Genomic DNA, 57,671 nt, shown 5'->3' on the forward strand with positions numbered 1-57,671 from the left:
ACGCATCGACACGCTGCACTTCGCCGCCGGGACACCGTACGAAACCCAGGTGGTCAACGACCCGGCGCCCGGCAGGCAGGTGATCCCGGTGGAAGTGGCCAGGGCGTTGCGCGGCGCCTTGTCCCAGGTGGTGGACGCCGGCACCGCCAAGCGTGTCGCCGGCAGTTTCAAGCTGGCCGACGGCACGCCGCTGGCCATGGGCGGCAAGACCGGCACCGGCGACAACCGTATCGAGGCGATTGGTGCCGGTGGGCGCATCCTCAGTTCCAAATCCATCAACCGCACCGCGACCTTTGTGTTCTACCTGGGCGAGCACCACTTCGGCACGCTGACCGCGTTTGTGCCCGGCCAGTCCGCCGAGCACTTCACCTTCACGTCGGCGTTGCCGGTGCAGGTACTCAAGGGCATGGCGCCGATCCTGTTGCCGTATCTGCAACCTGACGGCCATACCCAGTGCGTGCCCTCAGTCGACGCTGAAAAACAACTGGCGAGCCAAGGCTAGCCCGATCTGCGCACGCCGGATCTCGAGGGTTTGCTGCACTCGCCCGGTCTGCCCGGTGCGCATGCGCGCGAAGGCCTCGGCTTCGACTGCGGCCTGTGCCTGGCGGCCCAGGCGTTCCTGTTCCGGACTCTTGAGGTGAGCAGCGGTGAAGTGATCATCCGGGCCTTCACTGCGCCCGTAGTGAAAGTGCGCGAAGCACAACGGCTTGCCGGTGTGGACATCATTCACGGCATACACCTGCAAAAAATCATCGCCCTTGAGCTTTACCCGGGCGCCTTGGCGATGAACGCGCACTTCGTTGTGGCTATGCAAAAAAGCCACGTCGGTTTGGGTCAGCGTTTTATTGCGCGTGGCGCGCAAGCGTGCGCTCAGCCCTGCCGCTTCGAGCTTTGCCACCGCGGCCCGCAAGCTCGCCTCGGCCGTCCGCGCATTGGCCTGCTGCACCGCCGCCAGCCGCGCGTTGTCCAGGCCGCGCAGTTTTCGGCCAATGGCCTCGGCCGCCCATGAACGGCTGCGGGCCTGAGCGTCCAGTAGTTCTTGCAGGGATGCCGCGTCATTGGCCTTGTCGACCATCGCTTCAACATGGGCGATGGCTTTATCGGTTTCTCCCAGCAACAGGTTGGCCTTTTTCAACAGGCTATTGAGTTCGGGATCGGGCCGCGCGGGTGGTGTGACGTTTTCCAGGTCCCAGACGCCGTCCTCGGCCTCGGTGAATGAACCGATGACACTGCCGGCCGCATCCAGCATCTGAGCGGTATCTACGCCTGTGGGTTCTGGGCTCATACGCGCTACATACAGGTCGTGATTGCGGGTGCGGATGATCTTGTTGCGCCGTTTGCCCGCGGTTTCAAGTGGGGCTTTGAACACCTCTTGCGCCTGCGGCTGCAGCAACCCCGCCAGTTGTTGTTCCACGTTACGGTGCAGGGTGGCCAACAACTCTTGAAGCTGCTGCAGGTACGCGAGGTTGAACCTGTCCGGCTCCATGGCACGCCAGAATTCAATGCGATCATCGGTCTGCGCAAACACATGGTCGATGCTGTCGAGCAATTCAACGCGTTCAGCCTCGCTGCTGTGCACCTGCGACAACTCGGCCAGGGAGCGGCTGGCCCAGCGGGCACGGTCGACTGTGGTGCTCATGTTCTCGAAAAGATCATCTTCGAAGGGCAGGCCCGGCACGTCGATGGCCAGGCCCCATAACGTGGTGAGCTGCAAGGACTGCAGGTCGAGGACCGACGGGCGCACCGGCATCAATGCTGCCAGCGCCCGGGCCTTGTCGCGGCCGAGTCGGGGCACTTGGCGAAGCTCGTCGAGGTAGCGCTGTTCCAGGATGCGCCAACGAATCACCTTGTCGTGGATGACTGCCAGCTCACGCAGGCCCTGGTTCAGTTCGGCATGGGTCTGTTCGTCGCCGGCCTCCAGCAATGGTCGCAATTGCAGGTTGCGCAGATGCATGCGTGTGCGGCTGTCGGCATCCAACAACTGTATCGTCAGAATGATCGACTCCAGTATCTGGCTCAGTTCCTCTTCGTAGCGCGGCCGCGGCCCGTGGTCGCGCAGGCGCCTGAGCAGTTGCAACTCGTCCTGGCAAAGCTCCAGTTTTTCTTCCAAGGCCTTGAAGTAGCGGGCCTGGGCCTGAGTGCGCTGTTGCTCGGTGACTTCATCGGCGGGCTTGTTGGCCAACGTGCGGGCGAGTTCCATGGCGCTCTGGGCGCGAGCGCGTTTCTGTGTGGCCTGACGGTATTGGTTTTCAAGAACCTGGCGGTTGTCGACAGGCTCGATAGCGCCATCTCCCGCGCCACCGAGCAGGCGCAATTGCAGGTCGACCTCCCAGCGCCCTTGCCCCACGGCTTTGAGCCACGGCCCCCGGTGCATGCCATCCGCACTAATCACCCGCACGCGTCCATGTTCCATGCGCACGCGGAATTTATGCCCTTGCACCAATGCATGCCAACGCGGTGGGGTGCGGTGTGTGTCGCGCACCAGTCCTTGCCAGGGCCCGCTGGTTTCAGCGCCTTCCAAGGCCACGGGCCAGGGCGCTGGAAAGCTGTGCAGGCTGAACCGTTGCAGGCGTGCCCACATCTCTGGCGTGAGGGTGTCGCGGGCATTGGCCCAGCCCGACGGCGTGAGGAACTGCGCAGGGGGCGCGATCCGTACAGGCGGCAGGGGCGTCGGTTCCGCAAGGGCCAACGGCGCAAATACCGGGTGCTCTACCTCCAGGTGGCGCCGCGCGTCATGGGGTGTGGCCTGGTGCGCCACGACCACCATCAGGTTGGCCAGCAGATCGATCAGTGCGGCATTTTTGGCCTGCTCGTCGGTGCCCTGCAAGGCGACGATGTCCTGCCGGGCGCTGTCGACCAACTGCACCAGCCACCCCACCAGCATCAGCGGCCCGGTGAGCAGGGGTTGCAGGGTGCCGAACAACAACCAGCCGACCTGCTTGAGGCTGGCCCAGCGCTGTCCGGCGTTCGACACCGTCTGACGCTCAGCCAGGCTTGCCAAGGCTTGAGCCATGGCCGTGAACAGGTGATCAGTGGGGTCGCCGACAAGCACTGACTTGCTCAGCTGTGCCGGTGCCGGTTGTTCATAACGCGTGAACTCATCGCCCTGCAGAAAATGCTGAGTGCGCGGCTCGTCAAACCCACCATTGGCGTAGACCGCCTGACGCTGGGGCGCCAGCCAGGTCAGCACGCTGTCTTGCAGCGCACCGGGTTGCCGGATCGCCTCGAACAAGGCATTCAGCGATGGGAACTCCTGTAGCGGCGGCTCGAACAAAGGCCGATAGAGCAAGTGGGGGCCGGCCTCGCCTTGCCGAGGGCCAATGATGAACATATTGGCCACTTCATCCGCCGTCGCCCCAGCGACGGCCTTGAACGCCAAGGGCCAGAATGCGTCGGACGTCGCACTGGGTTGCAGCGCAGCCCGCAAGCGGCGAAAACCTGCCTGGGTCAGCCCATGCTCACCCTTGATTTGCCATTCCAGGGCCTGCATCGGCAGCTGCACGCGCAATTGCACGCTGAACAATTGACGTCGATTGGGGTTACCAATCAATTGCTGTTTGAGCAATGCCGGATACCGCTGTCCGATGTCGGCCTCGGTCACGCAACGCTGGAGCAGCTCATAGCTCAACCAGGCGGGCGCAGGCTCGCCCTTGAGGCGAATCGCTTTGACGGTGTGGGCAAAGCCCACCAGGTTCTCGAGGGCCCACTCCGTCAGGCTGACGTGGAAGCGCTCCACCTGCCCGGCGATAAAACCTCCCGGCACCGGCACTGCGGCGGCAATCACCCGCTCAAAGGTCAAGCGAATATCGGCGGGGCTCAGCGCCGTGGCGCGTGCGTCCTTTCGCAAACAGGCTTGCAAGCGCTCGTTGGCATAGCCCTGCAACGAGGGGATACCGTCGAGAAAATGCCGCGCACCGCTGTGCTGGCGGGCGAGCACCAATGCTTGCAGCAATTGCGCGTAGGCGATGCACTGATCGGGCGTGGCATGGACCAGCCATAACGGCAGTTGCTCGCGCAACGTCTGCTGACGCGGACTGAGGGCCGCTACAAACCAGCGGCGGCTGTCGGTGATCATGCCCAGTAGCGCCTGATAATCCTCGACGGAGCGCGGCACCCGCGGGTCAAGCAACGCAATCTCTTGCAACTGCAACGCCAGGTAACTGGCCGCCAGCGCGTCGAAGGGATCGCCCTGCACCTCGACGGCGAACCATTGCCCGCCCGCGCCTGCAAGCAACGGGCTGGCGTAGGCCGGCAACAGCGCTGGCAGGCTGTCCGGAGTGTCCAGGCGCTGCACACCGCAGGCCGGGCTGAACAAGAACGTCTGCGTGGCAGTTTGCAGCAGGAGCAGCGCCAGCATCTGCACCGACGCCCCGCGGCGCAGGTGCAGCGTTTGTACCCTCAGTGCCGGGCCATGGGCCGACCACTCCCGATTGGGACGGCGGCCATGCAACGCCGACCTGGGAAAGACCCGGGCGAAGCACTCCGCGCTCATGCCCGGCGGCGGGGGCGAGTCGTAGAGCAACGCCAGCAACTCATCGGCCAGGTGGCCCCAACGCGTCATGTGCAACGGCAGCGGCTCGTTCCACCACGCTTGCAGACGCCGTGAAAAAAACCCCAGCAGGCGCGCCCCGCAGCGGTTGATCAGGCCTTCCAGCTCCGCCAGGCTTGGGCCGCCCGGCGCATAGGTTTCCCGGACTCGCTGCACCACATGCTGGTAGCCCTCGGCCAACAACGTGGGCCGCGCGGCTGCCAGACGCGCCATCACCAAGTCGGGCAAGGAACGATACGGGCCGTCGGGTGTGGCCAGGTAAATCAAACGCGCAGAATAATTGCGTCCCGCACAGTACTGGTCCAGGTAGGCCTGGGCACAGTCTGCGGCGACGGTTGTCAACGAGGGAGGGTCGTCGAACAGGTTCAGCACCTGTTCGATATGCACCTGGCGCATGGCCGCCGGGGGTGTCGAAGTGAGAGTCATCGGGGTTTCTCTATCGAGGGTGAACGCCAGACCCTACTCGCGCGCGCACTGCGACTCGCACTACACAAATACCGCCCCGTCGCCTGTCGCTCAAGCCGTTAATACCCAAACAACGACTTGCTCTCCAGGTATTCTTCAAACCCCCACTCACCCCATTCCCGGCCATTACCCGACTGCTTGTAGCCGCCAAACGGCGCGGCCTGGTCGGCCCGGGCGCCATTGAGATGGACCATGCCGGTGCGCAGTTGCCGCGCAACCCTGCGGCTGCGTTCGAGGCTGGTCGAAGTGACGTAACCTGACAAGCCATAAGGGCTGTCGTTCGCGATGGCTATCGCCTCGGCTTCGCTGTCGTACGGCATGATCGCCAGGACCGGGCCGAAGATTTCTTCACGAGCCACGAGCATGTCCGGGGTGACGTCGGCAAATACCGTAGGTTGCACGTAGTACCCGCGCTCAATCCCCCGTGGTCGTCCCAGCCCTCCGGCGATCAATCGCGAACCCTCGGCGATGGCCTGAACGATCATGGCCTGAACCCGCTCAAATTGCAGGGCGTTCGCCACAGGGCCGATGGCGCAGGTCGGCTGGCTGTCGTCGAAACACACCTGCGCCAGCACTTCCTGGACGATATCAATCACGGCCTGTTGCTGCGCGCGCGGTACTAGCAGGCGCGTCGGCGCATTGCACGACTGGCCACTGTTACGGATGCACGCCTGTAACCCGTGACGCACCGCGCTAGGCAGATAGGCGTCGTCGAGCAGAATATTCGCGGATTTGCCGCCCAGCTCCTGGGACACACGCTTGACTGTATCGGCCGCCGCCTTGGCCACTGCGATGCCGGCGCGGGTCGAGCCGGTAAACGACACCATATCCACCTCGGCATGGCTGGCCAGCGCAGCGCCAACCACCGGCCCATTACCGTTGACCAGGTTGAACACCCCCTTCGGCACCCCGGCCTCATGCAGGATTTGCGCGACGATATGGGCCGACAACGGCGCACACTCACTTGGCTTGAGTACGACGGTGCAGCCCACCGCCAGGGCGGGTGCGAGCTTGCAGGTGAGTTGATTGAGTGGCCAGTTCCAGGGGGTGATCAGGGCGCACACGCCGATAGGCTCACGCACCACTAGCGTCTGGCCCACGCGGCGTTCGAAGCGATAATCGCGTAGCACTTCCAGCGCCTGCACCAGATGGCCCAGGCCTGCCGGCACATGCGCACTGCGGGCCAGGGACAGCGGCGCGCCCATTTCCAGGTGAACCGCTTCGACCAGCGCTTCGCTGTGGAGTTTGTAGGCCTGGATAATGCGTTGCAGCAGGTCGACACGCGCCTCAAGCGAACTTGCTGCGAACCCGGCAAACGCTTGCCTGGCCGCGCCGACTGCGCGGTCCACATCGCGGCTGTCGCCAAGGCTGATGCGCGCAACCACCTGCTCGGTGGACGGATTTACCACGGGCTCAATGGCCGTGCCGTGAGGCTTGACCCAGGCACCATCAATGTAGAACTCAAACAGATCCGACATACCTTGGACTCCCTTCAGGCGACGTGTTTCAGGGCACTGGCCAGGGTGTCGAACACCTGGGCGATCTCCTGCGGGCTGATCACCAGCGGCGGCGAAATCACAATGGTGTCGCCCGAGCCGCGTACCAGCACGCCGTTGTCGAAGCACCACTGCGCAACCTCGCTGCCACGCGCACCGGGGAAACCAGGGCGCGGCTCGAGTTCGACCGCGCAGAGCAAACCGATCGCGCGTACGTCCAGCACCGGGCCGATGCCCTGCAGCGCGAGTGCGGTCGACTGCCACAGCCCACTCACCGCGCTGACGTGCTGGTTGATGCCCAGTTCACGATGCACCTCGAGGGTGGCCAACCCGGCCGCACACGCCAGTGGATGGGCTGAATAGGTGTAGCCGTGCATCAGTTCGATGACATTCTGCGGCCCGGCCATGAACGCTTCATACACCGCTCCACTGACCAGCACGCCGCCCATGGGCACGGCGCCGTTGGTCAGGCCCTTGGCGGTGGTGATCAGGTCCGGCAGTACGCCGAAGGCTTGCGCGGCAAAGGGAGCGCCGACGCGGCCAAAGCCCGTGATGACCTCGTCGAAAATCAACAGCACGCCGTGCCGTGTGCAAATCTCGCGCAAGCGTTGCAGGTAGCCTTGGGGCGGCGGATAAACCCCACCGGAGCCGGTCACCGGCTCGACAATCACCGCGGCCACGGTGCTCGGGTCCTGGATGTCCAGCAGTTGTGTCAGCGCATCAGCGTAACTGGCGCCCTGCTGCGGCTGCCCGACGCTGAAACGCATGCCCGCGTCATACGGCAATGGCAGGTGCGAGACCTCCCCCAGCAGTGGGCCAAAGTCACGTTTCTGGCGGCCGATACCGGATACCGACAGCCCACCGAAACCCATGCCATGGTAGCCCTTGGCACGCCCGATAAACTTGGTACGGCGGCAATCACCACGCGCTTGGTGATACGCCCGCGCGATCTTCAGCGCGGTATCCACCGCTTCAGAGCCGGAGTTGGTGAAGAACACCTGCTCCATACCAGCGGGGCTGACGTCGATCAAGCGCTCGGCCATTTCCAGGGCCTGGGGGTGGCTCATCTTGAACGACGAGACAAAGTCCAGGCGCCCCGCCGCTTCGCGAATGGCTTCGACGATTTTCGGCTGGCCATGCCCGGCATTCACGCACCATAGCCCCGCCATTGCGTCGAGTACGCGGCGCCCATCGGTGGTGGTGTAGTGCATACCCTCGGCGCTGGCGAACATCATCGGTTGTTGCTGGAACTGGCGCATCGGCGTAAATGGCGCCCAGAACGCGCCCCGCGCGGAAACTGAAGGGTTGGAAAGATCGGTCATGGCGACTCCTGCAAAGCGATGGTTGGATGGCCGGTCAGCGTCGGGCGCTGCAATGGGCCTGCGTTTACGTTGACGCTGCGGTCCACGTACAAGGTGCCGTGTTCGAGACGGCAGGTGACCCGATCACAAAACGCCGTCTCGACAAACTGCCAGGTCATGCTCAACACCCCGTCTTCGGTCCAGCGCGCCTGCGCCACCACCGGGGTGAGTTGCGGCTGGTATTGGTGATGCAGATAGTGGCCGGTCATGCTGGTCTGGGTTTCGATGCCGGCGCTCAGCCCGGCACGGATGCAATGGGTGCCACGGGGGTCGGTGAGGTAAAAGTCACAATGCTCGGGCCCGAACGCCAGGCGCACTTGGCTGACCTGGTCTTCGTTGGCCTGCATGACAAACGTACCGCTGAATTGAGCCTGGCGCGGCGAGCTCGCGGCGCCAGACATGACCGGCCGCTGTTGACGCGCCAGCAGCGCCGCCAGCCCGGCATCCAACGAGCCTTCGCTGGGTACGTCCAGCGCGGGCAAAAGATGCTCCCAGAGCAAGCTGTGCAAGCGCCGCTCGCCCAGGGCAAGCCCCGCGGTAAACGCAATCACCGTGTTATGGCGAGGTAACACAATGCACTGCTGGCCAAACACGCCGGAGGCGTAATACCCACCGTGCAGGGTCATCCACCACTGGAAGCCGTAGCCTTCGCGGCGCGTGACAGAGGCGTCGCTGGACTCGTCGCGGCTCAGGTAGCGCTTGCCATCGAAGGCGCCCATCCATACATCATCGACGTGCCCACGGGTCGCTTGGGCCACCCATTCCCGGGACAACAATTGCTGCCCCTGCCAATGGCCGTGTTGCAAGTGCAATACGCCGAACTTGAGCAAGTCTTCGGTGCGGCAACTGAGGCCATTGCCACCGGTGTTGAAACCGTCAGGTGCCAGGTCCCACTCGATGGGGCCCATGCCCATGGGTTGGAAAATACGTGCGTTGCACAGCTCGAACGCCGTCTGGCCACTGACCACGCTGACAATCGCCGAGAGCATGAAGCTCGACGCACTGCTATAGATAAACCGGTGCCCTGGCGGGTCTTCGACCGGCTCGTTGAGGAACAACCGCACCCAACTGTCACTGCGCCCACGCCAGGCGCCACCCGAGATGCCCTGGCGATGGCCGGTGCGCATTGTCAGCAAATCCCGCACGGTCATGGCCGCCAGGTTGGCGCTGATGGATGCCGGGCAATCGGCGGCAAAAAAATCCACCACCTTGGCATCCAACGACAGCGCGCCGTCATCCACCAGCAGCCCGACGGCCATGGACACCCAGCTTTTGGTCGCCGAATGCTGGACGTGCAGGCGTGCGGCGCAATAAGGCGCCCAAAACGCTTCAGCTACCACCGCGCCATCGCGGTACAGCATGAAGCTGTGCAACTCCAGGTCCGCAGCGTTCACCGCTTCGATGAAATCACTTACGCCACGCGCCGATACGCGTTGTTGACTGGGCGATGCCCGCCGCAACGGCAAACTCGTCATCTGATCTATCCCCTCATTTCCACTGCTTGTGCGTGCAACAGGCTGTGCCTGTTGCACGCCATTCCCGCTACCAGAGCGCCACGGTGTAGCCCAGGATCACTCTGTTTTCGTTGGTGTCACGGGCGAAGTTGCTCGTGGCGCTGGCGTTCTGCCAACGCAGCGAGACATCCTTGAACGTGCCGCTCTGCACCACATAGCCGAGGCTCACGTCCCTCTCCCATTCGCGTCCTTCGCCGTTAAAGCCAATGACCTTGGCGTTGTCGCCCTTGGCATACCGCGTCGAGAACAGCAGGCCCGGAATGCCCAGCGAGGCGAAGTCATAGTCATAGCGGGCATGCCACACGCGCTCGCCGGTCTGGGAGAAGTTGGCCAGTTGATACTCGGTGAACAGGTAGGTGTTGGTGCCGTCCACATAGGTGAACGGCGTCGAACCGTACTGTTCCTGGTAACCGCCGCTGAGGTTGTGGCCGTAGAGGCCATAGCCGATGCGCGTGCTCAACGCCCGGTTGTCCACCTTGCCGGCCAGGGCCGCAGCGTCTTCACTGGCGCTGAAGTAGCGGACATCGGTCTTGAACGTGCCCGGGCCCCACTTGAAGCTGTTTTTCAAGCCCAGGTAATGCTGTTGGTACAGGCTTTCCAGTTGCGCGAACTGGTAGGTCACGACGGTCGTTGGCGTGAGTGCGTACTCGCCACCGGCGTAGCGAAATTCATCGCTTTTCGCGCTGCTTTTGTAAGCGCCGTACTGGCTGGTAAGCCCCATATCTTCGTAATGGGTTGAGTCGCGCTGCTTGACCTGGTCCAGTTGGCCGGCGGTCAGTGTCAGCTTGTCGATGTCCTTGGAGGTCAGTGCAGTACCGCTGAAGCTCTGCGGGAACAGGCGGCTCAGGTTCGGCTGCAGCGTCGGCAGGTCAGGCACCATGTAACCCACGCGCAACTCGCTTTTGCCCAGGCGCGCCTTGCCGGTGAGGCCCAGTTTTGAGTAGTTGTCATGGGCTCGGCGGGCGTAGCTGGGGGAGCCTGGCTCGGCCGTGCTGGAGCGTGCCAGCAGCCCGGTACCGGAGTTGTCAGGGCTGGAATCGAGCTTGATACCCAACATACCCACAGCGTCCAGGCCAAAGCCCACGGTACCGTCGGTAAAGCCCGACTCGAGCTTGAGGATAAAACCCTGCGCCCACTCGGCACGCTTGTTCTGCCCGCTGGACTCGCGGTAGTCGCGGTTGAAGTAGTAGTTCTTCAACTCCAGCGCCGCTTTGCTGTCGGCGACGAAGTCGGCCTGGGCAAACAAGGGCATGAAACCGGCGCCCATGACGCTGGCACTGGCGACAACTTTGTTGATGCGGTTATTCATGTGTAGGTTCCTGGCAGACAGGTTGAATGGGGTTGTTTTTGTTTTCTTCAGCCATGGCTTCGCCCGCTTCGCAAATCGTCGATTTGCGAAGGGTTGGGTTTCAATGCCGTGGCCTGGTGTGCAGCAGTACCTAAATCACACTGGCACGGAGGCGGTAACTGCCGTCCGCACGTTTCTCCAAGGGGCTGGCCGCGGCGAGTAGCCGACGGGTGTAAGGGTGTTGTGGGGCGTCGAAAATCGTGTCACGCGGGCCCATTTCGACCACTTCGCCCTGGTTCATCACCGCGACACGGTGGGCGATGCGTTCCACCGCCGAGAGATCGTGGGAAATGAACAGGCAGGCAAAGCCGTATTGGCGCTGCAAGCGCTCGAACAGTTCGAGGATCTGCTTCTGGATGGTCATGTCCAGTGCCGAGATCGGCTCGTCGGCAATCACCAGTTTGGGCCGGCGCACCAACGCCCGGCCAATCGCCACGCGCTGGCGCTGGCCACCGGAGAGCTGATGGGCAAAGCGCTCGCGAAACTGTTCGGGCAAGCCCACATCAACCAGCGTGTCGGTGACCCGCTGACGCTTTTGCGCGGCCGTCAGGACTGGTTCATGGCGCAGCGGCTCGGCGAGGATCTGCCCGACGGTCATGCGCGGGTCGAGGGACGAATACGGATCCTGGAAGATCATCTGGCATTGCAGGCGATGTGCCCGGTTGGCGGCTTTGAGGATGTCCACTCCCTGGAACAGGATCGCCCCGGCACACGGGTTGACCAACCCGACGACCGCGCGCCCGAGGGTGGTCTTGCCCGAACCGCTGCCACCAACCAGGGCCAGGGTCTCGCCCGGCGCGATACTCAGGTTCACCGAGTGCACCACGCGCTTGGGCACGCTGCGGCCCCAGAAACTGCGCGGCCCCGGGTGTTCGATACACACATCCCGGACCTGCAACAACGCGTTGTCGGCCGCCGGCACTGGCACCAGTTCCCCGCGCCGTGGCAGCGCTTCAAGCAGTTGCCGGGTGTATTCGGCCTTGGGGGCAAAGAGGATGTCTTCGATACGACCCTGCTCTACTGCCTTGCCCGAGCGCATCACCACGACTTTGTGGGCGTAACGCGCCACCAGGGACAGGTCGTGACTGATAAACAGAATCGCGGTGCCCTGCTCGCGGGTCAGTTCCAGCATCAACTCGATCACGTCCAGTTGCGCCAGGCAATCCAGGGCCGTGGTGGGTTCGTCGGCAATCAGCAGTGCCGGGCGCAGCAGCATCACCGAGGCCAGCATGATCCGTTGGCGCATGCCACCGGAGAACTGGTGCGGATAGGATGCCAGGCACTTTTCGGCGTCCTTGATGCCGATGCGTTGCAGCATGGCGATGCAGCGCTCATGGATCGTCGCCGCATCCAGCGTGGTATGCAGTTTGAGTGCCTCGCTCATCTGCCGGCCGATGGTCAGCGCGGGGTTGAGCGAGACCATCGGTTCCTGGAACACCATGCCGATGCGTGCACCCCGCACTTCACGCATGGCCTTGGCATTGCTGCTGTCCAGCGCCTGCCCCTGGAAGATGATGCGCCCACCGCACACCTGCATCGGTGCTGGCAGCAAGCCAATGGCAGCTCGCGCGGCCATGGTCTTGCCGCTGCCCGACTCGCCCACCAGTGCAACGATTTCGCCGGGGGCCATGGTGAAGCTGAAGTCATCAACGGCCAGCGGACCGTCCACGCCGACGCGAATCTGTAGATTTTCAACGGCCAGTAAAGGCACTGGAACGCTCATGCTCATTTCCTCATGCGCGGGTCGAGACGATCACGCAAGGCATCGCCGAACAGATTGATAGCCAGCAGCGTCAGGCTGATAAAGATGCCCGGGAAGATCCCCAGCCAAGGCGCCGTCGAGATATAAGTGCGGCTTGCCGAGAGCATGCTGCCCCAGGTCGCGGCCGGCGGTGGAACCCCAAGGCCGAGGAAACTCAGCGCACTCTCCGAGAGCAACGCCCAGCCAAACATGCTGGTGGCCAACACACACAGCGGCGCCAGACAGTTGGGGGTGATGTGACGGAACATGGTGTACAGCTCGGAGTTGCCGATCACCCGCGAAGCCTCGATGAACTCCAACTCACGCAGCGACAGCACGCTGCCACGTACCACCCGCACCACCGAAGGGGTGTAGGCGATACCCAGGGCGAGCACGATGCCGTACTGGCTGGCGCCGACAATGGCCATGATGCCCAGGGCCATAAGGATGCCGGGGAATGCCAGCAACGCATCGTTGAGCATCATCAGCAGCCGGTCGGTCCAGCCGCGCAGGTAACCGGCGAGCATGCCGATCAGCGTGCCGCAGATCACCGCCACGCTGACCGAGAGCAGGCTGATCCACAGGCTGGTGCGCGCACCGATGATCAGCCGGCTGAACACATCGCGGCCAAATTCGTCGGTGCCCAGCCAATGCAAGGCGCTCGGTGCGTGCAGGCGTGAGAGCAGGTCCAATTTGAGCGGGTCGTAAGGTGTCCACACCACGCCGAGCAATGCCAGCAACACCAGTGCCGCGAGCAGGCTGCCGCCGATCAGGGCGTTCAGCGGCGGGTAACGCCGGCGCCGCCGAGGCGTGATCGCCGCCACGGGGGGCAAGGCAGGAGTCTTGAGGTTCATAGCTTCACCCTTGGATCGAACAGCGGATACAGCAGATCCACCAGCAGGTTGACCAACACGTAGATACAGGTGACCAGCAGCAGGCAACCCTGCAACACCGGGTAGTCGCGGGAGAAAATCGCATCGACCATCAACCGGCCGATACCTGGCAGGGTGAACACCGTTTCCAGCACCGCAATGCCGCCGAGCAAGTTGCCAAGGATCAGGCCAATCAGGGTCCAGGTCGGCGCAAACGCGTTGCGCAAGGCGTGCCTGCACAGCACCGCACCTTCCGACAACCCCTTGGCCCTGGCATGGGCGATGTACTCCAGGCGCAGCACCTCAATGGTGCTGGCCCGTGCCATCCGGGCAATGGCCCCGAATTCCACCAGCGTCAGGGTGACGATCGGCAGCACCACATAGGTCAGCGCTTTCATCGGGTCAGTGGCAAAGCCGACGTACCCGATCACCGGCAACCAGCCCAATTGAATGCCGAAGACATACAGCAGCAACAACCCCAACCAGAAGCTGGGTACCGACAGCAACAACGTTGCCGTGGCCACCAGGCCCAGGTCCATCGCACTGTTTTGCTTCCAGGCGGCGAGCAAGCCCACCGGGACTGCGAGCACAGTCGCCAGCAATACCGCCACCAGCACCACGGTCGCACTCACGCTGAAGCGTTCGAGCAGCAACTCCAGCACCGGCTGGCGGCTGCTGATGGATACACCGAGGTCACCACTGAGTACCGATTTAATCCAGATCAGGTACTGGGTCACCACCGAGTGATCAAGCCCCAGGCTGCTGCGCATATCGGCAAGACTTTGCGGGTCGGCCATGTCGCCCAGCATCAGTAGCGCCGGGTCGCCGGGGATCAGACGGATCAAGGCAAACACAATCACCGAGATCAGCAACAGGGTCGGCACCGCCATGCCGAGCCTATGCAATATGAATCGAAACATAGCGCTACGCCTTACTTGGAAGTGTCGAGCAGCGTCACGCCCCACAGGCGCGGCTTAGCAACAGGCCAGGAACGATACCCTTCGACGCGCTTGCCCATGGCGCCGATGGCAGTGCCGTTGTAGATAACCACCATGGGTACATCCTTGAGCATCAGCGTGTGCAGCCTGTCGAACAATGACCGGCGTTTGGCTGGGTCAACTTCACGCTGGGCCTCGCGCAATATGGCCAGGGCTTCGGGGTTGTCCCAGACCTTGCGCGGCTCCTTGTCCTTGTCGCCGATCACCGATTCGTAGCTTTGCGCCGCATCGAAACGTCCCGAGTAGGAGAACGACATCATCTGGTAGCTACCCGTCTGGTAACGCTCCAACTGGGTGCCCCACTCCAGGGTTTCCATCTCGATGTTCAACCCTGCCGCTTGGGTCATGGCCTGGCTGAGCAAACCCATGTCAAACATCTGCGGATAGCGCTTGTTGACCAGCATTCGGATCTTTTCACCGCCGTAGCCGGCTTCCTTCAACAGGCGCCGGGCCTCGTCGAGGTTATAGGTATAACCCTTGTGTGCGGTGGCGTCGTAGTACGGGCTCGCCGTGGGAATGATTGAATTGTTGACCACCGACAAACCATCGGACAACGCCGCAACCATCTGCGCGTAATCCAGCGACAATGCCACTGCACGACGGATGCGCACGTCCTTGAGCAACGGGTCGCGAGTCTGGAACAACAGCCCGCTGATGGTCATGATCGGGCTGACCTGGATCTGCAGGTTCTTGACCTGCTTGAGTTGCGCGGCATCCATCGCGGTCACGTCGGGCAGCAGGTCCACGCCACCCGACAGCAGCGCCGCCTTGGCCGAGGCCGAATCGGGGATGACCTCGAACCGCACCGTGTCGACAAACGCCTGCTTGTTGCCGGTGTAACCGTCCGCCTTGTCTTCGGCACGCGGGGTGTATTGCTTGAAGCGATCCAGTTCGACGTATTGGCCCTTCTGCCATCTGCCCAGCGTGAACGGCCCTGTGCCAATCGGTGCGCGCCAACTGCCATCCGCGGCCAGGGAGTCTGGATGCAGGATGCCGCTGCCCGCACAATCCGGGCGCGCCATGGCAGCCAGGAACAAGCCATTGGCCTGATCCAGGGTGAATACCACGGTCTTGGGGTCGGGGCTGGCGATATCAACGATCTTGGCCGCACCGCGCCCATCGAACTCTGCCAGGCAACGCCACTGAGTCTTGGGGGCCAGGTAGCGCTGCCAAGTCCATTGCACATCCTTGGCCGTCAATAGCTGGCCGTTGTGGAAGTGCACGCCGTCACGCAGGGTAAAGGTGTAGCGCAGGCCATCCGCCGAAACGTCAACCGCGCTCGCCAGCATCGGGGCGATGCTGGTGTCTTCACGGTACGCCACCAACCCTTCGACGATATGCATCATCACCGCGTCGGTGTTGTCATCGCGGTTGACGCCTGGGTCGGTGCTACGGATATCACCGTTGAGCCCAACGCTGATGACCTTGTCCTGTGCAACGGCTATGGAAAAGGTGCACGCCGACATTACGACAGCCAATGCCGTCTTTACGTAACTATTCACGGGAGAAAGACTCCTTGAAGGAATGTTCCGGTCAGTGGCGGGAGCCAAGGCAGGACCGGCATCAGAATGAGTGAATCCTTGGTTATTTTTATACGGTCTGTTCTGAGTGCATCACCTGCGGTGTATCAGCCCAGGCTGCGCTTGTGGCGCAACACCTTGGCGAAAAAATCCTGGGCAGCCGGCATCGCCTTGACGCCCTGGTGCGCGACGTTGGGCAGCAGGTCAAAGTGCACCTGCACACCGGCGGCCTCGAAGCTGGCCTTCAAGGTAGCCAGACGTTCCGGTCGCGTACGCCCGGCAGCGTTGGCACCGGCCATGAAGTGTTTGCCGCCTTCACGGTGGGTGATTTCCCAGGTTTCGAGGTCTGAATCCCCCACCACCATATGCACGGGCAATCGCTGCAAGGCTGGCAGATTCAACGGTTTGCCAAAGCGCGTGGCAAAGTCCCGCACACCGACCCACCAGTCCTGATCGGCATCGAGCAGGGTCACCGAACCGGGCGCGCCGATGGACGCCGCCCAGAGTTTTTCGGGGTGCAGATAGCAGAAGCGATGGGTGAATTGCCCACCACCGGAATAGCCGAACAGTGCAAAGGTATCGAAGCTGCGACCGTAGCGTTTGCCAACACTGGCGATCATGTCGAGTAGTACTTGGTCGTAACGGATATCGCCCTCGACCATCTGCTTGTAGCCATCACCATTGCCGTCGCCCAGCACACCGACCGGGAACAGCGGCGACAGGATCACACAATCGTTCCAGCGGCCAAACTCCGCGAAGCCATTGCGGTAAACCTCCATCGCACGGGTGGAGCCGTGCAGCGAGACCACCAGATCTACCGGCCGGGTGGTGTCCTCGATGGCTTCAGGCACGTAGAGGGTGTAGGCAAACCGGCTGTCTTCATGGTGGGAGTACACCGTGGTTGTGCCGAGGTGATACACGTTTTTTGCCGCACGCAATGCTGCGTATTCAGGGCTGATATCTGGATTGCTCATTTGTAAAGTTCGCCGAGTCAGTTCGGACTTGAGTATTGGCAGAGCGCAATAAAAAGAAAAACTAATTTAACTTTATGCAGGGTAAACAAAACCTTTACGATGCAATCGCACCCATGAGCACGGGCCTCTCCATGAGCAACATTCGTTTCTTCAAGACGTTTATCGCCGTCGCCGAATACGGCAGTTTTGCCGCCGCCGCCGACCGTGTGGCCCTCACCAACGCCGCTGTCGGCCAGCAAATGCGAGCCCTCGAAGAAGAGATGCGCCGACCGCTGTTCGACCGTAGCCAGCGGCAGATCAAGCTGAGCCGCGATGGCGTGTTGTTGCTGCCCAAGGCCAAGCGCCTGTTGGCGGACTACGAGCAAATGATTGCCGAGGCCCCCGATGGCATGGCCATGGAGGGTGAAGTGTCCATCGGCGGCATTACCTCCGGCATGGGCCTGCTCGCCAATTGCCTGGTGCAACTGAAAAAGCTGCACCCTCGCATATCGGTCAACCTGATGACCGCCCGCTCCGACGAAGTGGTCAATCTGGTACACGCCGCCAAGCTTGACGCGGCCTTACTGATCGAGACGACACGGCAGAACTTCGATGGATTGAGCTGGACCCTGCTCTACAACGAGCCCATCGTCATGCTCGCCAATGCTGCGCAAACCGCCGGCATCAACGACGCTGTGGAATTGCTCAGGACCCAGCCGTTCATTCGCTATGACCGTTCCACTGCCGTAGGCCGCAAGGTGCAGTCGATCATCAAGAGTGAATCGGTCGAACCGTTGGAAATCCTCGAACTGAACTCAATCATCGGCATCGCCGACCTGGTACGCCAGCAAGTCGGAGTGGCCATCGTGCCGCTGCTGAAAAATTTCGACTGGCACAAAGACCCAAGCCTGCGGGTACTGCCATTGCCGGGAGACTTGGCGGTGCGCCGAGTGGGGATCTTGGAGCAAGGCACCAAAAGTGCAATTACCGGGGAAATTCGCAAGTTGCTGATGTCGGCCGTGGCAAAGTAATCCTGCCCTTGGCGCAGTTCATCAGTGCCGACCATTGGAAAAGTCCGTGATAACCTGATTCGCCAGATCGACGGCGCCTACACCCCCGGCATGATCGACCCGACGCTGACGTTCCTGGAAAAAAACGCTACACAATCACCGACGCCGGTCGTCTCTTCTCTAGCGAGCCTGCAGTGGCGCTGGAGCCCGCAAAAAATCGTTCGTGTCGCAGCGCTGCTCAATCGCACCGCTCAAACCATTGCCGACGGGAAAGACCCATGAAGACTCAAGTAATCCACCGCGTTAGCCACGAAATCAAACGCCGTCGCCTGCAGGTGCTGCGGGTGGTCGACATCACCCCGCGCATGCGCCGCATCACCCTGGGCGGGCCTGAGCTGGCAGGGTTTGTCAGCCTGGGCAGCGACGACCATATCAAGCTGCTGTTCCCGCAGAACGCCGCCGAACAGGCCGCGCTGGAGAGCCCGAGTTTCAACATCAAGGGCGACGGCCCGCAACCGGCCATGCGCGACTACACGCCGCGCCGTTTCGACCTGAGCATGGGCGAGTTGGACATCGACTTCGTGCTGCACGGCGACGGCCCCGCGTCGACCTGGGCCGATCAGGCGCAAGTCGGCCAATACCTGTACATCGGCGGGCCACGGGGCTCGATGATCGTGCCGGACATCTTCGACAGCTATCTGCTGATCGGCGACGAAACCGCCCTGCCCGCGATTGCGCGACGCCTGGACGAATTGCCGGCCGGGCGCACGGTGCTGGCGGTGATTGAGATTGCCGATGCGGCGGAAAAGCAGACGCTGAACAGCGCGGCCGATGTAGAGGTGATCTGGGTGATTCGTGGCCAGGATGACCTGGTGGAAACCGTGCGCAAGCTGACACTGCCGAGTGGTTCGCTGTACAGCTTCGTGGCGACGGAAACCAAACTGTCGCGCCAGGTGCGGCGCGTGTTGTTGGATACGCACAAGGTCAACGAGGAATTCCTCAAGGCCGTCGGCTACTGGCGTGCCGAAGGCAGCGAAGAAGACTAAGACCGGACTCGGGCAAAGCTCCCACAGTTGGAGCTTTGCCCGCTTCAGGCGCGGGGGGATTTCAGCAGCTTGTCCAGCCCCACCACCGCCAACGCAACCGCAACAAACCCCGCCAGAATCCCTCCGGCATTCACAAATACTTGTGGATAACCGAGCGTGTCCACATCGATGAACGGGTACTGATACTGCCCAAGCAAATGCCCACGCAGCAGCACATAACCAAAGTAGATCAAGGGGTAGATCACCCACGCGCCGATGTGCTTGAGCCGCAACGTGCCCTTGGGCACACAGCGCCACCAATAGATGCAAAACAGCACCGGCATCACATCGTGCAGCAACTCGTCGGCAACCCATTGAAAGCCTTCCGGCTGCCACAGGTGCCGCAGCAGAAGGCTGTACGCCAGGCCCACCACGACGATGCTCACGGCGACGCCACTGCTGATCCTCGGCGCGAGGAAAAACCGCTTCGCCGCCGAATCGCGCCTGACCAGCGCATAGCTCAACACCACCACCGCCAAGGTGTTGGTCAGTACCGTGAAGAAACTGAAGAAGTTGATCAACCCACCCAACAGGCTGGCGCCGCTGGACCAGCGCGAATAGAAGATCAGGTATTGCTGGATTGCCAGCCCCGCCCAGCCGGCCAGCGCCGCTGCGGCCACAAAGCGCTTCACCGGCTCAATCCAACGGGCGTTTGGTGCGCATCAGCTTGACGTACAACCCTTCGACTTTTTCCCGCGCCCATGGGGTCTTGCGCAGGAAGGTCAGGCTCGACTTGATGCTCGGATCACTCTTGAAGCAGCGAATATCAATGCGTTCGGCCAGGCCGGACCATTCGTAGTGTTCCACCAGGGTGGTGAGGACGTGTTGCAGGGTCACACCGTGGAGGGGGTCGTTGCTTGTCGCGGTCATGCCAGGCCTATGAAAAAAGTGCTCACGAAGATGCACACCTTAGCACTGCACCTGCCAGTTATAAAAAGTTCCCGTTCCCAGCGAAAAAGAGATGTTATATTGTAACTATAGTTATCAAATCTTTTCGCCGTTTTGCCAAGGAATGTCCGATGTCCCTCTCTTCTCTGTGGCGCTTGACCCCGCTTGCCGCCGCCCTGTTGATCTGCTCCCAAGCCCAGGCCCTTGAGCTGCAACCCCAAGTCATCACCGGCAACCCGCTGGGCAGCGAGCAACTCGCTTCGCCGACCACCGTGCTGGAAGGCGATGACCTGACCCTGCAACAAAAAGGCAGCCTCGGCGAAACCCTCACCAAGCAGCCAGGCGTGTCGTCCTCATACTTCGGCCCAGGTGCCAGCCGGCCGATCATCCGTGGCCAGGACGGCGACCGTATCCGCATCCTGCGCAACGGCGTCGGCGCACTGGATGCGTCGTCGTTGTCCTACGACCACGCGGTGCCGCTGGACCCGATCAATGTCGACCGCATTGAAATCGTGCGCGGCCCGGCGGCCTTGCTGTACGGCGGCAGCGCCATCGGCGGCGTGGTGAATACCTTCGACAACCGCATTCCCACCGAAGCCATCGAAGGCATCCACGGTGCCGGTGAATTGCGCTACGGCGGCGCCGACACCACCCGCAGCAGCGCGGGCAAGCTGGAAGCCGGCAACGGCACGTTCGCCTTGCACCTGGATGCCAACGCACGGGAATTCAACGACCTCAAGATCCCGGGCCAGGCCCGCAGCCGCCATGCACCCGAGACCGACGATGGCCCCGGCAAAAACGGGCGCCTGGGCAACAGCGACGGGCGCCAGGACGGCGGCGCCGTAGGCGGTTCCTACACCTGGGACGACGGTTACGCCGGGCTGTCCTACAGCAATTACGACGCTAACTACGGCTCCCCCGCCGAGCAGGACGTGCGTATCCGCATGAAGCAGGATCACTACGCCTTCGCCTCCGAAATCCGTAACCTGCAAGGGCCGTTTACCTCGGTCAAAGTCGACGCGGGCTACACCGATTACGAACACCGCGAGATCGAAGGCGGCGAAACCGGCACGATCTTCAAGAACAAGGGTTATGAAGCCCGCGTCGAAGCACGTCACCAACCGATCGGCCCGTTCAACGGCGTGGTCGGCGCCCAAGTGACGCGCAACGAATTTTCGGCCCTGGGTGAAGAAGCCTTCGTACCGCAGACCGATACCAATGCCGGCGCGCTGTTTATCCTCGAAGAGATGCAGGCCACCGAACGCCTCAAGCTCAGCCTCGGCGGGCGCCTGGAACACACCAGTGTCGACCCGGACGCCAAGGGCAACGCCCGCTTTGCTGGCGCCGACAAATCCAATGATTTCACCGCCGGCAGCCTGTCCTCGGGCGCGGTCTATACCCTCACGCCGATCTGGTCGCTGGCCGCGACCCTGGGCTACACCGAGCGCGCCCCGACCTTCTACGAGCTGTACGCCAACGGCGCCCACGTCGCCACCGGCACCTACGAGTTGGGCGACGCCAACCTGAAGAAAGAGAAAGCCGTGTCCAGCGACCTGGCCCTGCGCTTTGACAATGGTACCCACAAGGGCAGCTTCGGCGTGTTCTACAGCCACTTCTCCAATTACATCGGCTTGTTGGGCAGTGGTCGTACGCTGAACGATGAAGGCGAAGAAGACGCAGATGGCATCCCCGAGTACAAATACTCCGGCGTACGCGCCCGTTTCGCAGGCTTTGAGGCCCAGGATCACTGGAAACTCGGCGAAGGCGCCTACGGCAAGTTCGCACTGGAGCTGTCGGGCGACTACACCCGCGCCACCAACCTCGACACCGGCGAAGCCTTGCCACGCATCGCCCCGCTGCGCTTGAACAGCGGCTTGCTGTGGGAACTGGAGCGTTGGCAAGCGCGCATCGACGTGGAACACGCCGCCGGCCAGGGCCGTGTGCCGGACAACGAAAGCGGCACTGATGGCTACACCACCCTGGGCGCGAGCGCGGGTTACCGCTTCAACGTCGGTGGCAGCGAGTGGCTGGCGTTTGTGAACGGTGAAAACCTCACCAACCAGACCGTGCGCTATGCCAGCTCGATCCTGCGGGACATCGCGCCGGCGCCGGGGCGTAGTGTGCAGTTCGGCGTTCGTACGACGTTCTAAGCGACACCGTAGATCCCCTGTGGGAGCGGGCTTGCTCGCGAATGCGGTGGATCAGTCACAGCTGCATTGACTGACACACCGCCCCCCCCCCCCCCCCCCCCCCCCCCCCCCCCCCCCCCCCCCCCCCCCGCTCCCACATTGGTTTTGCAGCGACGATTCGTCACTGTTACCAATTCAGAAATGATGCATATCGCGATTCGCCCTTTCTCTCCAAGACAACTCCCTTTATCCTTCCCGGCAACAACCTGAAACGTTTCATTTCCCCGGTCGACCCCATCTTGCCGAAGCCTCCTGCTCGTAAAGACAGCGCTGTCTTACACCCCCCTGCGCCTGGGAATAAATCGCCCGCCTGTGGATAACCCTGCTTATCCACAGAAAAACCGACTATCGCTGAACCAAGCCCGCGCTGAATCGTCATCTACAGTGAAGCACGGGGTTACATAATTCCAACGTAACGGAGAAACACACTATGAGCACTGATGGTGCTTCAAGTCCGAGCCGCTTGCTGCCCAAGCTGCTAGGCGTCTTGCTGCTGATCATGGGCCTGGCCTTGCTGGCCGGCGGCGTCAAGCTGAGTATGCTCGGCGGGTCGCTGTACTACTTGCTGGCCGGTATCGGCGTCGGCCTGACCGGCATCCTGCTGCTGGCCAACCGCCGCGCCGCGCTGGGCCTGTACGCACTGGTGCTGTTCGCCAGCACCGTATGGGCCCTGTGGGAAGTCGGCCTGGACTGGTGGCAATTGGTGCCGCGCCTGGCACTGCTGTTTGCCTTGGGCATCGTCATGCTGCTGCCGTGGGTCCGTCGCCCGCTGCTGAACGGCCAACCGGCGCCACTGGGCACCGGCGCGCTGAGCGTGGCCGTGGTGCTGGCGGGTGCTACTGCCCTGGCCAGCCAATTCACCAACCCGGGTGAACTGGTCAAAGGCCAGCTGGACCGCGACGCCGTGCCTGGCATGACCAACACCGCACCGCCCCAGCCCGATGGCGACTGGAATTCCTACGGCCGCTCGGCCTTTGGTGACCGTTACTCGCCGCTGGCGCAGATCACCCCGCAGAACGTCAGCAAGCTGGTTCCGGCGTGGACCTACCGCACCGGCGACCTGCCTGGCCCGAACGATCCAGGCGAGACCACCGCGGAAAACACCCCGCTGAAAGTCAACGGCATGCTCTACGTGTGCACCCCACACAGCCAAGTAATTGCCCTGGACCCGGACACCGGCAAGGAAATCTGGCGCTTCGATCCGAAGATCAGCAGCATGGGCGCCGAGAACTTCAAAGGCTGGGCCCACATGACCTGCCGTGGCGTGTCGTATCACGATGACGCCGTCTACGCCTCCGAACAGAGCCCGACCGGCAGCGCCAGCCCGGCCGCCGCGCCGAATGCCTGCCCGAAACGCATTTTCGTGCCGACTGCCGACACCCGTCTGATCGCTCTGAACGCCGACACCGGCAAGATGTGCGAAGACTTCGGTGACAAAGGCCAGGTCGACCTGCGCGCCAACATCGGTGGCTTCGCCCCCGGCGGTTACTACTCCACTTCGCCACCGGCCGTGACCAAAAACCTGGTGGTGATCGGCGGTCACGTCACCGACAACGTCTCCACCGACGAACCCAGCGGCGTGATCCGTGCGTTCGACGTGCACACCGGCAAGCTGGTGTGGAACTGGGACAGCGGCAACCCGGACGACACCACCCCGTTGGCCGAAGGCAAGACCTACACTCGTAACTCGCCGAACATGTGGTCCATGTTCTCGGTGGATGAAAAACTCGGCCTGCTCTACCTGCCGATGGGCAACCAGATGCCCGACCAATACGGCGGCGACCGTACCGACGAATCGGAAAAATACAGCGCCGGCCTGACCGCTCTGGACATCGATAGCGGTCACGTGAAATGGCACTTCCAGTTCACGCACCATGACCTCTGGGACATGGACGTGGGCGGCCAACCTTCGCTGGTCGACATCAAGACCGCTGACGGCGTCAAGCAAGCGGTGATGGCGTCAACCAAGCAAGGCAGCATCTACGTGCTGGACCGTGCGACCGGCCAACCTGTGGTGCCGATCAACGAAGTCCCTGTACCGCAAGGCGCAGTGGCCGGTGATCGCACCTCGCCGACCCAACCCAAGTCCGACCTGAACTTCATGCCGCCGCCGTTGAAAGAGCGCGACATGTGGGGCGTGACCCCGTTCGACCAACTGCTGTGCCGGATTGATTTCAAATCCATGCGCTACGACGGTCCGTTCACTCCGCCATCGCTGCAGGGTTCGATCGTTTACCCAGGTAACTTCGGCGTGTTCGACTGGGGTGGCATTTCTGTCGACCCAGTACGCCAACTGGCCTTCGTCAACCCAAGCTACATGGCGTTCAAGTCCAAGCTGATCCCGGCCGCCGACATCGCCAAGCAAGGCCCGCGCGTCAGCGAAACCGAAGGCGTGCAGCCGAACAAAGGCGCGCCGTACGGCGTGATCCTCGAAGCGCTGCTGTCGCCACTGGGCCTGCCGTGCCAGGCGCCGGCCTGGGGTTATGTGGCTGCGGTCGACCTGACCACCCACAAAACCATCTGGATGCACAAGAACGGCACCGTGCGTGATAGCGCGCCGGTACCAATCCCGCTGACCATGGGCGTGCCAAGCCTGGGCGGGACGTTCACCACCGCCGGTGGCGTCGCGTTCCTCAGCGGCACCCTGGACCAGTACCTGCGTGCCTATGACGTGAAAAACGGCAAGCAACTGTGGGAAGGCCGCCTGCCAGCAGGCGCGCAAACCACACCGATGACCTACACCGGCAAGGACGGCAAGCAGTACGTGCTGGTCGTGGCGGGCGGTCATGGTTCCCTGGGTACCAAGCAGGGTGACTATGTGATGGCGTTCAAACTGCCCGATTAAGCTTTACCGGCAGTAAAAAAGGCGGCGACCTGTTGAGGGTCGCCGCCTTTTTTCATGTTCATTGACACAAAACCAACTGTGGGAACGGGCTTGTGTGGGAGCAGGTTTGCTCCCACATTTTTTGACGGTGTTGTCTGCAAGCTCAGTGCTCGATCACTTCACCGCGCATCGGCGCCAACCGCGCTATCAGGCGATTCTGCACCGGCACCGAAATCCCTTGCTTGTCCATCGCCGCGATCAAATCCTCGACCAACGCATTGAAGTCACTGCGGCTCACATTCTGCCCCTTGTGACTCTCCGCCATGCTGTCCCCGGTATACACGCACGGTCCGCCCGCCTCTGCGCAAAACTGCTCGATCAGCTTATTACGCAAACGCTGGATGTCGATCCGCCGGAAGCGCTCGACGATGCGCTCATCACGGGCGATGTTGAGCAGCATGCCCTCGACGATCCGCGTGATGCCGGGCATGGCGCCAAGGTCACGGTACAGGCTGTCATCCTTCGGCGGTTGCTGGGCGCAGGCGCCGAGCAGCAGGACCAGGCATAGCGGTAGCCAGCGCATCAAAAACTCCCTTGCACAGACAGATAAGTGCCGTTCTGGTTATCCAGCGTGGCGATTTCGCCGAGGCGTGCGTAGGCCAATACAAACGACACATGCTTGTTCGGGAAGTAGCCGACAAACACATCCGCCCAGTCGCTTTCACCGGCAAACGACAGGTTGTCAGGCTTTTCGCGGTATTCCACGCCCACCGCCCAGCGCGGGTTGAACAGCAGCGCCACCGAGCCTTCCTTGAGCAGGCTGCGGCTGTCACGGCGGTCGCCGCCAAAACCGAGCAAGCCGGTTTCATTGGCGCGGCTGTAGCGCAGGCTGCCGTTGACCAGCACGTTGTAGCCAAAGGCTGCACCCATGAACAAACGGCTGGCGGCCAGGTAGCCTTCGACGTCGCTGTCGCGCTTGGCACCGACCAGGTTGGGAATGTCGAAGTTAGTCTGGTGCTTGTATTCCAGGCCCAGGGACACCTGGGGCAGGTTGTCGTAGATCACATCGCCAAACAGCCGCACCTTGAGGCCCAGTACGTCCTGGCCGAGGTTGTCTTCGGGCAGGTCCAGCTTGTGCACCAGGGTGCCCAGGTCGAAACGCTGGCGGGCGAAAGACAGCTCGACGCGGTTGTCATAGGCCAGCGCCAGCCCGGCCACGTCGAGCCGGTAGTCCGGCAGGTTGACCGTGGTGGCGAACGCCGTGGCGCCCCACTCGTGCTGTTCGCCGTAACCGGCCAGCACCGCCCACGGCGTGATCCCGCCGCCCGCCGTGCCTTCAATGCTGCTGGCGCCGCCGGTGGCAATCAGGCGGCCGTTGTCGGCCAGCGCCGTTTGCAGGGTCAGGGCGCCGAGGCAGCCGATCAGAACGGAACAACGCACGCGCATGTCACTCAATGAACCAGGGAAGTTTGCGCACTGAGGGGCAACGCCACCCAGGCTTCGAAAGCATCGGCACTCAACGGCCGGCTGATCAGGTAACCCTGGGCCGTGTCGCATTGCCAGCGCTCCAGCAAGCGTAGGCTATGGGCGTACTCGACGCCCTCGGCGACGACCTTGAGACCCAGGTTGTGGCTCATCTCGATGGTGGAACGCACGATCACCGCGTCTTCACTGGTTTCATCAAGGTTGCGCACAAAGGATTGGTCGATCTTCAACTCTTGCACCGGCAGGCGCTTGAGGTGCGCCAGCGACGAATAGCCGGTGCCGAAGTCATCCACCGACAGGCTGATGCCACAGTCGCGCAGCAGGTGCAGGACTTTCAGGGCTTTTTCCGGCTCGCGCATCACCGCGCTTTCGGTGATCTCGAACAGCAGTTGTTCGGCCGGCAAGCCATAACGGCGCAGCAGCGCCGAGACGCGATGGGCCAGGTCATCACCGAGCAGATCATCCGCCGAGATGTTCAGCGACAGTTGCAGGGACAGGCCGCGCCGGTTCCATTCACACAGTTGGCGGATGCCCTCCTCGATCACCCAATGGGTCAGCAACTGGATGCTGCCCGAGCGTTCGGCCAGGGGGATGAATTCCGCCGGCGAAACCATGCCGAACTGCGGATGCTGCCAGCGCAACAGGGCTTCGGCCTGGCGTACGTGGCCTTGGCGGATGTCGAGTTTGGGTTGGTAGTGCAAGAGCAACTGGCCCTGGCTGGGCGCGTGGCGCAGGTCGCGGATCAGGGTGACCTGGCGACGGTGCACAAGGTCGCGACCGTGTTCGTAGATCTGCAGGCGGCCGGGCATTTGCGCGGCGTCCTTCATCGCAATCGCCGCACGCTCGAGCAAGGTGTCGGCGCTTTCACCATCGTCCGGGTAGGCCGCAATGCCAAGGCGGCAATCCAGCGCCAGGTCGTGGCCGTTGATGCGGCGTGGGCGCAGCAGCAACTGTTGCAGCTTGTCGGCCAGGCCCACCGCTTCGTCGCTGCCGGCGCCTTCGAGCAGCAGCAGGAATTCGTCGGCGATCAAATGCGCCAGGGTATCGCCGGGGCGCAACGCGCCTTGCAGGCTGCGGCTCACGTCCAGCAACAACTGGTCGACTGCCTCAGGCCCGGCGGTTTCGCTGGCAGCGCGCAGGTTGTCGATGCCCAGGTAGATCAGCGCCATCGGCCGGTGCGTGGCAATGGCATTGCCCAGGCGTTCCATGGCCAATGCGCGGTTGGGCAAGCCGGTGAGGCGATCATGCAAGGCGTTGTGCGCCAGTTGCAGCTCGCGTTCGGCGATGCCGCTTTGCATCGAGTTGAACACGTTGGCCAAGCGCCCCAGTTCATCACTGCGCGCCAGCACCACGGGCGTCTGGTAATCGCCCTGGCCGATGCGTTCGGCGGCGAGCGCCAGGGCCTGCACCGGGCGTGAGACACCGCGTGCCAGCAGCAAGGCACCGATCAACGAGGCAATCAACGCGATCAAGGCAATCCCGAGAATTTTTTCGTCGAGCGGCGCAAACGCCTGCATCGCCGCATCCAAGGGGCTCTGCAACAGGGCCAGGACCTGGCCGTCGGCGTCGCTGGCCAACACCAGCGACTGGCTGAGAAAACTGTGTTCCAGGTGTTCGGTGGTGGCCACACCGTGATGCGTACCCTGCGCCAGCATCAGGTTGACGATACTGTCGCGCAGCACCTGGGGCTGGGTGCTGACCAACTCGCCCGGCTGCTGGCGGTCGAGGCTCAGGAACGACACTTCCAGGTTGCTCAACGAGCGCAGCTCTTCGGCGAACGCGCTGTCCATGCGCAGGCCCATCACTACCCGCGCAATCGGCAGCGGCGCGAGCACCGGCGCTTCCACCAGCAGGTGCGGCATGCCTTGCAGCGGCACCATCAGCATGGTCTGGCGATTGCGCCGCGCGTCGCGCAGCGCCTGGTCATAACGAAAGGTCGAGCCTTCGGGCACCTCGTCGAGGGTGCTGGCGAGGACTTTGCCGTCCATGCCCAACAGGATCATGTCGCTGGCGTTGATGCGCTTGCCGTGGTTGAACAGTACCGAGCGCATGGTGGCCGAATCGCCACTGGCTACCGCATCGCGAAAACCGAAGTCGGACGCCAGCAACTGCACACCGTCGGCCAGGCGCCGGCCGCGCACGTCGAGCAAGCGTTCGAAGACCCGCGCACCGACTTCCAATTGCGCCTTGGCCTGGCCGCGCACCGCCTCGCTGGTCGCGGCCTTGACGCTGAAATACAGCGCACCGACCACCACCAGCAACAGCAGGATCAGCACACTGGCGACACGCGCCTGGAAGCTACTGCGCAGTTTCATGGGCGGCTCGATTGAAGGCATCGCCAAACGCAGTCGGTGTGGGCGCTGGCGGCAGGTCGGCCGACGGCGGTTCAAGCTTGAGTTGCACGGCGTGGCTCAGGCCCGTGGCAGGCAGGCTCAGGGTGCCGCCGTCCTGCGGCTGCATGTCGAGCAATTGCGGGTGCCACAGGGTGACGTGGTAGGCACCGGCCGGCAGGTTGTCCAGGCGCACGCGGCCCTGGGCATCGCTGACGCCGAAGCGGGGGTCGTCGGTGACATAGATGTAGCCGAGCATCCAATCGTGGATATTGCAGCCGAGCACCACCACCCCGGGCTTGTCGAACAGCAACGGTTCGGTGGGCGTGCCTTCGTACAGGCGCAGTTCAAAGCGCTTGGCCGCGGAGAACGAATAGACCTGATGGCGGATGTTGTCGCTGTTGGGGAAGCGCACCTGGGTGCCGGTGTGCACCGCCAGCACATGGGGCGCGAACTTCTGGCCGCGTTGATCCATATCGGCCTTGAGCGTGCCGACGGGCGCACCGACCGGACCTTGCAAGGTGATCACGGCATCGCTGACCGGCGTCTGATCGGCCTGGCGCACCTGTACGTCCAGTGTCGCGGCACCGGCGTCGGTGTGGGCGGACAACAATACGGCCGCCAGGGAAAACTGTAGGAAAATCCGGTTCATCAAGGGTCCGCACGGCAGTGAAAAAAAGCGGCCTGCCTTGGCACATACGAGGGTTATGGCGCAGATGATGCCGCAAACAAGGCCAATTGCCATCATTGTTTCAGCGCAAAGCTTGACCGCCGGTCGGCAAAAAACTATGCAATCGGTCAGGACATGTAGAGGTCATCGGCGCAGCACGAAAAATCTGTAGCCGCTGCAACCGGGGTTTTCTAGAGCGGCACCCGCTCGCGGCGCATCCACATCTCGAACGCCATGGCATTCAATGGCCGGCTGATCAGGTAACCCTGGGCGGTGTCGCACTTCCACTGCTTGAGCAGCTTCAGGCTCGGCGCAAACTCCACGCCTTCGGCCACCACCTTGAGCCCCAGGTTGTGGCTCATCTCGATGGTGGAACGCACGATCACCCCGTCGCCGCTGGTGCTGTCGAGGTTGCGCACAAAGGACTGGTCGATCTTCAACTCCTGCACCGGCAAGCGCTGCAATTGCGCGAGGGACGAATAGCCGGTGCCGTAGTCGTCCACCGACAGACTGATACCGCAACCGCGCAGTTGCTCCAACACGTTCAGTGCCTGTTGCGGGTTGTGCATGATCGCGCTTTCGGTGATCTCGAAGATCAGTTGCTCGGCCGCCACCGCGTATTGCATCAGCAACGCGGTGACACGAATCGCCAGGTCATCATCGGCCAGGTCATCCACCGAAATATTCACCGACAGTTGGATATGCAGCCCGCGCTGCCCCCACTCGGCAATCTGGCGGATCGCTTCTTCGATCACCCATAGGGTCAGGCTGGCCATGCTGCCGGTGCGCTCGGCCAGGGGAATGAACTCGGCCGGCGACACCTGGCCCAGGGTCGGATGTTGCCAGCGCAGCAAGGCTTCGGCCTGGCGCACATAGCCCTGGCTGAGGTCGAGCTTGGGCTGGTAGCACAGGAACAGTTCGCCTTCGACCACCGCACGGCGCAGGTCACGGATCAGGGTGATCTGGCGCTGGTGGGCCAACTCGCGGTGCTGCTGATAGATCTGCAAATGCCCGGGCAAGGTGGCCGCGTCGTGCCGGGCAATCGCGGCGCGGCTGATCAACTCTTCCACCTGCTGGCCGTCCCCGGGGTAGGCGGCGATGCCGATACTGACCTCGTGGCGCACTTCGTCATGGCCGATGCGCTGGGGTTCGGTGAGCAGCGCGTAGAGGCGGTCGGCGCGGGCGACGGCGCGGTCGATCTCGGTGTTTTCCAGCAGCACCAGGAATTCACTGCCAGCGATACGGGCGGCAGTGTCGCTGGCGAGCAGGCTCATGGACAGGCAACGGCTGGCTTCGCGGAGCATTTCCTCGACGCCCTGGGCGCCGAAACCCTCGTTGATCAGGCGGTAGTTTTCGATCCCCACATACAGCAACACCACTGGCCGACGCGCACTGATCGCGCTGCCCAGGCGCTCCATCGCCAGCGCACGGTTGGGCAGGCCGGTAAGAGAGTCATGCAGGGCGTTGTGCGCCAGTTGCCGCTCGCGCACGGCGATGCCGCTTTGCATGGCATTGAACGCCCGGGCCAACAGGCCGAATTCATCGTGGCTGCGCACACGCACCGGGGTGCGGTAATCGCCGGCACCGATACGGTCCGCGGCCTCCACCAACGCATTCAGCGGGCGCGATACCCGCCGCGCCAGGAACAACGCGCCGGCCAGCGACACCACCAGCACCGCCAGGGCTATCCCGAGGAACTGCCGGTCCAGCGGCGCAAAGGATTCCAGGGCGTGGTCCAGTGGGCTTTGCAGCAGCACCCGCACCTCATCGCTCTCGCCGGTGTTGGCCAGCGACAGCACCTGACTGAGCATGCGCTGGCCGTGGAAGCGTTCGATGTAGGCCTCGGAGGTGGCCGGCACCCGGCGCAGCGTGGCGAGAATATCGGCGCGGACCGTGTCGGGCTGAGTGCTGAACAACGGGCCGGTGCGACCGTCCTGCCTGGCGAGGAACGACACTTCCAGGTTGCTCATGGAACGCAGTTCGTTGGCGAACTGGGCGTCCATCGCAAAGCCCATGACGACGCGCGCCACCGGCTGCGGGTTCAAGACGTCCTTTTGCACCAGCAGGTAGGGATGCCCGTCCATGGCCACGATCAACATTTGCAGACCGCTGCGCCGCGCATGGCGCAAGGCTGCGTCCTGGGGGAACAGCATGCCAGGGGTGAACAGCGGCAAGGTGCTGACCGCGACCTTACCGTCCAGGCCCAATACAAACACTTCGCTGGAACCGATACCGGTGCCGTGCCGGTACAACGCGGCCAGGATGGCTGCGGTCTTGCCTTCGCTCACGGCTTGCTTGAAAGGTTCGTCGGCGGTCAGCCAGTCCAGGCCGTATTGCAGGCGGCGACCGCGCAGGTCGAGCAGGCGCTCGAACACCTGGCTGCCGGTTTCCAGCTGGACCTCGGCCTGGTTCTCGACGGCCCGGGTGGTTGCGGCCTTGACGGCAAAGTAAGTGGCGGCGACGACCACCAACAGCAATAACGCGAGCACCCCGGCGATACGGGTCTGGAACGTATGGCGCCACCTCATTGCAGTGCCCTCTGGCAGCAACTGTGTCTTTCTGCCACTACGTCCCTGTGTCATACGCATCCCTGGCAACTGCTGACCTGGCGTCAAAAAAATATCCATTTCAATTGGATATTCGGTTTAAGCAGGTTAGCTGGGACCTGGGATATGTACACCCAATAGAACAGGGAAAATCACCGCCAATTTATTGGCGACACTGGCTTGACCGAACGTCCATCTCCCCCGCGTTCGACACCTTGTAGTGAGCGGGCTTGCCCCGCGCTGGGTGGCGCAGCCGCCCCAAATAGTCCGCCGCGGTGTTTCAGCAAGATCGAGGTGTCAGGGTTTAGGGCGGCTTCGCCACCCAGCGCGGGACAAGCCCGCTCACTACAGGTGCGGGCGCGCATGAGGTCACAGGGTGCGGGCGCGCATGAAGTCGCCCCAGCGCCGAACCAAGTAGTTGTGCTCGTCCATCACCGAGTTCCACACCGCGATATGCCCCATGCGCTGCTCGTAGGAGCCGCCATCGCGCACTTCACCGATGTCGATCAGCGGCAGGCCATCGCTGCCGAGCAATTCTTCCCGGGCCGGTTGGCCGGCGTACCAGTAATCCCACTCGGCGCTGCTCAGGTGATCGCGACTGCGGGCCGGGTTGCCGATGTAGTAACCCTGGCGCGCCATCACTGCGCCGGGCCAGCCGGACAGCCACCAATTGAGGTAGGCGTAGGCCGCATCCAGCACCGGGCCCCGGGCATGCCGTGACAAAGACAGGCCGCCGAACCAGGCGCGATAGCCCTCGCGCGGTACCGCCAGGCGGTATTTCACCCCGGCGCGGTGCAGGCGCATCAGGGTCGGTGACCATAGGCTCTGGATGTCGATACTTGGGCTGAGCATCAGTTGGGCGGCCTCTTCGTCGTCCGACCAGAACGCGGCGAAGTGGCCTTCCTTCTGTTTGCGCACCAGGATAGTGGCGAGCACGTCGATCTCTTCGATGCTCATGTTGCCGATGTCCTTGAACTGCGCCAGACCCGCGCCCTGCACCGCCAATGCCGCGTCCAGTGCGCCGATGGCCGCGTCGCTTTGCAGCGCGGTGCGTGCGCTCCAGGCCGGGTCGAGCAGCCAGCCCCAGCTTTCGTTGCGGTGGCAAAAGCCTTCGGGCAGCCGTTCGGGGCGGTAGGCGAAACTGTCGGCGTTGTGGGTCAGGGGCAGCATGCTGATGCGTTCGGTGACGGTGCTGCCGAGGCTGCCGTCGTGCTGCACGAACAGGCGCTCACTGGGCACGCTGCCGCTGCCGAGGCGGTCATCCGGCGACAACCGGCCGCGCTTGGGCAGGTCGTTGATTTCGTGCCACAACGCGATGCGCCGCGTGTCGATGGGCTGGATCGCCCGCGCCGGCCACACGAAGTCGACGTTGTGGAACCACTGGTCGTACAGGTCGTAGCTGTCGGGCTGCATCACCGCGATGCGCTGGGCCTGTTCGACGTCGTGCACCTGATAGACCAGGCGAATGCCCAGTTCCTGCTCGGCGCGCACGCGCAGGCATTCCAGCAAGGTCACGGAGGTGCCGAGCACCCGCAAGGTGATCATTGGGCGAACCGCCGCGAGAACACTTCAAAGGAACGGCGCAGCAGCGCCGGGTCGAGGCCGCGCAGGATAAACACCAGGCGCGACTGGCGTTCGTCGCCCGGCCAGGCAGGCAAATGCACCGGGGCATGCAGGCAGTGCTGCACGCCATGAATGACGATGGGGGCGTGGCTGGCGTTCACGTTGAGCAGTCCTTTGACCCGGAGGATTCGTTCGCCATGGCATCTTAACAGCATCGACAGCCACACCCCGAAACCGACCCAATCCAACGGCTGCTCGAAGGTCAGGCAGCACACCTGCGCGGCGCCGTGGGTGGCGCTGACGGGTTGGTGCAGTTGCCAGCGGCCGACCTCCACGGCGGGCTCGGCACTGCGCAGGCCTTCGCCGAGCAGCAATTGGTCGCCGCTGTGGATCTCGTGGGTGTTGAGGATGGGCGTGCCGGCATTCAGCGCCTGCAAGTGCGCGCGCAGTGGGCCACTGTCGCCGGCCACATCGGTCTTGCTCAGCAGCAAGCGATCCGCCGCCGCGACCTGGGCCAGCCATTCCGGGTGCAGGCGCTCTTGCAGCGCGGCGTGGCTGGCGTCGACCAAGGTGATCACCAGGCCGATATGAAAACGCCCGCGCAGTTGCACGTCATTGTTCAAAGTGGCCAGGATCGGCGCTGGATCGGCCAGGCCGGTGGTCTCCAGGATCACCCGCTTGAACGCCGGGATTTCACCACGCTCGCGGCGTTGCAGCAGGCCCAGCAGCGCGTCTTTCAACTCACCGCGAATCGAACAACACACGCAGCCGCTGGGCAGCAGCACCGTGTCCGGCGCGACTGCTTCGACCAGCAGATGGTCGATGCCGACATCGCCGAATTCATTGATCAGCAGCGCGGTGTCGCCAAGGCTTTCACCTTGCAGCAGGCGCTTGAGCAAGGTGGTCTTGCCGCTGCCGAGGAAACCGGTGATGACGTTCAGCGCGATACTCATGGTCGTTTCCCTCGCCACAGCGGGCGGGTTCAGTGTTCAAGATGGTCGAGCAATTTTGGATCGAGCGGGTCCAGCGCACGGCCGAGCATGGTTTCGGCGGCCTGCCACAGTTGATCCAGGCCGCTGGCCAGTTCCTGCTTGCCCGTGGCGCCGAGCAACAGGTACGAGGCGCCCTGGAAGTCTTCGACCTTGAGCCGGAACACCGCCAGCACCTGGTTGATCGCCGCGATCCGGCGCAGGCGCTCGCGGCGCCTGGGCAACTCGTCGCCCAGGGGGTCGCTCCAGTGCAGGTCTTCGCCGAGCAGCCCGCAGAGTCCGCACATGGCTACACCTCGCTCATGGCATGACGTCGCCGGAGTTCGGGCCGAGGGTCTGGCCGACGAACAGGTTGCCGCCCGGCTCGCTGGCCAGCAGCACCGCGGTGGGCGCGACTTCGTCGGCCAGGCCGAAGCGGCCCAGGGGCAGTTCCTTGGCCTTGGCGCGCTTCCAGTCGTCGCTGATGCCGCCCACCAGCGGCGTTTCAATCGGGCCAGGGGCGATGGCGTTGACCAACACGTTGTCCTTGGCCACTTCCAGCGCCAGGGACTTGGTAAAGCCGATCACCCCGGCCTTGGCGGCCGCATAGTGGGTCAGCTCGGCACCGCCCTTGATGCCCAGTTGCGAGGCGACGTTGATGATCCGCCCCCAACGCTGCGCGAGCATGTGCGGCAAGGCACGCTGGCTGGCGACAAACACGCTGGTAAGGTCGACGCGCAGCATGTCGTTCCACATCTCGATGGTCAGGTCGACACAACGCGCCTGGGTGAGCATGCCGGCGTTGTTGACCAGGATGTCGATGCCGCCAAACTGTTCGACGCACTTGTCGACGCTGGCCTGGGCACCGTCGACGGTGCCGACGTCGGCCAGGCATTCGACCACTTCGGCGCCGAGGTTGCGGCAGGTGATCGCGGTTTCGGCGAGGCTCGCCGCGTTGCGGTCGGCCAGCATCAGGCGCGCGCCTTCGACGGCATAGGCGCGGGCGATGGCAGCACCGATGCCGCTGCCGGCGCCGGTGATCACGGCACGGCGGTTAATGAGTTGCTGCATATACTAATCCCCTTAAGCTCACACAGATCCCGTGTGGGAGCGGGCTTGCTCGCGAATGCGGTGTGTCAGTCACAGTTGATTTATCTGAACCACCGCTTTCGCGAGCAAGCCCGCTCCCACATTTGGACCCAGTACATTCAGTCTGGCCAGCGTACGGTCAGGCCGCCGTCGATGACGATGCTTTGCCCGGTCAGGTAGCTCGACGCCTCACTGGTCAAGAACTGCACCAGCGACGCCACTTCATCCGCCCGCCCTACCCGCCCCAGCGGGATCGCCCGCGCGGCTTTCGCCAGGCCTTCGGGCCCCAGGGAGTTCTTCGCGTCCAACGACTGCGGCGTCTCGATCAACCCCGGAATCACCGCATTGCAACGAATGCCCTGGGCTGCCAACTCCACCGCCAGCGAGCGGCACAGCCCCGGCACGCCGGCCTTGGCTGCGGCGTAATGGCTGTGTTCCTGCCAGCCGTACACGCCGCCAGCAATCGACGAAATCGCCACCAGCGCACCGCCTTCGCCCATGTGCCGGACTGCGGCGCGGAAAGTGCGCATCACCCCCGTCAGGTCGACATTGAGCATCTCGTCCCACAGCGCATCGGTCATTTCCAGCAGCGGTGCGCGGCGCAGCAAACCCGCGTTGGCCACCGCGTAATCGAGGCGACCGAAGTGCTCCACGGCTTGCGCGGCCAGAGCGTCGACCGAGGCGGTATCGCCCACGTCCAGCGGCAACATCAGGCACTCGCCACCGGCTTGTTGCACCAGGGCTACGGTGGTTTGCGGGTCATGGGGATCGGCCGGGTAATACCCGCCGACCACCGCCACACCGACCCGCGCATAGGCCACGGCGAGGGCTTGGCCGATGCCGCTGGCGGCACCGGTAATCAAGGCAACTTTACGGTTCATCAAAAACTCCTTACTGAACGGTTTCCGGACGCACATGGCGCGCGGCAAACATCAACACACCGGACAGGAAGCACGGCACCGCACCGAACCACAGCGCGGCGGTCTGCCAGTCGCTGCCGGCGGCCAGCACTTGGGTCGCGCCGAAACCTGCGACCACGGCACCAATCGGGCCCATGGCATGGATGATCGCGCCGCCGGTGGCGCGGATGCTGGTGGGGAAACTCTCGCTGATAAAAAACAGTGCCGCCGAGTACGGGCCGATCAGGAAGAACAGGCCCAGGCTGTACAGCCCGACCACCATTGCCATGTTGCTCGGGCCGAACAGCATGCCGGCGAACGACAGCCCGCCGAGCATCCAGCCCAGGCCGATGACGTTGCGACGGCCGATCTTGTCGCCCATCCAACCGTGGCTGAGGTAACCGCAGTAACCCACCAGGTTCGAGAGCACGAGGATGATCAGCGAGTTTTCGAACGAGATGTGGTGCACGCTGACAATCACCGACGTACCCAGCACGCTGAACACCTGGATCGCGGCCCAGTTGAGCAACAGCGCGGCACCGATCACCAGGGTGGCACGACGGGCCGGGCCACGGAACGCGGCCTTGAGGCCGGCCTTGCCGTGTTCGTCGTAGTCCACGCCGTAGGTGACGGCGACGTTTTGCGCTTCAGTCACCGCGCCGCTTTTGCGCAGTTGGCTGATGCGTTCGTGGATCTGGAACTGCGGGCTCTCCTTGAGCTTGCGCGCCATGATCGCGATGACGATGGCCGGGATCGCGGCAAAGATAAAGCAACCCTGCCAGCCGATGATCGGCAGCAACAGTGCGGTCAAACCGGCGGCGATCAACGCACCGACCGGCCAGCCGCCTTGCACCAGGCTGTAGATGAAGCCACGGCGCTTGGTCAGGCGCGGATCTTCCGAGGCGCCGTACAGCTCGCTCAGGTAGGTGGCGTTGACGGTTTCCTCGGCATAGCCCAGGCCGCCCAACGAACGGATCAGTATCAGCGGCGACTTGCCCCACGCACCACCGATCGCAGTCAGCGCCGAACACAGCGCGGAACCCGCCACGGTGAAGATAATGCCTTTGCGCCGGCCCAACTTGTCGACCACCGGCCCAATAGCAAACGCCACCACCGCCGTGCCCACCGCGACCCAGGTCGCGATTTGCGCTTGCTCCACTTCCCCCCAGCCGAAGTGCCGGCCGATTTCCGGCAGCAAGGTGCCGAAGAGGATGAAGTCATACACCGCAAACACCCAGGCGAAAAACGCGATCCAGGTCGCGAAGCGCACTTCCTTGGAGGTCAGTTGCCGGGGTTTCCAGCCAGTCAGGTCAAGCTTGTTATAGATGGACATGGGTCGCGCCTCAGGGGGTCAGGTACGGGGTTGGCGGCGGATGAAGTCGTCGGCGATTTCGTCAAAGGTGACGAAGCGCACGCCGGCATGGCTCTGGATGTGTTCGATCAGGCGTTCGAGCATCAGCAGCACTTGCGGGCGGCCGGACACGTCGGGGTGGATGGTCATGGTGAACACCGCGTGTTCGTGTTCGCGGTAGACCCAGTCGAACTGGTCGCGCCACATTTCTTCGAGGTGACGCGGGTTGACGAAGCCGTGGCTGTTGGGGGCTTTCTTGATGAACATCATCGGCGGCAGGTCGTCGAGGTACCAGTTGGCCGGGATCTCCACCAGGTCGGTTTCCTCGCCGCGCACCAGGGGCTTCATCCAGGTGTCGGGGTGCTGGCTGTAGTCGATCTTGGTCCAGCTGTCGCCCTTGCGCACGTAGTAGGGATGGAAGTCGTTGTGCATCAGGCTGTGGTCGTACTTGATGCCTTTTTTCAGCAGCAGCTCGTTGGTGACCTTGCTGAACTCCCACCACGGGGCGACGTAGCCAGTGGGGCGTTTGCCGGTGACTTGGGTGATCAGTTCGATGGATTTATCGAGGACGATTTCTTCCTGCTCGGCAGTCATGGCGATGGGGTTTTCGTGGCTGTAGCCGTGCACGCCGATTTCGTGGCCGGCGTCGGCCACGGCCTTCATCTGCTCGGGGAAGGTTTCCATCGAGTGACCGGGGATAAACCAGGTGGTGCGCAGGCCGTAGCGTTCGAACAGTTTGAGCAGGCGTGGCGCGCCGATTTCTCCGGCGAACAGGCCACGGGAAATGTCGTCCGGCGAGTCTTCACCGCCGTAGGAACCGAGCCAGCCGGCGACGGCGTCAACGTCGACGCCAAATGCACAAAGGATGTCTTTAGCCATGGTGTGTCTCCTTAAATAGTCAGTACGGATTCGACGGACAACGCCGCGCGCAACACGCGCGCGTCTTCCCCCGTCGGGGCGCTGAGCAGCAGCCCGGTGGGCAGGCCCAGGGCATCGCGGCCGCTGGGCAGGGTCACGCCGGGCATGTCCAGGAAACTGCCGGGCATGGTCAGGCGCAGGGTGGCGAGGTTGGTTTGGATGAACAGGTCGTCGTCGGCTTCCAGCGGTGCCAGGGGCGGCGCGACGTGGGCGACGGTCGGGGTGATCAGGAGGGCGCCGTCGAGGTCGTCGGCCAGTTGCTGTTGCAGGCGACGGCGGGCTTCGGTCAGGTGCAGCAATTGGCTGGCGGGCAAGCCGCGGGCAGCTTCGAGGCGGCGCCGTACGCGGGGGTCGAGGTGCGCGGCGTCGGGGCTGTCGAGCAACGCTTCGTGCAGGGCGAAGGCTTCGAAGGAGCCCAGCCAGCCGTGATCCCGGATCAGCTGCAAGGTGGCCTGGAACGCCTGGCATTCACGTTCTTCGATCAGCGCACCGGCGGCTTTGAGTCGTTGCACGGCGTGCAGCAGGTTGTTGCGCACCGCGGGTTCGGCGTCCTGTTGCGCCAGCACCAGGCGCAGGCCCTTGAGGCTGCGGGCGCTGTGGGTCTGGCGGCGGCCGTGGAGCAGATCGTCGATGGCCAGCGCATCGCGCACGCTGCGGGTCAGTGGCCCGAGGCTGTCGAGGGTGCGTGACAACGGGAATACGCCGTCGCGACTGTAGCGTCGGCTGCTGCTGCGGTAGCCCACCAGGCCATTCAACGCGGCGGGAATGCGGATCGAACCGGCGGTGTCGGTGCCCATGGCAATCGGCACGATCCCGGCCGCGACGGCGACCGCCGAACCCGATGACGAACCGCCGGGAATGCGGGCTTGATCGCTGCTGCTCGGGTTGTGCGGCGTACCGAAATGCGGGTTGAGGCCCAGCCCGGAATAGGCCAGTTCGCTGAGGTTGGTCTTGCCCACGCTGACCATCCCGGCGCGGCACAACAGGCCGACACAGGGCGCATCAAGCGCGGCGGCGGGAGCGTTGCGCCGGTAGGCGGCACCGGCGGTGGTGACGCTGCCGGCCACGTCGAACAGGTCTTTCCAGGCCAATGGCACGCCGTCGAACACGCTCAATGGCTGACCGGCCCGCCACCGTGCGGCAGAGGCTTGGGCTTCACGCCGGGCACGCTCGGCGCTCACCGAGATAAATACGCTGGGGGCCATGTTCGCGTGCATCAGTGCTTGCTCGAGCACCTGCACCGGGTCGTTGCGACCGCTGGCGAAATCCTCGGTCATGGACGTGGCGTCTGACATCAAGATGACCCTCAAAAACGTACATATTAATAAAATGTACATTTTACAAAGGCAGCTTTCGTGCCAGTCTGCGTCCGGGACGCATCGTGCAAGTAGGGAATTTCGCCCAGAGCTGCGGGATAGATGCTTTCGCTTGGCGGAAAAAAATCTTGCTGGAACGCCGAATAGCGCCTTCAATGAAATAATGTATCTTTTATGAATAAGTACATTTTAGTGCAGAAAAGTAACATCCCTACATTCAAGGCCCCAAAAAAGTGCCATCGCCGTGGCGCAGGGTGACAGGCGCAAGTTATGAGAGAATCCCCGGCCACCGTCCTACATGCCCCAGGGAAAGCAATGAAAGCAGCGTCCGCCTCGGCCTCCCGTTACGCGATGATTCACCAGGTGTTGCGTGACGCGATCGTCAACGGCACGGCCCGCCATGGCCTGGTGTTACTGGAAGCGCCGCTGGCCGAACTGTTCCGCACCAGCCGCGTGCCGGTGCGCAAGGCATTGGACCTGCTGCATGACGAAGGCTTGATCTGCCGCTTCAACGGCCGGGGTTATCTGATCAACCCCGAGGGCCTGGCGCTGGAGCCGTTGCGCCTGCCCTTGAGCCATGCGCACCTGGGCCTGAACGGTGAAGATGAGCTGGTGGACACGCGGCCGCTGGGCGAACGCATCGTCGAGGAAATCGGCGCGGCGTTGTCCACCTGCATTGCCTTCGGCCATTACCGCCTGGACGAACAAGCCGCGGCTGACCATTACGGCGTCAGCCGTGCGGTGGTACGTGAGGCACTGATGCGTTTGCGCGACCGTGGCCTGGTGGAAAAAGAGCCTTACTCCCAGTGGCTGGCCGGGCCGTTGACCGCGCGGGAAGTCACCGAAGACTACGAACTGCGCGCCTGCCTGGAGCCCGAAGCCTTGCGCCAAAGCGCACCGGGGCTGGATCGCGAGACACTGGAAGCGATGTTGCAGCGGGTGCTGGATGCGCAGGAAAGCCCGCAATGCAGCCTGCAAGCCATCGAACAGATCGAAGAGGATCTGCATCAACGCTGCCTGGCCGGCTTGCAGAACCGCAAGATCGCCGCACTGATCCGCCAGGGGCAGAGCCCGATGATCATCAGCCGGATTTTTTACCGGTTGCTGGGCATCGGCGCGGACCCGGCGATGTTGGCCGAACATCGGTTGATTCTGGAGTTGTTGTTGCATGGCGCGTTTGATGCGGCGGCGCTCAACCTGCGCGAGCATCTTCAGCGCGCCAGGCAGCGGATGTTGCAGCGCCTCAAGGTGTTGTCGGTGCTACCAGAGCAACCCCTGCCCTCCTACCTGCACAAAATCAGCTGACTAAACGCAATTTAAACTGTGGGAGCTGGCTTGCCTGCTCCCACAGGGCAGAAATACTGTGCAATATGTTGCTATCTCGCCCCCACCATTGAAACCACCGCAACCCCGCCCCATCTAACCTGCATACTTAATGACGCAGGTGCCCCATGAGCGACCAGCAAGAATTCCCCGAATACGATCTAAACGACTACGCCGATCCCGAAAACGCGCAATCCCCTTCGTCCAACACCGGCCTGGCGCTGCCTGGGCAGAACCTGCCGGACAAGGTCTATATCATCCCGATCCACAACCGCCCGTTCTTCCCGGCGCAAGTGCTGCCGGTGATTGTCAACGAAGAGCCGTGGGCCGAGACCCTGGAGTTGGTGAGCAAATCCGACCACCACAACCTCGCCCTGTTCTTCATGGACACGCCGCCGGAAGACCCGCGCCATTTCGACACCTCCAGCCTGCCGCTGTACGGCACCCTGGTGAAGGTGCACCACGCCAGCCGTGAGAACGGCAAGCTGCAATTTGTCGCCCAGGGCCTGACCCGTGTGCGCATCAAGACCTGGCTCAAGCACCATCGTCCGCCGTACCTGGTGGAAGTGGAGTACCCGCACCAGCCGTCCGAGCCGACCGACGAGGTCAAGGCCTACGGCATGGCGCTGATCAATGCGATCAAGGAACTGCTGCCGCTCAACCCGCTGTACAGCGAAGAGTTGAAGAACTACCTCAACCGCTTCAGCCCCAACGACCCGTCGCCGCTTACCGACTTCGCCGCCGCGCTGACTTCGGCCACCGGTAACGAGTTGCAGGAAGTGCTGGACTGCGTGCCCATGCTCAAGCGCATGGAGAAAGTGTTGCCGATGCTACGCAAAGAGGTGGAAGTCGCACGCCTGCAAAAGGAAATTTCCGCCGAGGTGAACCGCAATATCGGTGAGCACCAGCGCGAGTTTTTCCTCAAGGAACAACTCAAGGTCATCCAGCAGGAGTTGGGTTTGACCAAGGACGATCGCAGCGCCGACGTCGAACAATTCGAGCAACGCCTGGAAGGCAAGGTGCTGCCGCCCCAGGCGCAGAAACGCATCGATGAAGAACTGAACAAACTGTCGATCCTGGAAACCGGCTCGCCGGAATACGCGGTCACGCGCAACTACCTGGACTGGGCCACTGCGGTGCCGTGGGGCGTATACGGCAAGGACAAGCTCGACCTGAAACACGCACGCAAGGTGCTGGACAAACACCATGCCGGCCTGGATGACATCAAGAGCCGCATCCTCGAATTCCTCGCGGTGGGTGCCTATAAAGGTGAAGTCGCCGGCTCCATCGTGCTGTTGGTAGGCCCGCCGGGTGTGGGCAAGACCAGCGTGGGTAAATCCATCGCCGAATCCCTGGGGCGGCCGTTCTACCGCTTCAGCGTCGGCGGCATGCGCGACGAAGCCGAGATCAAGGGCCACCGCCGCACCTACATCGGCGCCCTGCCCGGCAAGCTGGTGCAGGCACTCAAGGATGTGGAGGTAATGAACCCGGTGATCATGCTCGACGAGATCGACAAGATGGGCCAGAGCTTCCAGGGCGACCCGGCGTCGGCCTTGCTGGAAACGCTCGACCCGGAACAGAACATCGAATTTCTCGACCACTACCTGGACCTGCGCCTGGACCTGTCCAAAGTGCTGTTCGTGTGCACCGCCAACACCCTCGACTCGATCCCCGGCCCGCTGCTGGACCGCATGGAAGTGATTCGCCTGTCGGGCTATATCACCGAAGAAAAGGTCGCCATCGCCAAGCGCCACCTGTGGCCCAAACAGCTGGAAAAAGCCGGCGTGGCGAAAAACAGCCTGACCATCAGCGACGGCGCCCTGCGTGCCTTGATCGACGGTTACGCCCGCGAAGCCGGGGTGCGCCAGTTGGAGAAACAGCTGGGCAAACTGGTGCGCAAGGCGGTGGTCAAGCTGCTGGATGAGCCGGACTCGGTGATCAAGATCGGCACCAAGGACCTGGAACGCTCCCTGGGGATACCGGTGTTCCGCAATGAGCAGGTACTGTCCGGCACCGGGGTGATCACCGGCCTGGCCTGGACCAGCATGGGCGGCGCCACATTGCCGATCGAGGCGACGCGCATCCATACGCTCAATCGCGGCTTCAAGCTCACCGGGCAGTTGGGTGAAGTGATGAAGGAGTCCGCCGAAATCGCCTACAGCTACATCAGCTCGAACCTGAAGTCGTTTGGCGGTGATCCGAATTTCTTCGACGAAGCCTTCGTGCACTTGCACGTGCCGGAAGGCGCCACGCCAAAAGACGGCCCGAGCGCCGGCGTGACCATGGCCAGTGCATTGCTGTCGCTGGCGCGCAACCAGCCGCCGAAAAAAGGCGTGGCCATGACTGGCGAGCTGACGTTGACCGGGCACGTACTGCCGATTGGCGGCGTGCGTGAGAAGGTGATTGCGGCTCGGCGCCAGAAGATTCATGAACTGATTTTGCCGGAGCCGAACCGTGGCAGCTTTGAGGAGTTGCCGGAGTACCTCAAGGAAGGCATGACGGTGCACTTCGCCAAGCGCTTCGCTGACGTCGCCAAAGTACTCTTCCAATAACACGGTAGTGAGCGGGCTTGCCCGCGCTGGGCGGCGCAGCCGCCCCAAACCCAGGCACCTCGGTCTTGCTGGAACACCGCAGCGGCCTGGTTGGGGCGGCTTCGCCACCCGGCGCGGGGCAAGCCCGCTCACTACAATGGTTTATGTCACTTTCGCCTTGTCACACCTTGTCTCATCTTCGGTTATGCTCGCCCTTCGTCGTCAATCAACGGAGGCTTCATGACTGCTGCCCGCCTGCTTCTCCCCTTGAGCCTTGCTCTGCTGGCCGCCTGCGCCAGTGCTCCCAAGCAAAACGTCAGCGTGGACAAGCAAAGCGCCTGCCCGCTCCAGCTCAAGACCGGGCAGAACCTGATCCTGACCCTGCCGAGCAACCCCACCACCGGCTACCGCTGGGCCATCCAGGACTCCGCCGGCGGCGTGCTCCGCGCGTTGAGCCCCGAGGTCTACAGCAGCAGTGAATCCGGGGTGATCGGCGGCGGCGGGCAATCCACCTGGCGCTTCCAGGCCTTCGCCGCGGGCCAGGGGCGTTTGCGCCTGACCTCCCAGCAACCCTGGGAACCCGAAGCCGAACCCGCCGAGACCTTCGACTGCGCCATCACGGTGAACTGATATGCCATGGCTGATTCTTGCGTTGATGGGCGCCGGCACCTTTATCTACGGCCTGAGCACCCACGCGACGTTGTTGTGCCTGCTGGTCAAACCGCTGCCGGTATTGGCGCTGCTGGGCTGGCTGCATGATGCGCCGCCCACCGACTATCGACGCTGGATCAGCCTGGGGCTGATTTTCTCCCTGGTGGGCGATGTGCTGCTCGCGTGGCCGGGCGACTTGTTTATCTTCGGCCTCGGCGCGTTTTTGTTCGCGCACCTGGCGTATCTCAAAGCGTACTTGAGCGACTGCCGCCGCTTGGCGCTGTTGCCGTTGGTATTGGCCCTGGGCGTGGGGGCTGTGCTGCTGAGCATCCTGATCTCGCACGGCCTCGGCGACTTGCTGATCCCCGTGGTGGTTTACGCAACGGTGATCAGCGCCATGCTCTGGCGAGCGTTGGCACGCCTGGGCAGCGACGTGCCCAAGCGCTCGGCGTTACTGGCAGCGGCGGGCGCGGTGTCGTTTGTGTTTTCCGACACGCTGATCGGCATCAACCGCTTTGTGGTGGCGTTTGAGGCGGCGCCGTATGTGTTGATCGTCTCGTACTGGCTGGGCCAGTGGGGGATCACCGCGTCGGCGTTCGACCGAGTACCTCACAACTTGTCGAGCGTGAACCGATAACTTTCGATGGCATAGGCCAACTGAAATTCGACGGCCTTTTTAAGCGAGGCCTTTTCCGCCTCTTTCTTGGCGTTCTTGACAGGGTCCTTGTCGGGCACGCCGTAGTCGAGGCGACGCAATTCCAGGTACAGGATCTTCATGGCGTCGGACAAGATGTCGGCGGCATTGGAAATAATCCGCAGGTTGTCGCGTACGGGCAGCAACGCGCTTTTGGCAATTTCGTCATCCGCCTGTTTTCTCAGATCGAGAAATTCAGTGGCATCGATTTTCTTGTCCTTGTTGATCTTTGCCAGCAGCGCTTTCAACTTCTTGTCAGTGACGGTCAGTTTCAGGCTCATGATTGCATCCTCAGGGAATATCAGACTCCCCCGAACTTAGGCCCTCGCAAATAAGCCGTCTACTGTCAGAATTAACAGGTCGCCCGCCTTGCCTGACTAACGGTCCGATCAACCATGCATCCCGCTGTCAACTTGGCTAAAATGCCGGCCTTCCCCCATCAATGCCGGAACAACCGTGAGCAAACAACCCGATCGCCTATTCGCCCAGCCCCTGACCCAGGTGCCGGACTTCGCCTTTAACGAGGATGTGGTGCGGGTGTTCCCGGACATGATCAAGCGCTCGGTGCCGGGTTACCCGACCATCGTCGAAAACCTCGGCGTGCTCGCGGCGCAGTTTGCCCAGCCCAATAGCGTGCTCTACGACCTCGGTTCATCCCTCGGCGCGGTGACCCAGGCCCTGCGCCGGCATGTGCGTACCGACGGCTGCCGGGTGATCGCGGTGGATAACTCGGCGGCGATGGTCGAGCGTTGCCGCGAGTACCTCAATGGCCAGGACTCGATGTTCCAGGAGTTGCTGCCAGTCGAGGTGGTCGAAGGCGATATTCTCGCGCTGCAATTTCAACCGGCCTCGGTGGTGGCGCTGAACTTCACCCTGCAGTTCATCGCCCCCGAAGAACGCCTGGCGCTGCTCTCGCGCATCCGCCAGTCGCTGCTGCCGGGTGGGGCGCTGATCCTGTCGGAAAAGCTGCGCTTCAACGATGTTGAAGAACATGAACTGCTCACCGACCTGCATATCGCGTTCAAACGCGCCAACGGCTACAGCGAACTGGAAATCGCCCAGAAGCGCAGCGCCATCGAAAACGTCATGAAGCCCGACAGCCTCGAAGAACACCGCGAACGCCTGCTGGCGGCCGGTTTCTCGAAAGTCGTGCCGTGGTTCCAGTGTCTTAACTTTGCCTCGTTGATTGCCTTGCCATGATTGATCTGTCCCCCCTCGCCCGCCATCTGGTCGGCACTCCCCTGGCTGTGTGGGCCCAGGGCCTGCAAGCGCAACTCGATAGCAAGATGGAAAAGGGTCATGGCGACCTGGAGCGTTGGCAGAGTGCGTTGGACGCCTTGCCAAAGATCCAGCCAAGCGAGGTGGACTTGCTCAATGGCCTGACCCTCGACACCGATTGCGACGACGAAACCCGCGCACAAATGCGCACTGCGTTGATGGGCCTGAGCCCGTGGCGCAAAGGCCCGTTCAACCTGTTCGGCGTGCATGTGGACACCGAATGGCGTTCAGACTGGAAGTGGTCGCGGGTGGCCCCGCATTTGAACCTCAAGGGCAAGCGAATCCTTGATGTGGGCTGCGGCAATGGCTACTACATGTGGCGCATGCTCGGCGCCGGGGCGGACAGTGTGATTGGCGTCGACCCGAACTGGCTGTTCTTCTGCCAGTTCCAGGCGGTGCAGCGTTACCTGTCGGAACCGAAGGCCTGGCACCTGCCGTTCCCGTTCGAAGACCTGCCGGCGAACCTGGAAGGCTTCGACACGGTGTTTTCCATGGGCGTGTTCTATCACCGGCGTTCGCCGATCGAGCATCTGCTGGCGCTGAAAGACACCCTGGTCAAGGGCGGCGAACTGGTCCTGGAAACCCTGGTGGTGGAAGGCGATCAGCAACAAGTACTGGTGCCGGAAGACCGCTACGCGCAGATGCGCAACGTGTGGTTCCTGCCCTCGGTACCGGCGCTGATGCTGTGGCTGCGGCGCGCCGGGTTCAGTGATGTGCGCTGTGTGGACGTGAGCGTGACCACGGTGGAGGAACAGCGGGGGACGGAGTGGATGAAATATCAGTCGCTGAGCGACTTCCTTGATCCCGAGGATCACAGCAAGACCATCGAAGGGCTGCCGGCGCCGATGCGGGCCGTCATCATCGCTCGCAAGTAAGCGTGCGGTTTCACTGAATAAATAGAGATCAAAACTGTGGGAGCTGGCTTGCCTGCGATAGCGGTGAGTCAGTCACAGATGAGTTGACTGACAGATAGCTATCGCAGGCAAGCCAGCTCCCACATTTGATCTCCAGTGTTCTTTAGAGCGGGGGCTTGGCCCTTCGGGCCTTGAAGAATTCGCTGAGGACGGTACCGCACTCCTCGGCCAACACCCCGCCTTCAAACAGCACTTTGTGATTGAGAAACCCCTGGGTAAAAAACTGCCCCTGGCTCTGCACAATCCCCGCCTTCGGCTCCAGCGCGCCGTACACCACCCGCGCCACCCGCGAATGCACGATCAAACCGGCGCACATGCTGCACGGTTCCAACGTCACGTACAGCGTGCTGCCCACCAGCCGATAGTTGCTGATGGCCTGCGCGGCATTGCGGATAGCGACCATTTCGGCGTGGGCGCTGGGGTCGTTGCCGCTGATCGGGCAATTGAAGCCACGGCCGATGATTTCGCCGTCCTGGACCAGCACCGCGCCTACCGGCACTTCACCCAAGGCTGCGCCCTGGGCAGCGAGGGCCAGGGCTTCGCGCATGAAGTCATGGTCGCGGCTGCGGTCGATGATCGCGGTGGGGCGGAACTGGCGCATCACGCCACCTCGATGGCGGCCATCAGGCCGGTTTCCATGTGATCGATCACGTGGCAATGAAACATCCATACCCCCGGGTTATCTGCCACCAGCGCCACGCGGGCGCGTTCGTTCTTGCCCAACAGGTAAGTGTCGGTGAAGTACGGGATCACCTTGTGGCGGTTCGAGGCGATCACCTTGAAGCTCATGCCGTGCAGGTGGATCGGGTGCTGGTACTGGGTCATGTTCTTCAATTCGAAGATGTAGCTCTTGCCCTTCTCCAGCTTGGCGATGGGCCGGTCGGCGCAGGTCTTGTCAGTGATGTCCCAGGCCTGACCGTTGATTTGCCACAGGCTGGGCGGCCGACCATCGTCGACGGAAACGGTGCCGACCCACTCGAAATTGAAGTTGAGCTTCTCGGCGTTGGCCAGGTCCGGCTCGGCAATCGGGTTGGCGGGCAATGCCGCTGGCCAGTCCGTCGGCGCATCGCTGTTGGCGACCGAGCGGAACGTGCCCAGGCGCACCGGGCCGTTGCGGATCGACAACTCTTCGCCGGCCGGCGGTGCCTTGATCGCCAGGCAGATGCGCATGCCCGGGCCCAGCCAGTATTCCTTGCCCAGCGGGCGCGGCTCGATGGGGTTGCCGTCCAGCGCGTAGATCTGCGCTTCGACGTCAGGGATGTTGATGCGATAAGTCAGGGTGTTGTCGAGGTTGAGCAAGCGCACGCGGGTGATCTGCCCGGCGGGCAAGTCGATCACCGCCTGGGACACGCCGTTGATCGTCGATAACCGCCCGGCAGTACCGCCACGCGCGGCCTCACGGGGTACGCTGAAAGCGACGAAGGCGCCCTCTTCGTCCACGTGCCAGCTTTTCAGGCTCAAGGTGCGTTCGTGTTTGAACCCGGTGGGCTCGCGCTCTTCAATGATCAGCGGGCCGACCAGGCCACGGCCGAGTTCTTCGCTGCTGTTCACATGGGGGTGATACCAGTAGCTGCCGGCGTCGGGCACACGGAATTTGTAGTCGAAGTACTCACCAGGCAAGACCGGCAACTGGGAGACGTAGGGCACGCCGTCCATTTCCAGCGGCAGGCGGATGCCGTGCCAATGAATGGTGGTGGCGACCGGCAGGTGGTTGATAAAGCGCACCCGCAGCCATTCGCCCTGGCGTACGCGCAACTCGGTACCCGGCGCCGACGGGCCGAACGCCCAGGCCTCGGTCTTGTGGCCCGGCACCAGTTCCACGTCCAACGGCGCGGCGATCAGCTCGTAATCGTGGCCCGCTTCGGCCTCGGCGACCTTTCCCAGCCAGTAGCGGTAGGCGCCACCAGCACCGACGCCCACTACGGCCAGGCCTGCGAGACCACCCAGGATTTGTCGACGGGAAAAGGATCGGGACACAACAACCTCACGTATCGGCCGCGGGCACAGGGCCTGCAAAGGGCTGATACGATACACCTGCATCGGCTAAACAGTAAGGCTTCGCATTGCCGCATGGCCGAATTCTGGACACGCCAAAGATCAACTGTGGGTGTGGGCTTGTGTGGGAGCGGGCTTGCTCGCGAAAGCGGTGGGTCAGCCACAGATGTATCAACTGACAGACCGCATTCGCGAGCAAGCCCGCTCCCACATTTTTTTGATCTTCAGTGGTTTTTAGACTGTGTTGGTTCAGGCCTTGGCGGCAGCCAGGATCAGGGCCTTCATCTCGGCCACGGCGCCTTTGAAGCCGACGAACAGCGCATGCGCCACCAGCGCATGGCCGATGTTCAGCTCGTTGATACCCTTGATCGCCGCCACGGCTTCAACGTTGTGGTAGTGCAGGCCGTGGCCGGCATTGACGATCAAACCTTCGCGCAGGCCAGCGGCAACACCGTCGATGATGCGCTGAAGTTCGTCAGCCACTTCAGTCGGCGTGGTGGCATCGGCATAACGGCCGGTGTGCAGCTCGATGGCCGGCGCACCGACGCGGCGCGAGGCTTCGATCTGGCGCTCGTCGGCATCGATGAACAACGAGACTTCGCTGCCGATCTGCGACAGACGATCCACCGCCGCCTTGATCCGCGCCTCCTGGCCGGCAACGTCGAGGCCGCCTTCGGTGGTGAGTTCCTGGCGCGTTTCCGGGACCAGGCAGATGTGCGCCGGGCGGATGCGTTCGGCGAACGCCATCATTTCTTCGGTGACGCCCATTTCAAAGTTCATGCGGGTTTGCAGCACATCCTTGAGCAGCAACACGTCGCGCTCCTGGATATGGCGACGGTCTTCGCGCAGGTGCACGGTGATGCCGTCGGCGCCCGCTTCTTCGGCGTCCAGCGCAGCCTTGACCGGGTCAGGGTAACGGGTGCCCCGGGCCTGGCGCAGGGTAGCGACGTGGTCGATGTTGACGCCAAGAAGAATGCGATTGCTGGTGGTCACGGAAGCGCTCCTGAAAAGGGAAAGAAACGCCGCACAGCATACACGGGGTTGTCAGGGCTTTCGAAACAACTCGCGACTGACCAGCGGCCGGCCGCCCAGATGCACGGCCAACGCTTGGCGCATCAGACGCTTGGCGGCGGACAAGGCACCGGGGGCGCTCCAGTCGGCTTCGCTCATGGCCAGCAACTCGGTGCCCTGGAACAGGCCGGGTTGCAGCAGGTAGACGCGCTCCAGGCCGGCGTCGACTTGCAGGCGGTACATGCCGTCGGCGGCGATGGGCTCGCCGTGCAGGTCGTTGGCCAGTTCGAAGCCGTAGCCGAGGTCGTCGAGCAGGCGCCATTCGAAGGCACGCAGCAAGGGCTCCAGGGGGCGGCCTTCGGCGAGGGCGAGCAGGGTCGCAGCGTAGTGATCGAAGACGGCTGGGTGCGGGTCTTCGGCGGGCAAGAGGCGGATCAGCAGTTCATTGAGGTAGAGGCCGCTGAAGAGGGCTTCGCCATTGAGCCAGGCGGAGGTGCCGACGCTTTCCAGGCGGCCGACGTTTTTCAGCTCGCCCTTGCCGCGAAATTCCACCTCCAGGGCCACAAACGGCCGTGCCTGCGTACCGGCCTTGCCCCGTGCGCTGCGCAAGACGGCGCGCAGGCGGCCCTGGGGAGTGAGGAAGTCCACCAGAGCGCTGGTCTCGCGGTAGGCGCGGCTGTGCAGGACGTAGGCGGGTTGGCTGAGGGATTGGGACATGGGGTCTCACTGCTGGAATGCATTGTTGAAAACTACACAAACCGAATGTGGGAGCGGGCTTGCTCGCGAATGCGGTGTGCCAGTCGACTTATCAGTGACTGATCCACCGCATTCGCGAGCAAGCCCGCTCCCACATTTTTAGTCCTGCGGTGTTCTTACAGGTCGCCGTAGCCCAGGGAGCGCAGTGCGCGTTCGTCGTCGGACCAGCCGCCTTTCACCTTCACCCACAGGTTGAGCATGATCTTGGAATCGAACAGCAATTCCATGTCCTTGCGCGCTTCGGTACCGATGCGCTTGATGCGCTCGCCCTTGTCGCCAATGATGATTTTCTTCTGGCCATCACGCTCGACGAGAATCAGCGCATGGATGTGCAAGGTCTTGCCCTGCTGCTTGAACTCTTCGATTTCGACGGTGATCTGGTACGGCAGTTCGGCGCCCATCTGGCGCATGATTTTCTCGCGCACCAGCTCGGCGGCCAGGAAGCGGCTGCTGCGGTCGGTGATCTGGTCTTCCGGGAAGAAGTGCTCGTTCTCCGGCAGGTGCTCGGCGATCACGCGCTCCAGGGCTTCCAGGTTGTGACCGTGCTGGGCCGAGATCGGGATGATCTGGGCATTCGGCAGTTGTTCCTGCAACCAACTCAGGTGCGGCATCAGCTCGGCTTTGTCTTCGATGCGGTCGGTCTTGTTCAGCGCGACGATCAACGGGCCGGTGACGTACTGCACACGTTCGAGGACCATCTGGTCTTCGTCGGTCCACTTGGTGCGGTCAACCACGAAGATCACCACGTCGACGTCTTTCAACGCCGCCGAAGCGGTCTTGTTCATGTAGCGGTTGAGGGCTTTCTCGCCGCCTTTGTGCATGCCCGGGGTATCGACGTAGACCGCTTGCACGGTGCCTTCGGTCTTGATGCCCAGCATGTTGTGGCGGGTGGTCTGCGGCTTGCGCGAGGTGATCGCGAGCTTCTGGCCGAGGATATGGTTCAGCAGCGTGGACTTGCCCACGTTCGGGCGGCCGACGATGGCAACATAGCCACAGCGTGTTGCGGTTGAATCAGTCATGGCCATTCTCCACGCCCAGGGCAATCAGTGCTGCAGCGGCCGCTACCTGTTCGGCAATACGACGGCTCACACCCTGACCTCGGCTTTTTTCGTTCAGTAAGGTGATTTCACATTCCACGAAGAACACGCGGCAATGGGGCTCACCCTGGATGTCCACCACTTCATAGCGTGGCAGTTCGCAACCGCGCGATTGCAGGAATTCCTGCAGGCGGGTCTTGGGATCTTTGTTGGTGTCGACCAGCGTCAGGCTCTCGATCTCGGAGGTCAGCCAGGCGGTGACGCGCTCCTTGGCCGCTTCCATGCCGGCGTCGAGATAGATCGCACCGATCAGCGCTTCAAGAGCGTCGGCCAGGATCGACTCACGGCGGAAACCGCCGCTCTTCAACTCGCCGGAGCCCAGGCGCAGGTACTCGCCAAGGCCGAAACCGCGGGCCAGCACGGCCAGGGTCTCGCCCTTCACCAGGCGCGCACGCAGGCGCGACAACTGGCCTTCACGGGCTTGGGGGAAACGCTCGAACAGCGCTTCACCGGCGACGAAATTGAGGATGGCATCACCGAGGAATTCCAGGCGTTCGTTGTTACGCCCTGCAAAGCTGCGGTGTGTGAGGGCAAGGACCATCAATTCCTGGTCCTTGAAGGTGTAGCCGAGCTGGCGCTCGAGACGTGCTAGAGAAACGGTCACGGTTTACCCATATCTGTGTGGTGGCACCGGCGGCCATCGACGATTGACGCAGTGTTCAAATTCAAATCCTGGTTGGTGCTGCATGAGGCCGGACATTTGTCCAAGCCCCAGAAAAGCATTCGGCGCTGTGTTCACAGCGCCGCCTGTATTACTTGATCAGCCCGACTCGCGAGAAGTTCGGCAGGTGGCTGAGTTTGGACTCCGGCCAGCTCATCCAGACCGCGAAGGCCTTGCCGACGATGTTCTCGTCGGGAACCATGCCCAGCATGTCCTTGGGAATGTTGGGATCGTTCCAATAACGGCTGTCATTGGAGTTGTCACGGTTGTCGCCCATCATGAAGTAGTGCCCGGCCGGCACTTTCCACTCGCCATCAGGCTGGCGGTAGCGCGACATTTCCTTGCGGATCTGGTGCTCCACCGCGCCGAGTTTCTCCTGGTACAGCTCGGCGCTGCCCAGGGAGTTCGGCTCGGAGCCGATCAGCTTTTCAGCCACCGACTCACCGTTGATGAACAGGCGCTTGTCGCCGGTGTAGCGGATCACGTCGCCCGGCAGGCCGATCACACGCTTGATGTAGTTGACGTTCGGGTCGCTCGGGAAGCGGAACACCATCACATCGCCGCGCTGCGGGTCGCCGACTTCAATGACCTTCTTGTCGATCACCGGCAGGCGGATGCCGTAGGCAAACTTGTTCACCAGGATGAAGTCGCCAACATCCAGGGTAGGCTTCATCGACCCCGAAGGGATCTGGAACGGCTCCACCAGGAACGAGCGCAGCACCAGCACGATGAACAGTACCGGGAAGAACGACTTGCCGTATTCAACCAGCAAAGGCTCTTTGTTCAACTTCTCGACCACCACCGCATCGGGCTGACTGACGCTGCCCTGATAGGATGCGATAGCCGCCCGCCGACGCGGGGCGAAGAACACCAGATCGAGCAATGCCAGAAGACCACAGACGGCAACGGCGATGACCAGCAACAGCGGGAAATTTAGTGACATAGGACCTAACTATCCAACCTGAGCACCGCAAGGAAGGCTTCTTGTGGAATTTCCACGTTGCCCACTTGCTTCATGCGTTTTTTACCGGCCTTTTGCTTCTCAAGCAGCTTGCGCTTACGGCTTACGTCACCGCCGTAGCATTTGGCCAGTACGTTCTTTCTGAGAGCCTTGACGGAGGTCCGCGCAATGATCTGCCCGCCAATGGCGGCCTGGATCGCGACGTCGAACATCTGGCGCGGAATCAGTTCTTTCATCTTCTCGGTCAACTGGCGACCTTTGTAGTGCGCGTTGTCCTTGTGCACGATGAGTGCCAGGGCATCGACCTTGTCGCCGTTGATCAGCACATCCAGTTTCACCAGATTAGCCGATTGATAACGATCGAAATGGTAATCCAGCGAAGCATAGCCGCGACTGGTGGATTTGAGACGGTCGAAGAAGTCCAGGACCACTTCGTTCATCGGCAAATCATAGGTCACTTGGACCTGGGTACCGAGGAACAGCATGTCGTGCTGCACGCCACGCTTTTCGATACACAGGGTGATGACGTTGCCCAGGTGTTCCTGCGGCACCAGGATATTGGCGCGCACAATCGGCTCGCGCATGTCTTCGATGGAAGACAGGTCTGGGAGCTTGGACGGGTTGTCGACGTAAATCGTTTCACCGGTTTTCAGCGCCAGCTCAAAAATAACCGTTGGCGCGGTGGTGATCAGGTCCAGGTCGTATTCGCGCTCCAGGCGCTCCTGGATGATCTCCATGTGCAGCATGCCCAGGAACCCGCAACGGAAGCCGAAGCCCAGGGCGTCGGAGCTTTCCGGGGTGTACTGCAACGACGAGTCGTTGAGGGTCAGCTTTTGCAGGGCTTCGCGGAAATCTTCGAAGTCATCGGAGCTGACCGGGAACAGGCCGGCGTAAACCTGCGGCTGGATGCGCTTGAAGCCGGGCAGCACGTCAACGTCCGGCGTCGAGCTCAAGGTCAGGGTGTCACCCACCGGGGCCCCGTGAATGTCCTTGATACCGGCAATGATGAAGCCTACTTCACCGGCTTTCAGATCGGTGGTCGCCGTGTGCTTGGGGTTGAACACACCAACGCTGTCCACCAGGTGGATCTTGCCGGTGGATTTGACCAGGATCTTGTCGCCCTTCTTCACGCGGCCGTGGCGCACGCGGACCAGGGACACAACGCCCAGGTAGTTGTCGAACCAGGAGTCGATGATCAACGCTTGCAGCGGATCCTCGTAGTTGCCGGTCGGCGCGGGAATGGTCTTGACCAGGCGCTCGAGCACTTCGTCGACGCCCAGGCCGGTCTTGGCGCTGCACTCGACGGCGTCGGTGGCGTCAATGCCGATGATTTTTTCGATTTCTTCCTTGACGCGGTCCGGATCGGCCTGCGGCAGGTCGATCTTGTTCAGCACCGGCATCACTTCCAGGCCTTGCTCGATCGCGGTGTAGCAGTTGGCAACGGACTGGGCTTCAACGCCCTGGCCGGCGTCCACCACCAGCAAGGCGCCTTCGCAGGCGGCCAGCGAGCGGCTGACTTCGTAGGTGAAGTCAACGTGGCCGGGGGTGTCAATGAAGTTCAGCTGGTACTTGATACCGTCTTTTGCGGTGTAGTACAGGGTAACGCTATGGGCCTTGATGGTGATGCCGCGTTCACGCTCGAGGTCCATGGAGTCCAGGACCTGGGCTTCCATTTCACGCTCGGCAAGGCCACCGCACATTTGGATGAACCGGTCGGCCAGCGTCGACTTGCCATGGTCAATGTGGGCGATGATGGAGAAATTGCGGATATGACTCAAATCACTCACGGATCAACACTCAAAAAGGCTGCAGGCAGATTGCCCGCTGAAAAATAGCCGGGAATTGTACCTGATGCTCAGGCCAGACGTCATCTTTGCTGACCAGAACAAAAATGCCCCGATCTCTCGACCGGGGCATGTTTTGATCATAAGCGCTCTATCAACCAGCCCGGCGCAATAGCCAGAACCCGGCCAGGGCGCAGATACCAGTGGGCACCAGCACCGCAAACAGCGGCGAGAAACCGAACACCAGGCTCGAAGGGCCGAGCAGGTCCTGGGCGATGCGGAAGGTAAAGCCCACCAGCACGCCGGTAAAGACGCGCTGGCCAAGGGTCACGGAGCGCAGCGGGCCGAAGATGAACGAGATCGCCATCAACACCAGCGCGGCAGTGACCACCGGCTGCAGCACCTTGACCCAGAATGCCAGCCAGTAGCGGCCGTTGTTCAGGCCTTGGTCCTTCAAGTAGTGGATGTAACCCCAAAGCCCGGAGATCGGCAGGCTTTCGGGGATCATGACCACGGTATTGAGCAGTTCCGGCTTGAGGGCGATGTCCCACTCCTCGGCCGGCACATTGATCACTTCAGTACTGGCCTTGGTACCTTGCCCTGCATTGCGGAAATGCGTGGTGGTGACATCGCTCAGCTGCCATTTCTCGGCGTTGTACTGCGCGCGCTTGGCAAAGCTCGACATCAGCAGATGGCGTTCCTTGTCAAAGGTATAACGTGTCACACCAATCAACAGGCCACCGGGCTGCACCGCGTTGATGTGGATGAACTCGTCACCCTGGCGGTGCCACAGGCCATGCTTGGAGCTTTGTGCGTCGCCCGACCCCTGGGCCAGGGCGCGGTTGGCCTGGGCCGTGGTTTCGGCCGGCGGCGCAACGTATTCACCGATCAGCACGCTGCACAGCATCAGCAGCAGCATCGGCTTCATCACCGCCCAGACAATACGACCGATGGACACCCCGGCGGCACGCATGATGGTCAGTTCGCTGTTGCTGGCCAGGCTGCCCAGGCCGATCAGGCAACCGATCAGCGCGGCCATCGGCATCATGTCGTAGAGGCGGCGCGGCGCGGTGAGGGCCACGTAGCTCATCACGTCCCATACGGTATAGGTGTCGCTGACGTTGCCGACTTCATCGATAAAGGCGAACAACGACGCCAACCCAAGGATGATGCCCAATACCGCCAGGATGGCGATCAGTACGCTGCTACCAATGTAGCGATCGAGCTTAGCCACGAGCCAACTCCTTCTGGCCACGACGGCTCAACATTTTCAGACGGATAGGTTCCCAGTAGAGCAGCGCCAGGCCGATCACCAGGAAGATCCCATGCACCCACCACAGGCCCAGGGTCGGCGACAGCTTGCCCTTCTCCAGGGAACCACGGGCGGAAATCAGGATGGTCAGGTACGCCATGTACAGCAGGATCGCCGGCAACAGCTTGAGGAATCGGCCCTGGCGCGGGTTGACGCGCGACAGCGGCACTGCCATCAAGGTCACGATAAACACCAGCAGCGGCAGGGAGATGCGCCATTGCAGCTCGGCAATGGAACGCAGTTCCTTGCTGCCGAGCAGTTCCGTGGTGGGGATGGCGTCACGGTCGGTAACTTCGTCGCTGACGTCCGGACGGGCCAGCAGCACGCCGTAGGTGTCGTACTTGATCGCACGGTAATCGGCCATGCCGGGGCTGCCGTCATAGCGATAGCCGTTTTCCAGGATCAGATAGCGGCTGCCATCGGGGCGCACTTCCTGGCGGCCTGAGTCGGCCACCAGCACGGAAATACCGCGGTCTTTCTTGTCCTGGCCCAGGCGCTTCTCGGAGATGAATACGCCGCCGAGGTTGGCACGGTTTTCGGTCATGGTTTCGGTGTAGGTCACGCGGGTGCCGTCGCTGAGTGCCTGGAAGCGGCCCGGTTCGAGGGTGTCGAACTCGGTCATCGCGTCCTGCTTGTTCAGCACCAGCTGGAACTGCATGGCGCCCTGGGGGGCCAGGCTCAGGCTCAGCCAGGCGACGATCAGCGCGACACCGGCGGCCGGGATCATGGTCATGCCCAGCAGGCGTTGCTGGCTC

47 protein-coding genes and 1 pseudogene (2 of these 48 running past the window's edge) are annotated in these 57,671 nt (G+C 62.6%); 12 read left to right on the top strand and 36 right to left on the bottom strand.

Features of this window, described 5'->3' with window-relative positions:
• Window positions 1-502, top strand: partial view of a transglycosylase domain-containing protein gene (locus OPU96_RS12035; protein WP_498559114.1) — the 3' portion only. The gene continues 2,612 nt to the left of window position 1, outside the view; the window shows 502 of its 3,114 coding nt (coding positions 2,613-3,114); its start codon lies beyond the left edge, outside the window; it ends in the stop codon at window positions 500-502.
• On the opposite strand, the gene OPU96_RS12040 is transcribed toward OPU96_RS12035, so the two are convergent.
• From OPU96_RS12040 to OPU96_RS12085, 10 genes are all read right to left on the bottom strand, one after another.
• Window positions 464-4,975: a hypothetical protein gene (locus OPU96_RS12040; RefSeq protein ID WP_498559115.1), complete on the bottom strand. Its 4,512-nt coding sequence runs from the start codon at window positions 4,973-4,975 to the stop codon at window positions 464-466. The two genes, OPU96_RS12035 and OPU96_RS12040, sit on opposite strands and share 39 nt — an antisense overlap.
• A 98-nt stretch (window positions 4,976-5,073) precedes the next feature.
• Window positions 5,074-6,492 (bottom strand): aldehyde dehydrogenase family protein, encoded by a 1,419-nt coding sequence (locus OPU96_RS12045; protein WP_498559116.1) that lies wholly within the window; start codon window positions 6,490-6,492, stop codon window positions 5,074-5,076.
• 14 nt (window positions 6,493-6,506) lie between these two features.
• Window positions 6,507-7,832, bottom strand: a complete 1,326-nt coding sequence (gene aptA, locus OPU96_RS12050; RefSeq protein WP_192297377.1) for an omega-aminotransferase AptA — start codon at window positions 7,830-7,832, stop codon at window positions 6,507-6,509.
• On the bottom strand, window positions 7,829-9,346 hold the full coding sequence (locus tag OPU96_RS12055) for a serine hydrolase domain-containing protein (protein ID WP_498559117.1): 1,518 nt from the start codon (window positions 9,344-9,346) through the stop codon (window positions 7,829-7,831). The genes aptA and OPU96_RS12055 overlap by 4 nt, the downstream gene beginning before the upstream one ends.
• Before the next feature lie 67 nt (window positions 9,347-9,413).
• Window positions 9,414-10,694, bottom strand: a complete 1,281-nt coding sequence (locus OPU96_RS12060) for an OprD family porin (protein ID WP_192297381.1) — start codon at window positions 10,692-10,694, stop codon at window positions 9,414-9,416.
• A gap of 130 nt (window positions 10,695-10,824) precedes the next feature.
• Window positions 10,825-12,456 carry an ABC transporter ATP-binding protein gene (locus OPU96_RS12065; RefSeq protein ID WP_498559118.1) on the bottom strand — a complete coding sequence of 544 codons (1,632 nt, stop codon included), beginning with the start codon at window positions 12,454-12,456 and terminating at the stop codon, window positions 10,825-10,827.
• Between the two features lie 2 nt (window positions 12,457-12,458).
• Window positions 12,459-13,328 (bottom strand): ABC transporter permease, encoded by an 870-nt coding sequence (locus OPU96_RS12070; protein ID WP_192297384.1) that lies wholly within the window; start codon window positions 13,326-13,328, stop codon window positions 12,459-12,461.
• Window positions 13,325-14,266 (bottom strand): ABC transporter permease, encoded by a 942-nt coding sequence (locus OPU96_RS12075; RefSeq protein WP_192297386.1) that lies wholly within the window; start codon window positions 14,264-14,266, stop codon window positions 13,325-13,327. Before OPU96_RS12075 ends, OPU96_RS12070 begins: the two co-directional genes overlap by 4 nt.
• A gap of 11 nt (window positions 14,267-14,277) precedes the next feature.
• Window positions 14,278-15,846 (bottom strand): ABC transporter substrate-binding protein, encoded by a 1,569-nt coding sequence (locus tag OPU96_RS12080; RefSeq protein ID WP_192297388.1) that lies wholly within the window; start codon window positions 15,844-15,846, stop codon window positions 14,278-14,280.
• Window positions 15,847-15,971: 125 nt separating this feature from the next.
• A complete protein-coding gene (locus tag OPU96_RS12085; RefSeq protein ID WP_498559119.1) occupies window positions 15,972-16,838 on the bottom strand; it encodes an alpha/beta hydrolase in 867 nt (288 codons plus the stop codon).
• 131 nt (window positions 16,839-16,969) lie between these two features.
• Here OPU96_RS12085 and OPU96_RS12090 point away from each other — a divergent pair, with 131 nt between their 5' ends.
• The 3 genes and pseudogenes from OPU96_RS12090 (at window position 16,970) to OPU96_RS12100 (ending at window position 18,873) form a co-directional block, all read left to right on the top strand.
• Window positions 16,970-17,848, top strand: a complete 879-nt coding sequence (locus OPU96_RS12090; protein WP_226455980.1) for a LysR family transcriptional regulator — start codon at window positions 16,970-16,972, stop codon at window positions 17,846-17,848.
• Window positions 17,849-17,899: 51 nt separating this feature from the next.
• Window positions 17,900-18,109, top strand: a pseudogene (locus tag OPU96_RS12095) (PadR family transcriptional regulator); the annotation flags it as partial.
• Complete coding sequence (locus OPU96_RS12100) at window positions 18,106-18,873, top strand: siderophore-interacting protein (RefSeq protein WP_226455981.1); 768 nt, start codon at window positions 18,106-18,108, stop codon at window positions 18,871-18,873. The pseudogene OPU96_RS12095 and the gene OPU96_RS12100, both read left to right, overlap by 4 nt.
• Before the next feature lie 44 nt (window positions 18,874-18,917).
• Here the strand turns inward: OPU96_RS12100 and OPU96_RS12105 are convergent, their stop codons facing one another.
• Window positions 18,918-19,544, bottom strand: a complete 627-nt coding sequence (locus tag OPU96_RS12105) for a Pr6Pr family membrane protein (RefSeq protein ID WP_498559120.1) — start codon at window positions 19,542-19,544, stop codon at window positions 18,918-18,920.
• Between the two features lie 4 nt (window positions 19,545-19,548).
• Window positions 19,549-19,782 (bottom strand): VF530 family protein, encoded by a 234-nt coding sequence (locus OPU96_RS12110; RefSeq protein WP_003188882.1) that lies wholly within the window; start codon window positions 19,780-19,782, stop codon window positions 19,549-19,551.
• A gap of 149 nt (window positions 19,783-19,931) precedes the next feature.
• Here OPU96_RS12110 and OPU96_RS12115 point away from each other — a divergent pair, with 149 nt between their 5' ends.
• Both OPU96_RS12115 and OPU96_RS12120 read left to right on the top strand, forming a co-directional pair.
• Entirely contained in the window at window positions 19,932-21,950 is a 2,019-nt protein-coding gene (locus tag OPU96_RS12115) for a TonB-dependent receptor (protein WP_498559121.1), read from the top strand.
• Window positions 21,951-22,419: 469 nt separating this feature from the next.
• Window positions 22,420-24,834, top strand: coding sequence for a glucose/quinate/shikimate family membrane-bound PQQ-dependent dehydrogenase (locus OPU96_RS12120; protein ID WP_192297400.1), 2,415 nt, complete (start codon window positions 22,420-22,422; stop codon window positions 24,832-24,834).
• Between the two features lie 142 nt (window positions 24,835-24,976).
• Here OPU96_RS12120 and OPU96_RS12125 read toward each other — a convergent pair whose 3' ends face one another.
• From OPU96_RS12125 to OPU96_RS12185, 13 genes are all read right to left on the bottom strand, one after another.
• Complete coding sequence (locus OPU96_RS12125; RefSeq protein ID WP_192297402.1) at window positions 24,977-25,396, bottom strand: group I truncated hemoglobin; 420 nt, start codon at window positions 25,394-25,396, stop codon at window positions 24,977-24,979.
• A complete protein-coding gene (locus OPU96_RS12130) occupies window positions 25,396-26,259 on the bottom strand; it encodes a DUF3034 family protein (protein ID WP_226455984.1) in 864 nt (287 codons plus the stop codon). The genes OPU96_RS12125 and OPU96_RS12130 overlap by 1 nt, the downstream gene beginning before the upstream one ends.
• A gap of 5 nt (window positions 26,260-26,264) precedes the next feature.
• Entirely contained in the window at window positions 26,265-28,613 is a 2,349-nt protein-coding gene (locus OPU96_RS12135; RefSeq protein WP_498559122.1) for a bifunctional diguanylate cyclase/phosphodiesterase, read from the bottom strand.
• On the bottom strand, window positions 28,597-29,280 hold the full coding sequence (locus OPU96_RS12140; protein WP_192297407.1) for a methylamine utilization protein: 684 nt from the start codon (window positions 29,278-29,280) through the stop codon (window positions 28,597-28,599). Before OPU96_RS12140 ends, OPU96_RS12135 begins: the two co-directional genes overlap by 17 nt.
• A 209-nt stretch (window positions 29,281-29,489) precedes the next feature.
• A complete protein-coding gene (locus OPU96_RS12145; RefSeq protein WP_498559123.1) occupies window positions 29,490-31,826 on the bottom strand; it encodes a putative bifunctional diguanylate cyclase/phosphodiesterase in 2,337 nt (778 codons plus the stop codon).
• Window positions 31,827-32,213: 387 nt separating this feature from the next.
• Window positions 32,214-33,389, bottom strand: a complete 1,176-nt coding sequence (locus OPU96_RS12150; protein ID WP_226457811.1) for an ABC transporter substrate-binding protein — start codon at window positions 33,387-33,389, stop codon at window positions 32,214-32,216.
• A complete protein-coding gene (locus tag OPU96_RS12155) occupies window positions 33,386-34,360 on the bottom strand; it encodes a CobW family GTP-binding protein (RefSeq protein ID WP_226457812.1) in 975 nt (324 codons plus the stop codon). Before OPU96_RS12155 ends, OPU96_RS12150 begins: the two co-directional genes overlap by 4 nt.
• Window positions 34,361-34,389: 29 nt before the next feature.
• A complete protein-coding gene (locus tag OPU96_RS12160) occupies window positions 34,390-34,683 on the bottom strand; it encodes a hypothetical protein (RefSeq protein WP_192297415.1) in 294 nt (97 codons plus the stop codon).
• A gap of 13 nt (window positions 34,684-34,696) precedes the next feature.
• Window positions 34,697-35,446 carry an SDR family NAD(P)-dependent oxidoreductase gene (locus tag OPU96_RS12165; RefSeq protein WP_498559124.1) on the bottom strand — a complete coding sequence of 250 codons (750 nt, stop codon included), beginning with the start codon at window positions 35,444-35,446 and terminating at the stop codon, window positions 34,697-34,699.
• 137 nt (window positions 35,447-35,583) lie between these two features.
• A complete protein-coding gene (locus tag OPU96_RS12170) occupies window positions 35,584-36,345 on the bottom strand; it encodes an SDR family NAD(P)-dependent oxidoreductase (RefSeq protein WP_226457814.1) in 762 nt (253 codons plus the stop codon).
• A 10-nt stretch (window positions 36,346-36,355) separates the two neighbouring features.
• Window positions 36,356-37,696: an MFS transporter gene (locus tag OPU96_RS12175; protein ID WP_226457815.1), complete on the bottom strand. Its 1,341-nt coding sequence runs from the start codon at window positions 37,694-37,696 to the stop codon at window positions 36,356-36,358.
• An 18-nt stretch (window positions 37,697-37,714) separates the two neighbouring features.
• Window positions 37,715-38,593, bottom strand: coding sequence for a polysaccharide deacetylase family protein (locus OPU96_RS12180; protein ID WP_003234086.1), 879 nt, complete (start codon window positions 38,591-38,593; stop codon window positions 37,715-37,717).
• Window positions 38,594-38,604: 11 nt separating this feature from the next.
• Complete coding sequence (locus OPU96_RS12185) at window positions 38,605-39,927, bottom strand: amidase (protein ID WP_498559125.1); 1,323 nt, start codon at window positions 39,925-39,927, stop codon at window positions 38,605-38,607.
• Window positions 39,928-40,263: 336 nt separating this feature from the next.
• On the opposite strand from OPU96_RS12185, the gene OPU96_RS12190 reads away from it, so the two are divergent.
• The 4 genes from OPU96_RS12190 (at window position 40,264) to OPU96_RS12205 (ending at window position 45,090) form a co-directional block, all read left to right on the top strand.
• Window positions 40,264-41,253 carry a GntR family transcriptional regulator gene (locus tag OPU96_RS12190; RefSeq protein WP_498559126.1) on the top strand — a complete coding sequence of 330 codons (990 nt, stop codon included), beginning with the start codon at window positions 40,264-40,266 and terminating at the stop codon, window positions 41,251-41,253.
• 146 nt (window positions 41,254-41,399) lie between these two features.
• Window positions 41,400-43,823: an endopeptidase La gene (gene lon, locus OPU96_RS12195; protein ID WP_226457818.1), complete on the top strand. Its 2,424-nt coding sequence runs from the start codon at window positions 41,400-41,402 to the stop codon at window positions 43,821-43,823.
• 219 nt (window positions 43,824-44,042) lie between these two features.
• Window positions 44,043-44,432: a protease inhibitor I42 family protein gene (locus OPU96_RS12200; RefSeq protein ID WP_226457802.1), complete on the top strand. Its 390-nt coding sequence runs from the start codon at window positions 44,043-44,045 to the stop codon at window positions 44,430-44,432.
• A gap of 1 nt (window position 44,433) precedes the next feature.
• A complete protein-coding gene (locus OPU96_RS12205; protein WP_192297430.1) occupies window positions 44,434-45,090 on the top strand; it encodes a lysoplasmalogenase in 657 nt (218 codons plus the stop codon).
• Here the strand turns inward: OPU96_RS12205 and OPU96_RS12210 are convergent.
• Window positions 45,063-45,428, bottom strand: coding sequence for a hypothetical protein (locus OPU96_RS12210; protein ID WP_498559127.1), 366 nt, complete (start codon window positions 45,426-45,428; stop codon window positions 45,063-45,065). The two genes, OPU96_RS12205 and OPU96_RS12210, sit on opposite strands and share 28 nt — an antisense overlap.
• 175 nt (window positions 45,429-45,603) lie before the next feature.
• Here OPU96_RS12210 and cmoA point away from each other — a divergent pair, with 175 nt between their 5' ends.
• Window positions 45,604-46,347, top strand: a complete 744-nt coding sequence (cmoA, locus tag OPU96_RS12215; protein WP_192297433.1) for a carboxy-S-adenosyl-L-methionine synthase CmoA — start codon at window positions 45,604-45,606, stop codon at window positions 46,345-46,347.
• A complete protein-coding gene (gene cmoB / locus OPU96_RS12220) occupies window positions 46,344-47,300 on the top strand; it encodes a tRNA 5-methoxyuridine(34)/uridine 5-oxyacetic acid(34) synthase CmoB (protein ID WP_305392123.1) in 957 nt (318 codons plus the stop codon). The genes cmoA and cmoB overlap by 4 nt, the downstream gene beginning before the upstream one ends.
• Window positions 47,301-47,442: 142 nt before the next feature.
• Here the strand turns inward: cmoB and tadA are convergent, their stop codons facing one another.
• From tadA to lptF, 10 genes are all read right to left on the bottom strand, one after another.
• Entirely contained in the window at window positions 47,443-47,940 is a 498-nt protein-coding gene (gene tadA, locus OPU96_RS12225) for a tRNA adenosine(34) deaminase TadA (protein ID WP_498559128.1), read from the bottom strand.
• Complete coding sequence (locus OPU96_RS12230; RefSeq protein WP_192297439.1) at window positions 47,940-49,316, bottom strand: multicopper oxidase family protein; 1,377 nt, start codon at window positions 49,314-49,316, stop codon at window positions 47,940-47,942. The genes tadA and OPU96_RS12230 overlap by 1 nt, the downstream gene beginning before the upstream one ends.
• A 267-nt stretch (window positions 49,317-49,583) precedes the next feature.
• Window positions 49,584-50,327, bottom strand: coding sequence for a pyridoxine 5'-phosphate synthase (pdxJ, locus tag OPU96_RS12235; protein ID WP_498559129.1), 744 nt, complete (start codon window positions 50,325-50,327; stop codon window positions 49,584-49,586).
• A 51-nt stretch (window positions 50,328-50,378) separates the two neighbouring features.
• Window positions 50,379-51,062, bottom strand: coding sequence for a DNA repair protein RecO (recO, locus tag OPU96_RS12240; RefSeq protein WP_498559130.1), 684 nt, complete (start codon window positions 51,060-51,062; stop codon window positions 50,379-50,381).
• Between the two features lie 155 nt (window positions 51,063-51,217).
• Window positions 51,218-52,120: a GTPase Era gene (gene era, locus OPU96_RS12245; protein ID WP_038851274.1), complete on the bottom strand. Its 903-nt coding sequence runs from the start codon at window positions 52,118-52,120 to the stop codon at window positions 51,218-51,220.
• Window positions 52,113-52,802, bottom strand: coding sequence for a ribonuclease III (rnc, locus tag OPU96_RS12250; protein ID WP_012722401.1), 690 nt, complete (start codon window positions 52,800-52,802; stop codon window positions 52,113-52,115). Before rnc ends, era begins: the two co-directional genes overlap by 8 nt.
• A 148-nt stretch (window positions 52,803-52,950) precedes the next feature.
• Entirely contained in the window at window positions 52,951-53,802 is an 852-nt protein-coding gene (lepB, locus tag OPU96_RS12255; protein ID WP_192297441.1) for a signal peptidase I, read from the bottom strand.
• Window positions 53,803-53,807: 5 nt separating this feature from the next.
• Window positions 53,808-55,607: a translation elongation factor 4 gene (lepA, locus tag OPU96_RS12260; RefSeq protein ID WP_003210439.1), complete on the bottom strand. Its 1,800-nt coding sequence runs from the start codon at window positions 55,605-55,607 to the stop codon at window positions 53,808-53,810.
• 151 nt (window positions 55,608-55,758) lie between these two features.
• Window positions 55,759-56,838: an LPS export ABC transporter permease LptG gene (lptG, locus tag OPU96_RS12265; RefSeq protein WP_226457807.1), complete on the bottom strand. Its 1,080-nt coding sequence runs from the start codon at window positions 56,836-56,838 to the stop codon at window positions 55,759-55,761.
• Window positions 56,831-57,671, bottom strand: partial view of an LPS export ABC transporter permease LptF gene (gene lptF, locus OPU96_RS12270; protein WP_226457808.1) — the 3' portion only. 278 nt of this gene lie beyond the right edge of the window; the window shows 841 of its 1,119 coding nt (coding positions 279-1,119); the start codon falls outside the window, past its right edge; it ends in the stop codon at window positions 56,831-56,833. Before lptF ends, lptG begins: the two co-directional genes overlap by 8 nt.

This window comes from Pseudomonas sp. RP-B7, from assembly GCF_059803535.1.

What these genes read in the sequence shown, in the direction of transcription:
- OPU96_RS12110 (WP_003188882.1), bottom strand. Translation starts at nt 19,782, where the DNA reads ATGACCGCGACAAGCAACGACCCCCTCCACGGTGTGACCCTGCAACAC.
- OPU96_RS12070 (WP_192297384.1), bottom strand. Translation starts at nt 13,328, where the DNA reads ATGAACCTCAAGACTCCTGCCTTGCCCCCCGTGGCGGCGATCACGCCT.
- OPU96_RS12180 (WP_003234086.1), bottom strand. Translation starts at nt 38,593, where the DNA reads ATGGCTAAAGACATCCTTTGTGCATTTGGCGTCGACGTTGACGCCGTC.
- OPU96_RS12140 (WP_192297407.1), bottom strand. Translation starts at nt 29,280, where the DNA reads ATGAACCGGATTTTCCTACAGTTTTCCCTGGCGGCCGTATTGTTGTCC.
- aptA (WP_192297377.1), bottom strand. Translation starts at nt 7,832, where the DNA reads ATGACCGATCTTTCCAACCCTTCAGTTTCCGCGCGGGGCGCGTTCTGG.
- OPU96_RS12130 (WP_226455984.1), bottom strand. Translation starts at nt 26,259, where the DNA reads ATGCGCGTGCGTTGTTCCGTTCTGATCGGCTGCCTCGGCGCCCTGACC.
- tadA (WP_498559128.1), bottom strand. Translation starts at nt 47,940, where the DNA reads ATGCGCCAGTTCCGCCCCACCGCGATCATCGACCGCAGCCGCGACCAT.
- recO (WP_498559130.1), bottom strand. Translation starts at nt 51,062, where the DNA reads ATGTCCCAATCCCTCAGCCAACCCGCCTACGTCCTGCACAGCCGCGCC.
- OPU96_RS12200 (WP_226457802.1), top strand. Translation starts at nt 44,043, where the DNA reads ATGACTGCTGCCCGCCTGCTTCTCCCCTTGAGCCTTGCTCTGCTGGCC.
- OPU96_RS12090 (WP_226455980.1), top strand. Translation starts at nt 16,970, where the DNA reads ATGAGCAACATTCGTTTCTTCAAGACGTTTATCGCCGTCGCCGAATAC.
- lon (WP_226457818.1), top strand. Translation starts at nt 41,400, where the DNA reads ATGAGCGACCAGCAAGAATTCCCCGAATACGATCTAAACGACTACGCC.
- OPU96_RS12160 (WP_192297415.1), bottom strand. Translation starts at nt 34,683, where the DNA reads ATGTGCGGACTCTGCGGGCTGCTCGGCGAAGACCTGCACTGGAGCGAC.
- OPU96_RS12205 (WP_192297430.1), top strand. Translation starts at nt 44,434, where the DNA reads ATGCCATGGCTGATTCTTGCGTTGATGGGCGCCGGCACCTTTATCTAC.
- OPU96_RS12185 (WP_498559125.1), bottom strand. Translation starts at nt 39,927, where the DNA reads ATGTCAGACGCCACGTCCATGACCGAGGATTTCGCCAGCGGTCGCAAC.
- OPU96_RS12165 (WP_498559124.1), bottom strand. Translation starts at nt 35,446, where the DNA reads ATGCAGCAACTCATTAACCGCCGTGCCGTGATCACCGGCGCCGGCAGC.
- OPU96_RS12155 (WP_226457812.1), bottom strand. Translation starts at nt 34,360, where the DNA reads ATGAGTATCGCGCTGAACGTCATCACCGGTTTCCTCGGCAGCGGCAAG.
- OPU96_RS12175 (WP_226457815.1), bottom strand. Translation starts at nt 37,696, where the DNA reads ATGTCCATCTATAACAAGCTTGACCTGACTGGCTGGAAACCCCGGCAA.
- OPU96_RS12045 (WP_498559116.1), bottom strand. Translation starts at nt 6,492, where the DNA reads ATGTCGGATCTGTTTGAGTTCTACATTGATGGTGCCTGGGTCAAGCCT.
- OPU96_RS12060 (WP_192297381.1), bottom strand. Translation starts at nt 10,694, where the DNA reads ATGAATAACCGCATCAACAAAGTTGTCGCCAGTGCCAGCGTCATGGGC.
- OPU96_RS12150 (WP_226457811.1), bottom strand. Translation starts at nt 33,389, where the DNA reads ATGATCACCTTGCGGGTGCTCGGCACCTCCGTGACCTTGCTGGAATGC.
- OPU96_RS12210 (WP_498559127.1), bottom strand. Translation starts at nt 45,428, where the DNA reads ATGAGCCTGAAACTGACCGTCACTGACAAGAAGTTGAAAGCGCTGCTG.
- OPU96_RS12100 (WP_226455981.1), top strand. Translation starts at nt 18,106, where the DNA reads ATGAAGACTCAAGTAATCCACCGCGTTAGCCACGAAATCAAACGCCGT.
- OPU96_RS12135 (WP_498559122.1), bottom strand. Translation starts at nt 28,613, where the DNA reads ATGAAACTGCGCAGTAGCTTCCAGGCGCGTGTCGCCAGTGTGCTGATC.
- OPU96_RS12115 (WP_498559121.1), top strand. Translation starts at nt 19,932, where the DNA reads ATGTCCCTCTCTTCTCTGTGGCGCTTGACCCCGCTTGCCGCCGCCCTG.
- OPU96_RS12065 (WP_498559118.1), bottom strand. Translation starts at nt 12,456, where the DNA reads ATGAGCGTTCCAGTGCCTTTACTGGCCGTTGAAAATCTACAGATTCGC.
- OPU96_RS12085 (WP_498559119.1), bottom strand. Translation starts at nt 16,838, where the DNA reads ATGAGCAATCCAGATATCAGCCCTGAATACGCAGCATTGCGTGCGGCA.
- OPU96_RS12170 (WP_226457814.1), bottom strand. Translation starts at nt 36,345, where the DNA reads ATGAACCGTAAAGTTGCCTTGATTACCGGTGCCGCCAGCGGCATCGGC.
- lepB (WP_192297441.1), bottom strand. Translation starts at nt 53,802, where the DNA reads ATGTCACTAAATTTCCCGCTGTTGCTGGTCATCGCCGTTGCCGTCTGT.
- OPU96_RS12040 (WP_498559115.1), bottom strand. Translation starts at nt 4,975, where the DNA reads ATGACTCTCACTTCGACACCCCCGGCGGCCATGCGCCAGGTGCATATC.
- OPU96_RS12075 (WP_192297386.1), bottom strand. Translation starts at nt 14,266, where the DNA reads ATGTTTCGATTCATATTGCATAGGCTCGGCATGGCGGTGCCGACCCTG.
- era (WP_038851274.1), bottom strand. Translation starts at nt 52,120, where the DNA reads ATGACTGATTCAACCGCAACACGCTGTGGCTATGTTGCCATCGTCGGC.
- OPU96_RS12120 (WP_192297400.1), top strand. Translation starts at nt 22,420, where the DNA reads ATGAGCACTGATGGTGCTTCAAGTCCGAGCCGCTTGCTGCCCAAGCTG.
- cmoB (WP_305392123.1), top strand. Translation starts at nt 46,344, where the DNA reads ATGATTGATCTGTCCCCCCTCGCCCGCCATCTGGTCGGCACTCCCCTG.
- OPU96_RS12190 (WP_498559126.1), top strand. Translation starts at nt 40,264, where the DNA reads ATGAAAGCAGCGTCCGCCTCGGCCTCCCGTTACGCGATGATTCACCAG.
- OPU96_RS12125 (WP_192297402.1), bottom strand. Translation starts at nt 25,396, where the DNA reads ATGCGCTGGCTACCGCTATGCCTGGTCCTGCTGCTCGGCGCCTGCGCC.
- OPU96_RS12145 (WP_498559123.1), bottom strand. Translation starts at nt 31,826, where the DNA reads ATGAGGTGGCGCCATACGTTCCAGACCCGTATCGCCGGGGTGCTCGCG.
- OPU96_RS12055 (WP_498559117.1), bottom strand. Translation starts at nt 9,346, where the DNA reads ATGACGAGTTTGCCGTTGCGGCGGGCATCGCCCAGTCAACAACGCGTA.